The 46,296-nt window shown below is 69.6% G+C and carries 41 protein-coding genes and 4 pseudogenes (1 of these 45 cut by a window edge); 35 read left to right on the top strand and 10 right to left on the bottom strand.

Annotated features, from left to right (window positions below; genetic code table 11):
• From OQ02_RS40290 to OQ02_RS29415, 8 genes and pseudogenes are all read left to right on the top strand, one after another.
• A pseudogene (locus OQ02_RS40290) lies at window positions 1–584 on the top strand (transposase family protein); the annotation flags it as partial.
• Between the two features lie 132 nt (window positions 585–716).
• Window positions 717–1,352 (top strand): hypothetical protein, encoded by a 636-nt coding sequence (locus OQ02_RS29440; protein ID WP_156077377.1) that lies wholly within the window; start codon window positions 717–719, stop codon window positions 1,350–1,352.
• Window positions 1,353–1,493: 141 nt separating this feature from the next.
• Entirely contained in the window at window positions 1,494–1,625 is a 132-nt protein-coding gene (locus OQ02_RS46810; protein WP_269321653.1) for a hypothetical protein, read from the top strand.
• 220 nt (window positions 1,626–1,845) lie between these two features.
• Complete coding sequence (locus tag OQ02_RS41420; RefSeq protein ID WP_156077376.1) at window positions 1,846–2,277, top strand: STAS domain-containing protein; 432 nt, start codon at window positions 1,846–1,848, stop codon at window positions 2,275–2,277.
• A gap of 589 nt (window positions 2,278–2,866) precedes the next feature.
• Window positions 2,867–4,258 carry an FAD-binding oxidoreductase gene (locus tag OQ02_RS29430; RefSeq protein ID WP_033441868.1) on the top strand — a complete coding sequence of 464 codons (1,392 nt, stop codon included), beginning with the start codon at window positions 2,867–2,869 and terminating at the stop codon, window positions 4,256–4,258.
• Window positions 4,259–5,156: 898 nt separating this feature from the next.
• Window positions 5,157–6,494, top strand: coding sequence for a serine hydrolase domain-containing protein (locus OQ02_RS29425; protein WP_033441867.1), 1,338 nt, complete (start codon window positions 5,157–5,159; stop codon window positions 6,492–6,494).
• Entirely contained in the window at window positions 6,491–7,408 is a 918-nt protein-coding gene (locus tag OQ02_RS29420; RefSeq protein ID WP_033441866.1) for a sensor histidine kinase, read from the top strand. Before OQ02_RS29425 ends, OQ02_RS29420 begins: the two co-directional genes overlap by 4 nt.
• A complete protein-coding gene (locus tag OQ02_RS29415; protein ID WP_033441865.1) occupies window positions 7,405–8,043 on the top strand; it encodes a response regulator in 639 nt (212 codons plus the stop codon). The genes OQ02_RS29420 and OQ02_RS29415 overlap by 4 nt, the downstream gene beginning before the upstream one ends.
• Window positions 8,044–8,531: 488 nt before the next feature.
• Here OQ02_RS29415 and OQ02_RS29410 read toward each other — a convergent pair whose 3' ends face one another.
• The gene (locus tag OQ02_RS29410; RefSeq protein WP_063747178.1) at window positions 8,532–8,963 is read right to left on the bottom strand and encodes a WD40 repeat domain-containing protein; all 432 of its coding nucleotides are present in this window, start codon (window positions 8,961–8,963) and stop codon (window positions 8,532–8,534) included.
• 310 nt (window positions 8,964–9,273) lie between these two features.
• Here OQ02_RS29410 and OQ02_RS29400 point away from each other — a divergent pair, with 310 nt between their 5' ends.
• The 4 genes and pseudogenes from OQ02_RS29400 (at window position 9,274) to OQ02_RS29390 (ending at window position 13,091) form a co-directional block, all read left to right on the top strand.
• Complete coding sequence (locus OQ02_RS29400) at window positions 9,274–10,728, top strand: DHA2 family efflux MFS transporter permease subunit (RefSeq protein WP_033441863.1); 1,455 nt, start codon at window positions 9,274–9,276, stop codon at window positions 10,726–10,728.
• A 108-nt stretch (window positions 10,729–10,836) separates the two neighbouring features.
• Window positions 10,837–11,028 (top strand): annotated as a pseudogene (locus OQ02_RS47280) (glycosyltransferase); the annotation flags it as partial.
• 88 nt (window positions 11,029–11,116) lie between these two features.
• Window positions 11,117–11,572, top strand: a complete 456-nt coding sequence (locus OQ02_RS46190) for a hypothetical protein (protein ID WP_033441862.1) — start codon at window positions 11,117–11,119, stop codon at window positions 11,570–11,572.
• A 169-nt stretch (window positions 11,573–11,741) separates the two neighbouring features.
• Entirely contained in the window at window positions 11,742–13,091 is a 1,350-nt protein-coding gene (locus tag OQ02_RS29390; RefSeq protein ID WP_197043551.1) for an MFS transporter, read from the top strand.
• A 1-nt stretch (window position 13,092) separates the two neighbouring features.
• On the opposite strand, the gene OQ02_RS29385 is transcribed toward OQ02_RS29390, so the two are convergent.
• Complete coding sequence (locus OQ02_RS29385; RefSeq protein WP_033441860.1) at window positions 13,093–13,389, bottom strand: TetR/AcrR family transcriptional regulator C-terminal domain-containing protein; 297 nt, start codon at window positions 13,387–13,389, stop codon at window positions 13,093–13,095.
• A gap of 626 nt (window positions 13,390–14,015) precedes the next feature.
• A complete protein-coding gene (locus tag OQ02_RS29380; RefSeq protein WP_033441859.1) occupies window positions 14,016–14,654 on the bottom strand; it encodes a TetR/AcrR family transcriptional regulator C-terminal domain-containing protein in 639 nt (212 codons plus the stop codon).
• A 65-nt stretch (window positions 14,655–14,719) separates the two neighbouring features.
• On the opposite strand from OQ02_RS29380, the gene OQ02_RS29375 reads away from it, so the two are divergent.
• The 5 genes and pseudogenes from OQ02_RS29375 (at window position 14,720) to OQ02_RS29355 (ending at window position 19,410) form a co-directional block, all read left to right on the top strand.
• The gene (locus OQ02_RS29375; protein ID WP_033441858.1) at window positions 14,720–15,679 is read left to right on the top strand and encodes a quinone oxidoreductase family protein; all 960 of its coding nucleotides are present in this window, start codon (window positions 14,720–14,722) and stop codon (window positions 15,677–15,679) included.
• A 40-nt stretch (window positions 15,680–15,719) separates the two neighbouring features.
• Window positions 15,720–16,940: an FAD-dependent monooxygenase gene (locus OQ02_RS29370; RefSeq protein ID WP_081916032.1), complete on the top strand. Its 1,221-nt coding sequence runs from the start codon at window positions 15,720–15,722 to the stop codon at window positions 16,938–16,940.
• Between the two features lie 5 nt (window positions 16,941–16,945).
• Window positions 16,946–18,160, top strand: coding sequence for an FAD-dependent monooxygenase (locus tag OQ02_RS29365; RefSeq protein WP_033441890.1), 1,215 nt, complete (start codon window positions 16,946–16,948; stop codon window positions 18,158–18,160).
• Between the two features lie 456 nt (window positions 18,161–18,616).
• Window positions 18,617–19,229: pseudogene (locus tag OQ02_RS42880) on the top strand (response regulator transcription factor); the annotation flags it as partial.
• The gene (locus OQ02_RS29355) at window positions 19,222–19,410 is read left to right on the top strand and encodes a hypothetical protein (RefSeq protein WP_033441856.1); all 189 of its coding nucleotides are present in this window, start codon (window positions 19,222–19,224) and stop codon (window positions 19,408–19,410) included. The pseudogene OQ02_RS42880 and the gene OQ02_RS29355, both read left to right, overlap by 8 nt.
• A gap of 65 nt (window positions 19,411–19,475) precedes the next feature.
• On the opposite strand, the gene OQ02_RS29350 is transcribed toward OQ02_RS29355, so the two are convergent.
• The gene (locus OQ02_RS29350) at window positions 19,476–19,925 is read right to left on the bottom strand and encodes a peptidoglycan-binding domain-containing protein (RefSeq protein WP_033441855.1); all 450 of its coding nucleotides are present in this window, start codon (window positions 19,923–19,925) and stop codon (window positions 19,476–19,478) included.
• Between the two features lie 354 nt (window positions 19,926–20,279).
• Window positions 20,280–23,051, bottom strand: coding sequence for an AfsR/SARP family transcriptional regulator (locus OQ02_RS29345; protein WP_331281558.1), 2,772 nt, complete (start codon window positions 23,049–23,051; stop codon window positions 20,280–20,282).
• 359 nt (window positions 23,052–23,410) lie between these two features.
• Between OQ02_RS29345 and OQ02_RS47275 the strand changes: the two genes are divergently transcribed.
• Both OQ02_RS47275 and OQ02_RS47270 read left to right on the top strand, forming a co-directional pair.
• Entirely contained in the window at window positions 23,411–23,698 is a 288-nt protein-coding gene (locus tag OQ02_RS47275) for a helix-turn-helix domain-containing protein (RefSeq protein WP_081916025.1), read from the top strand.
• A pseudogene (locus OQ02_RS47270) lies at window positions 23,668–23,808 on the top strand (helix-turn-helix domain-containing protein); the annotation flags it as partial. The gene OQ02_RS47275 and the pseudogene OQ02_RS47270, both read left to right, overlap by 31 nt.
• A gap of 25 nt (window positions 23,809–23,833) precedes the next feature.
• Here the strand turns inward: OQ02_RS47270 and OQ02_RS29340 are convergent.
• Window positions 23,834–24,085, bottom strand: a complete 252-nt coding sequence (locus tag OQ02_RS29340) for a BTAD domain-containing putative transcriptional regulator (protein WP_033441853.1) — start codon at window positions 24,083–24,085, stop codon at window positions 23,834–23,836.
• A gap of 200 nt (window positions 24,086–24,285) precedes the next feature.
• Complete coding sequence (locus OQ02_RS44230; RefSeq protein ID WP_156077372.1) at window positions 24,286–24,513, bottom strand: hypothetical protein; 228 nt, start codon at window positions 24,511–24,513, stop codon at window positions 24,286–24,288.
• Between the two features lie 199 nt (window positions 24,514–24,712).
• Between OQ02_RS44230 and OQ02_RS29335 the strand changes: the two genes are divergently transcribed.
• From OQ02_RS29335 to OQ02_RS29300, 8 genes are all read left to right on the top strand, one after another.
• On the top strand, window positions 24,713–25,204 hold the full coding sequence (locus OQ02_RS29335) for a ricin-type beta-trefoil lectin domain protein (protein WP_033441852.1): 492 nt from the start codon (window positions 24,713–24,715) through the stop codon (window positions 25,202–25,204).
• Between the two features lie 986 nt (window positions 25,205–26,190).
• Window positions 26,191–27,666, top strand: coding sequence for an RICIN domain-containing protein (locus OQ02_RS29330; protein ID WP_231500290.1), 1,476 nt, complete (start codon window positions 26,191–26,193; stop codon window positions 27,664–27,666).
• A 35-nt stretch (window positions 27,667–27,701) separates the two neighbouring features.
• Window positions 27,702–28,982 carry an RICIN domain-containing protein gene (locus OQ02_RS29325; RefSeq protein WP_081916023.1) on the top strand — a complete coding sequence of 427 codons (1,281 nt, stop codon included), beginning with the start codon at window positions 27,702–27,704 and terminating at the stop codon, window positions 28,980–28,982.
• Between the two features lie 607 nt (window positions 28,983–29,589).
• Complete coding sequence (locus OQ02_RS29320) at window positions 29,590–30,069, top strand: YbaB/EbfC family nucleoid-associated protein (RefSeq protein WP_051772933.1); 480 nt, start codon at window positions 29,590–29,592, stop codon at window positions 30,067–30,069.
• Between the two features lie 3 nt (window positions 30,070–30,072).
• Complete coding sequence (locus tag OQ02_RS29315; RefSeq protein WP_051772932.1) at window positions 30,073–30,387, top strand: type VII secretion target; 315 nt, start codon at window positions 30,073–30,075, stop codon at window positions 30,385–30,387.
• Entirely contained in the window at window positions 30,384–31,085 is a 702-nt protein-coding gene (locus OQ02_RS29310; protein WP_033441851.1) for a WXG100 family type VII secretion target, read from the top strand. Before OQ02_RS29315 ends, OQ02_RS29310 begins: the two co-directional genes overlap by 4 nt.
• Window positions 31,086–31,092: 7 nt before the next feature.
• Window positions 31,093–31,755, top strand: a complete 663-nt coding sequence (locus OQ02_RS42865) for a hypothetical protein (RefSeq protein WP_051772931.1) — start codon at window positions 31,093–31,095, stop codon at window positions 31,753–31,755.
• 22 nt (window positions 31,756–31,777) lie between these two features.
• Complete coding sequence (locus OQ02_RS29300; protein WP_033441850.1) at window positions 31,778–32,296, top strand: hypothetical protein; 519 nt, start codon at window positions 31,778–31,780, stop codon at window positions 32,294–32,296.
• A gap of 632 nt (window positions 32,297–32,928) precedes the next feature.
• Here OQ02_RS29300 and OQ02_RS29295 read toward each other — a convergent pair.
• Window positions 32,929–34,143, bottom strand: a complete 1,215-nt coding sequence (locus OQ02_RS29295; RefSeq protein WP_051772930.1) for an ROK family protein — start codon at window positions 34,141–34,143, stop codon at window positions 32,929–32,931.
• On the bottom strand, window positions 34,128–35,162 hold the full coding sequence (locus OQ02_RS41415; protein ID WP_231500289.1) for an ABC transporter substrate-binding protein: 1,035 nt from the start codon (window positions 35,160–35,162) through the stop codon (window positions 34,128–34,130). The genes OQ02_RS29295 and OQ02_RS41415 overlap by 16 nt, the downstream gene beginning before the upstream one ends.
• Window positions 35,163–35,394: 232 nt before the next feature.
• On the opposite strand from OQ02_RS41415, the gene OQ02_RS29285 reads away from it, so the two are divergent.
• Together OQ02_RS29285 and OQ02_RS29280 are read left to right on the top strand one after the other, a co-directional pair.
• Complete coding sequence (locus OQ02_RS29285; protein WP_051772928.1) at window positions 35,395–37,875, top strand: glycoside hydrolase family 2 protein; 2,481 nt, start codon at window positions 35,395–35,397, stop codon at window positions 37,873–37,875.
• Between the two features lie 406 nt (window positions 37,876–38,281).
• Window positions 38,282–39,724 (top strand): cellulase family glycosylhydrolase, encoded by a 1,443-nt coding sequence (locus OQ02_RS29280; RefSeq protein ID WP_231500288.1) that lies wholly within the window; start codon window positions 38,282–38,284, stop codon window positions 39,722–39,724.
• Between the two features lie 245 nt (window positions 39,725–39,969).
• On the opposite strand, the gene OQ02_RS29275 is transcribed toward OQ02_RS29280, so the two are convergent.
• Window positions 39,970–40,575 (bottom strand): helix-turn-helix domain-containing protein, encoded by a 606-nt coding sequence (locus tag OQ02_RS29275; protein ID WP_033441848.1) that lies wholly within the window; start codon window positions 40,573–40,575, stop codon window positions 39,970–39,972.
• Window positions 40,576–40,661: 86 nt separating this feature from the next.
• Between OQ02_RS29275 and OQ02_RS29270 the strand changes: the two genes are divergently transcribed.
• The 6 genes from OQ02_RS29270 to OQ02_RS29245 all read left to right on the top strand — a co-directional run.
• Window positions 40,662–41,288 carry a class I SAM-dependent methyltransferase gene (locus tag OQ02_RS29270; RefSeq protein ID WP_033441847.1) on the top strand — a complete coding sequence of 209 codons (627 nt, stop codon included), beginning with the start codon at window positions 40,662–40,664 and terminating at the stop codon, window positions 41,286–41,288.
• Between the two features lie 40 nt (window positions 41,289–41,328).
• Window positions 41,329–41,820, top strand: coding sequence for a DinB family protein (locus OQ02_RS29265; RefSeq protein ID WP_033441882.1), 492 nt, complete (start codon window positions 41,329–41,331; stop codon window positions 41,818–41,820).
• Between the two features lie 31 nt (window positions 41,821–41,851).
• Window positions 41,852–42,883, top strand: a complete 1,032-nt coding sequence (locus OQ02_RS29260) for an alpha/beta fold hydrolase (protein ID WP_033441846.1) — start codon at window positions 41,852–41,854, stop codon at window positions 42,881–42,883.
• Window positions 42,884–43,431: 548 nt separating this feature from the next.
• Window positions 43,432–44,166, top strand: a complete 735-nt coding sequence (locus tag OQ02_RS29255; RefSeq protein WP_033441845.1) for an SDR family NAD(P)-dependent oxidoreductase — start codon at window positions 43,432–43,434, stop codon at window positions 44,164–44,166.
• Window positions 44,167–44,287: 121 nt separating this feature from the next.
• A complete protein-coding gene (locus OQ02_RS29250; RefSeq protein WP_033441844.1) occupies window positions 44,288–44,677 on the top strand; it encodes an HPF/RaiA family ribosome-associated protein in 390 nt (129 codons plus the stop codon).
• A gap of 326 nt (window positions 44,678–45,003) precedes the next feature.
• Window positions 45,004–46,296: the 5' portion of an alpha/beta hydrolase family protein gene (locus OQ02_RS29245; RefSeq protein WP_051772926.1), read on the top strand. The gene runs 66 nt beyond the window's last position; the window shows 1,293 of its 1,359 coding nt (coding positions 1–1,293); its start codon is at window positions 45,004–45,006; the stop codon falls past the right edge of the window.

The following is a 46,296-nucleotide window of genomic DNA, read 5'->3' as shown; positions in this document are numbered from 1 at the left end:
GCGGGGTTCGGCGTCGGCCTGGCCACCGTCTGCCGCTACATCCACGAGGCCGTCCAACTCCTGGCAGCACTGGAACCGGACCTGGCCGACGCGCTGAAAACCGCCATGCGCAAGGCCTACGCCGTCCTCGACGGCACCCTGGTACCCATCGACCGCATCGCCGCCGACCGGCCGTACTGCTCGGGTAGCACAAACGCCACGGCATGAACGTCCAAGTCCTTGCCGACCCCGCCGGGCGACTGCTCTGGACCTCATCCGCACGGCCCGGCTCGGTCCACGACCTGACCGCGGCCCGCGCGCACGGCATCGTCGACGCCCTGGCCGGAGCGGGGATCCCATGCTGGGCGGACAAGGCATACCGGGGTGCGGGCGGCCCGGTCCGCGTGCCGTATCGCGGTAAGTGGCACAACCTCTCGCCCGGTCAGCAGGCGGTCAACCGCTCGCATGCCCGCATCCGCGCCCCGGGCGAACGAGCCGTCTCGATCCTGAAGGCCTGGCGGCTGCTGCGCAGACTCCGCTGCTCCACCACCCGTGTCACCGACCTGACCAGAGCCGTCCTCACACTTCACCTCAACGCTGGATGAGGTTGGAGAAGGCTCATTCAAACGTGGGAATCTTCCCGCCACGCATCATCGCAGTTCAGGCACCTGATCGCAGCATGCGGTCGAGGTTCGAGTCGTTCCCGGGCTCGGGTCATCCCGTGTGGGGTGGTCACGATGAGTGACTGGATCATCGCGCCGCTCGTACCCGGCGGCAGCCCGCCGACGACGCAGCCGAGGCCTTCCCGAGGCGGCGCGGGCACACCGCCGGCCGATCCCGAGGGTCGGCGGGAATTGGATCTGCGGCGCACGCCCGCGCCCGATCCGGGGAAGCTCCCGCCGATTCGTCTGCGGCACCTGCGCCGCTATTGCACGACGGTGCTGGATCACAAGGGCCGGTTGACGTGCGGCATGGTGTTCGACGTTCTCGGCTGGGAAGCGGGAACGCGGATCGACATCGCCGTGCACGCCGGGACCATCGTGGTGCGCGGCGTTCGTGGCGGCGAGTACCGGTTGAACGTCCGGCGGTTCCTGCACATTCCGGTCGCGGTCCGGCGCTGGTGCTCTTTCGGTGAACGCGAGCTGGTTCTGGTGCGGGCGGTGCCGGAGTTGTCGGCACTGGTGATCTGCGGCCAGGAGAACCTGGACCGGGCTTTGCCCGATCCGCGTCGGCTTGTGGACGCCGCCCGCGCCGTGGGGGTTCACGTCGAGGATTCCGGCGGCGGTGCGCCCGACAGGGCGGCGGAGGCCGGGGGAGCGGTGTCGCGGCCCGCCGCCGGCTCCGCGGGGACGGGACGTGGGCGTCGTGGCTGACTCCGTTCCCGATCCGGCCGACGTGGCGATGGCCACGCAGCTGCTGGCGCGGATCGTTTGGACGGCTGCGTGCCGGGGTATCGACCGAGGGTGAATCACGACCTTGAGAAACCAGGGTCGCACCTGGGGGATCGACCTGCCATGCCCGATCCGACCGAAGTGCGCTCGTCGGTCCACCACGCCGTGACCAGGCTGCGCGGCCAACTGAAGGTCATCCGCAACGAACTGGCCGACACTGGTGTGAGCGGGGAATCCGCTCCGTTCGCCGGATGAGCGGGACCACCGGCGGTGCAATCGAGCGGAGTACGGCGGCCGACACCGACCACGGGTCACAGGGGCGGATCCGGCACACCGATGTGGCTCCGACAACCCAGCGCGTGGAATCCATCGAGCTGTCGTCGATCGGAGCTGGTTGAACCGTCGGCGCGGCCGGGCTGGCGCTCGTCGTGGATTCTTCGCTCGTGTGGTGGGGGTGACGGGAGTGGACTCCGGGATGAACGTGTGGACGCGGGTCGAGACGCTGCCGGCCAGGCGGGCGGTGGTGGTGTGGGTGCGGGGCGATGTCGACCACCTCACGATCGAGTCCGTCCGTTCGGCGATCGGCGGGGGGTTCGCCGTGGCAGCCGCGTCACGCGCCGCCACACCGGCCGCCGGTGCCCGGGTGGCCGCGCCGGTCGAGGTGCTGGTGCTGGACCTGGCGCAGGTCACGTTCTTCGGGTCGCTGGGCCTGGTCACGTTGCTGCAGGCCCGCGAACAGGCGATCGGGTGTGGGTTGAGACTGTCCGTCGCGATCCCGCCAGGACATCCGATCAGACGGATTGCGCGGTTGACCACGGTCGACCGGGACCTCGAGCTTGCCGCATCGGTCGACCAGGCACTCGCTATCCCGTCTGTCGGCCGCCATCACAAGCCCGACCCCGCGTAGCCCGCCGAACCTGGAAACCTCTCGCATCCGACGCCGTTGACCAACGACCGTTTCGCCCGTCGATCGGCGTTGTGCTGGCGGCACCGGCCGACCGGCAATCCGATCCTGCCGGGATCGCAGATGCGTCATGATCGTATTGTCTGGCGCCGCGCCGGTCGACCAACGCCGCACGAGCGAGCTGAGCTGCGACGACGAACCGGTGATCCGACGCGATGACAGCACCGCAACACGACCCGTACCAAGATCATCTCAGGCTGGCCATCCAACCTTGCACGAGGTCGTGAGCGAGCCAATCCTCATTGCGACACTGGGGGTCGTTGAGGTTTGTCCTGTGTGAGGACGCCGTCGTACCGAAGGGGTCAGCCACGAACGTTACGAGGTGCTCCACCTGTCCGGGTCCGGCCTGGACGTCCTGCTCGACGGCCGGGCCTGGTGAGGTGAGTCCGCGGGTTGAGACACGAGCCGAACACCCGGCGCGAGCACTCGGACGCATTGTGCGAACGGGACTTCCTACCCGAGCCGAAGGGACCGCGCAGGGTCCACTCTGGACACGCCTGGGGGTCCCGCTCCGACTTGTGGAGGTTGGACCATGACGGACTTCTCTGCCCTGCGCGGTGCGATCGGCGGCACCGTCCTCACGCGTGACGACGACGGTTTCGAGGCTGCGCGGGCTGTGTTCAACAGCGCCATCGAGATCTCGCCCGCGGCCATTGCGCGGTGCGTGACGACCGAGGACGTGAAACAGGCCTTGGGGTTCGTCCGGCGCTCCGGGTTGCCGGTGGCGGTGCGCAGCGGCGGGCACAGCGTGGCCGGCGCGAGCCTCGTGCAGGACGGCGTGGTGATCGACATGCGTGGCATGGACTCGGTCACCGTGGCGCCGGACGCTCGGACCGCGGTGGTGGGCGGCGGTGCGACGTGGGCGGCGGTGGACCGGGCGACGCAGGCGTACGGCATGGCCACGACCGGCGGCCGGGTGTCCACCACGGGCGTGGCGGGGCTGACCCTGGGCGGCGGCTCGGGCTGGCTGGAACGCAAGTTCGGTTTGGCGTGCGACAACCTGCTGTCGGTCGACCTGGTGCTGGCCGACGGCCGCACGGTCACCGCGAGCGAGACCGACCACCCGGAGCTATTCTGGGCGCTGCACGGCGGCGGAGGCAACTTCGGCGTGGCCACGTCGTTCACGTTCCGGCTCCATCCCCTTCCGGAGTTCTCCTTTGCGCTGCTGCTCTGGCCGTACGACCAGGGCGAGGCCGCCACCACCCGGTTCCGCGACCTCGTGGCCGGCGCGCCGGACGAGGTGGGCGGAGGGGTGCTCTACATGACCGGGCCGCCGGCGGAGTTCGTGCCGCCCGGCATGGTCGGTCGGTTGTGTTGCGGCGTCCTGGTCACCTACGCCGGGCCGGTGGCCGGACTGCGCGAACTGGTCGCGCCCCTGACCGACATCGGACCGGCGTCGACCGTGCTGTCCGACATCCCGTACACCGAACTGCAGTGCATGCTGGACGATCCGCCGGGGTACCGGAACTACTGGTCCGCCGAATACCTGGCGGAGCTGCCCGACGAGGCGGTGCGGCGGTTCTGCGCGGGCGCCCACCACATGCTGTGCCCGTCGCCCTCGCAGCACGTACTGGTGCCGTGGGGCGGCGCCGTGGCAAGGGAGACCGAGTGGCCGATGCGGCACCGCGACATGCCTTGGGTGGTGCACCCGTTCGGCATGTGGGAGGACCCGGCCGACGACGAGCGGGCTCGGCGGTGGGCGCGCGACCTGCGCGACGCCCTCCAGCCGTGGAGCACGGGCGCGGTGTACCTCAACTTCATCGGCGACGAGGGCAGGGAACGCGTCGTGGCCGGGTTCGGCGCGGCGAACTACGCGCGCCTGGGGCACGTTAAGGCCGAATACGACCCGGACAACGTGTTCAACCGGTGGCACAACATCGTGCCCGCGGAGCCGCCCGTGCGATCGGGGCCCGGGCGGCGATGACGTCGCCGGGGTCCGGTTCGTCCTGACCGGTGGACTCGCCGGTGGGTGTGCTGCTGGAACGTGCCGTTCGTTCCAGACCAGGGTGCGGTCGAGCAGTTGACGTCGGCAGGTCCGGATCCAGCGCTCCATGGTTGTGTTCATTCGCGGGATGCGGACGCCGGGTCTGGCACCGTCGGCCGGCCGACCTTGACCACCCGCTCGGTGACGGCGGCCGTCAAGGCGATGGTGAGCGGGAGTTCGCGGCGCATCACCGTGACGGCGGCTCGGATGTGGTCTTCGATCGCCTCGACGGGGTCGCGGCCCGCGTCGACGTCGGCTTCGGCTGCTTCGGCCAGCGGGTCGATGAAGGGCGCGTGGACCCGGCCGATGAGTTCCTGCTTGCCGCCCGGGAAGTGGTTGTAGGCCGTGGCAGTGCTGACTAGGCCGTGGCAGTGCTGACACTGGCGGCCTTCGCGATGTCCTCGATGCGAGCCTCGTGCCAGCCGCGGCGAAAGACGTCGGCAGCGGCGGCCAGGAGTGCCTCACGGCTGCGGGCACGCTTTGTCTCGCCGCTGCGCTGACGAGCGTTGCGTGGATCTGCCCTCACCGCCTGAGTCCAGGCGATCCCGCTGTACCAAGCCTGTGCTTGCCGGAACTGCTGGGGATCACCCACCTGCCCTGGTGTCCTATCGACTGCCCGAAACCGGCGGAGTCGTGCCGCTGCTGCAAACCGTGCCATCCGTCCGCCGGTCTTCGATGCCGAGTGGTACAAGCCCCGCAACGTGGTCGAGCGGTGCTTCAACCCGTCCGGACACCTCGCGTTGACCATCCGCCACGGTCACCCCCGACGATCGGTGGGGGTGACCGTGGTCGATCGGCGGATCCGACGCTCCCCTGATGATCCATAGCGTTCTGGCCCATGAGGACACTCGTGGCCGGACTGGTGTTGGCCCTTTCCCCCGCACCCACGCCGATATCGATCGACACCTATCTGGACCAGGTGCTCGACGCGACCGGGTTGCCCGGCGTCTCGGTCGTCGTCACCCACGGCGACGAGGTCGTGCACGCCACCGGCGCCGGGCACGACGCGAACGGCGGTGCCGTCACCGGGAACACGCCGATGCGGGTCGCATCGGTCAGCAAGTCGTTCACCGCCGCCGCGGTGATGACGCTCGTGGAGGACGGCCGCGTCGGGCTGGACGACGAGGTGCACGATCGCCTCCCTCAGCTCCCGCCGCGCATCACCGTGCGCCGCCTGTTGAACCAGACCTCCGGCATCTCCGACGACTCCGTCGACATCGGACAGCTGACCGAGGCACGGACGCTCGCCGAGTACGTCGACCTCCTGCCACCCGTCGACGCCGCCGAGCCGGGCACGCGGTTCGCCTACAGCAACGTCAACTACAACGTCGCCGCCCGACTGGTCGAGGTGGTTTCCGGTCAGTCCTACGAGGATTACCTGCGCCAGCACGTGTTCGAGCCGCTCGGCATGCACGACAGCCTGGCCGGCGGCGACGCGCCGAACGGCTTCAACTCGCTCTACGGCATCTGGCTCGACCGGCCTGAGCTGGGCGACGGCCCGGCGGTCGGCGGGTCGGGCACGGTGATCACGACCGCGCACGACATGGGCCGCTGGCTCGTCGCGCAGAACGGCTACGGCCCGTTTGCCGCCGAGTCGCTCGACACCATGCACCAGCCGTCCGACGTGCACGGCTACGGCATGGGCTGGCAGCCCGACGGCAACGGCATGCTCGTGCACAGCGGCAACCTGTGGACCTACAACGCGATCCAGGCCATCGACCCCGAGTCCGGCTACGGCTACGCCGTGATGACCAACGGTGCCGCGCTCGTCGACGACACCGGCACGATCCTCGACGGGCTGATCGCGCTGAGCCGCGGTGAGACACCGGCGGAGCCCGGCAGCTCACGGCAACTCGTCGACTGGGTGCTCGCCGCGATCGGGCTTCTGGCCGTCGCGCTCGGCGTGCTCGGGGTGGTGCGGGCACGGCGCTGGGCGCAACGCAGGCACGGGCGGCGCCCGTGGCTGACGGTCGCGCGGCTGGTGGTCGTGGCGCTGCCCGCAGTGCTGTTCGTGTTCTACCCGCAGGTCGTGTCGTTCATCAGCTCGGGCCGGACGGTGCTGTGGGCGCAGCTCGGGTACTTCGCGCTGCCGCTCACGGTCACGCTCGCCGCGGCCGCGCTGGCCGGGCTCGCGGTGCTCGCGGCACGTGTCGTGCGGCTAGTGTCGGTCCGGTGAGTCTCGGGGTCCTCGCCGTCCTCGGCCTGGTCGGCGGGCTGAACATGGAGGGCGGCCTGCCGGTGTGGCAGGTGTGCGCGTGGGTGGTGCTGGCGGTGCTCGCGTACCTGCACGGCAGGCACGTCGACACCCGCTTCGGCTGGCAGGTCCTCACCGGGGTCGCGATCGCGGGAACGGCGGCCGTGGCTCTCCTGGACCGCCCCGAGGTGACGTCGGTGTTGATCATCCTGGTGATCACGATCGTGCTGCCACGGCTCGCCGGGCGGTACCGGCGACAGCAGGCGCTGCTGATCGCTGCTGAGCAGGAACGGGTGCGGCAGCTGGAGCGCGAGCAGGAGCACGTCGCCGAGCGGGCGCGGCTGCAGGAGCGGGGCAGGCTCGCGGCGGAGCTGCACGACTCGCTCGGCCACGACCTCGCGCTGATCGCGCTGCGCGCGGGTGCACTCGAGCTGTCACCGAGTCTGGCCGTCGAGGACGCCCGCACGGCGGGTGCGGTGCGGGCGTCGGCGGTGGCGGCGACAGACCGGCTGCGGCAGTCGATCGCGATGCTGCGGGAACGGGACGACGTGCCGCCGGTCGCGGTCCTGGTGGCGAACGCGCGGGACGCGGGCATGTCCGTGACAGTCGACGGGCTCGCCGACCTGCCGGACCTGGTGGAGCAGGCCGTGCGCCGGGTCACGCGGGAGGCGCTGACGAACGCGGCCCGCCACGCGCCGGGCGAGCCGGTGACGGTGACGATGACGGTCGCGGAGCGGCTGGTGACGCTGGAGGTCGGGAATCCGTTGACGGGTCGGGTAGGCAGGGGCAGCGGCCTCGCAGGGTTGGCGGAGCGGCTGCGGCTGCTGGGTGGCGAACTGGCGGTGACGGCCGAGGACGGGCTGTTCACACTGGTCGCACGGGTGCCACTGCCGTGATCAGGGTGCTGCTGGCCGACGACGAGGCCATGATCAGGGCGGGGCTGGCGGCGGTGTTGGCGACGGATCCGGAGATCACCGTGGTAGCGGAGGCGGCCGACGGGCGCGCGGCGGTAGAGCTGACGCACGCGCACCAGCCGGACGTCGTGCTGATGGACATCCGAATGCCGCGCCTCGACGGCCTCGCCGCGGTCCGCGAGCTGCGCGACGTCGCCCCGGTGGTGATGCTGACGACGTTCGACGAGGACGAGTACGTGGCACGGGCCTTGGAGGACGGCGCGAGCGGCTTCCTGCTCAAGGCAGCGGACCCGCGGGAACTGCTGATCGCGGTACGGGCGGTCGCCGACGGTGCCGCGTACCTGTCACCGCGGGTCGCCCGCCGTGTCCTCGCCGGCCTGCGGTCGGGATTGACGCGACCGGCGGCGGCGAAGCGCAAGGTGGAGGCGCTGACACCGCGCGAGCGGGACGTGCTGGCGCTGGTCGGGCAGGGCCTGTCGAACCAGGAGATCGCGGTGCACCTGCACCTGGCGGAGGGCACGGTGAAGGCGCACCTGTCCGCGATCCTGCGCGGGCTGGGCGTGCAGAACCGGGTACAGGCGGCCATCACCGCGTATGAGGCCGGGATGACGGAATAACCCAGTTCTCGAACCTGGGCGCCGTCGAGGAACGCGCGCCCGTACTCGCCGACCACCAGCGCGTCGATCCGGTCCGCATTGGCCGCGATGTAGCGCAGCATCGCCGCGGCCCGGGGCGGCAGGTGCCACGGCACCTGCCGCGAACATCCGACTTCGAAGTACTCGCCCACGATCACGCCATGCTCTCGGGTGAACCGGCGGGCGATGTCCAGTTGCCATGCCCGTGAGTGGCGTGGGTCCTGGTGTTCGTGAGTGGAGGCGCGACCGTAGAACAGGAACCGGAGACTCCCGACAGGGGCGGTATCCATCGCCGGGATGCCTGGCGGGGGTGGTGGCGGCGATCCACTCGGCGAGCGTGGCGGGACACGACAAGGTGGACACGGTCATGGCGCGGCTCTCGACGTCGGAGCTGGGGCTGGACTCCGAGGGGACGAGGTGTCTTCGCCGCGATGACAGGAAGTCCGGAGATACGCCCGGTTGGAGCAGCCCTAGACCAGTCGCATACCTTCGGGTAGGGCAGGCCGGGGCGTAACCCGCCCGCTCGTCAGGGGTGTCAGCGAGCGACCCACCGCATGGCACAGGGTCCGTTGCACGTCGGCCGCGTAGCTGATGTCCCACAGCCGCACGGCGCTGTCCTCGCCCCCGCTAGCGAGGGTGCGGCCATCGGGGCTGAAGACGACAGAGCGGACGGCCTGCTGGTGGCGCAGGTGAGGGCCGCTGATTTGCTTGCGGGTGGCTACGTCCCAAAGGCGCACCAACCCGTCGCCGCTGCCGGTGGCGAGCAGGGTGCCGTCCGGACTGAACGCGGCGGTGTAGACGGGTCCGGTGTGTCCGACGAACGGTTCGCCGGAGCGGTCGCGGGTGGCGGTGCTCCGGGTGATGATCGAGGAGGCGCCGGTCTCCCAGGAGCTGCTCGACACGCTCCACCGGCACGGGAAGTTGTGCACGGCTCAGGTCCGTGACGTCATCGTCGGGCAACCAGACGTCCGCGCGGGCGACCCCCGACGTCGCCGCGGAGATCATCCCATCCTGTTCACCGTGGAGTTGAACACGCACAAGTTCATGGCCGCTCCGCGGACCGTCCCCGTCGAGACGTTCGAGGGCGAGCTGGTTGCGATGGTGACCCACTACTTGAAGGGGTGAGCGCGGGGCGACGTCAGTCATCGACCTTGACACCTTAACGATGTTCAGCCAGGCTGAGCCGTAAGTGAACTTAGTTAAGGAGCGGGCATGACGGCTGTCGTCGAAGGTGGTCCCGACGCCTCGGGACAGCTCGGTTCCCGCAACCGCATCGTGATCGCTGTGCTGCTGGTCTCCACGTTCGTCGTCTTCCTCAACGAGACGCTCATGGGTGTCGCGCTGCCGGTGCTCATGACCGACCTGCAGGTCGAGGCGAGCGTCGGGCAGTGGCTCACCGCGGGCTTCCTGCTCACGATGTCCGTGGTCATCCCGGTCACCGGGTTCCTGATCCGGAGGGTGCCCACGCGCACCCTGTTCGCCACAGCCATGCTGCTGTTCAGCGCGGGCACGCTGCTCGCCGCGGTCGCGCCGGGGTTCGGTGTGCTGCTGGCCGGCCGCGTCGTGCAGGCCGGCGGCACGGCGATCATGATGCCGCTGCTGATGACCACGGTGTTGACGCTCGTGCCCCTGGGTCGCCGGGGCGCCCTGATGGGCAACATCTCGATCGTCATCTCCGTCGCACCCGCGCTCGGGCCCACGGTGTCGGGCATCGTGCTGGACCTGTTCGGCTGGCGCCACATGTTCTGGCTGGTGCTGCCGATCGCGCTCGCCGCGCTGGTGCTGGGCTTGCGGCTGATCACGAACGTCGGGGAGACCACGTCGGCGCCGATCGACGTGGTGTCCGTCGTGCTGTCCGCGCTCGGCTTCGGTGGCCTCGTCTACGGGCTGAGCAGCGTCGGCCACTCCAGTGGCACGTCGTCTGTCGTGGTGTGGGGCGCATTCGCCGTCGGCGTCGCGGGTCTGGTGGCGTTCGTCGCCCGGCAGCTGGTGCTGCAGCGGACCGACCGCGCCCTGCTGGATCTACGCACGTTCCGCTCCCGGACGTTCACCGTCGCCAGCGTGATGATGATGCTCACGATGGGAACGCTGCTGGGCACGGCCGTGCTGCTGCCGATCTACCTGCAGACCGTGCTGGTGCTGGAGCCGCTCACCACGGGCTTGCTGCTCCTGCCGGGCGGGCTGCTGATGGGGCTGCTGGGGCCGGTGGTCGGGCGGCTGTACGACCGGTTCGGCGCGCGGGCGCTGCTGGTGCCCGGCACAGCAGCCGCCAGCGCGGCGCTGTGGGCCGCCACGATGTTCACGGCCGAGAGCTCGCTGCTGCAGGTGGTCGGGTTCCACCTGTTGCTGTCGGTGGGGCTGGCGTTCGTGTTCACGCCGCTGTTCACCGCGGGCCTGGGAGCGGTGTCGCCGGAGTTGTACTCCTACGGCAGCGCGATCTTCAGCACCGCGCAGCAGCTGGCCGGGGCTGCCGGGGTGGCGCTGCTGGTCAGTGTGCTGTCGGTGCGGTCGTCGGCGCTGGCCGCCGAGGGCGTCCCGCTGGTGGAGTCGACGGCGGGCGGCGTGCACGCTTCGTTCCTGGTGGCGGCCACGCTGTCGTTGTTCACGATCATCGGGGCGCTCCTCGTCCGAGGCACGGCGCTCGGCGGAACACCCACGGCGCACTGACCGCAGCGCCTCATACCGAATTCCGAACCGCATCGTGATCACGATTCACCCAGGATCGAGATCGTGGTGGGGAACCTCGCCCCGACCATCCCAGGAGTGTCCGTGCCCATGGGAACGACCACGACCTGTCCGCTGCGCGTCCTGATCGGCGCCGACACCTGCCCGCCCGACATCAACGGTGCCGCCCGGTTCACCACGCGACTGGCCGCCGGCCTCGCCCGGCGGGGGCACGATGTGCACGTCCTGGCGCTGTCCGACACCGGTGCGGCCCCGTCGCCGGTCCAGCGGGACGCCGTGCCGGCGGTGCGCCGGCTGCGCTCCTACCGCGTCCCTGGCCAGGGACGGTTCCGCCTGTCTGCCCGGCCCGGCGGACGCGGGGGAGCAGCGGGTGCTGCGCCCGGACGTCGTGCACGTGCAGTCGCACTTCCAGGTCGGGCGCGGTCTGCTCGCGGCCGTCCGCGGCCAGGTACCCGACCGTCGCCACGACCACTTCATGCCGGAGAACATGCTGCGGCACGCCCAGGTGCCGGACGTGCTCGCCGACCGGGTCTCGCGGTGGGCCTGGCGGGACCCGGCCCACGTCTTCGGGGCCGCCGACGCGGTCGCACTCCCGCACCTCGTCCAGAACGGCCTGCTGCACCGCCCCGGAGACGTGGTCGGCCTCGCCGCGGCGCTCACCGCCCTGCTCGACGATCCGGCGACCTGTATGCGGATGGGCGCGTCCGGCCGGAAGGTGGCCGCGGCACACGACGCGGCCCTGGACGCGTTCGAGGACGTGTACTCCGACGTGCGCCGAGGCGCCGCCGGCGTGCGCGTCCGCCGCCCCGTCGCGGGCGAGCGGTAGTGGCGCTGCAGACCGAGCGCTCCCTGGAACAGGAGAAAGAAACCCTCGAGGCGGTCGGGTGTTCCCGGCTGCCACTACCTGGAGAGAACTCATGGGCCAAGTCACGTCGTTAGTGCGCCCGTCGGGTGTCGCGGAGGACAGGTGGAGCGGTCGACTGGTCGGTTGGTTGGTGATCCTCGTCGGGGCGAACCTGTTGGCCGACGTGGTCATCGTCGCTCCGCTGCTGGCGTTGCCGGACATGATGCGGCACTTCCAGACCGACCAGGCCGCGTGGCTCAACTCGAGCGCGATGCTGGCGGGCGCGATGTGGGCGCCGTTGCTCGGGCGCAACGGCGACATCCACGGCAAGCGCCGAATCCTCGTCGTCACCATGCTCGTCACACTTGTGGGATCGCTGGTCTGCCTGGTCGCGCCGAACGTCGTCGTCTTCGTGCTCGGGCGGTTCCTGCAGGGGGCGGCCATGGGAGCGGTCCTGCTCACGGTGGCGATCACCCGGCAGGTCTGCACCCCGCGGGTCGGGATGGCCGCCGTCGGCGTCGTGACCACAGGCGCGTCGGTACTGGGGATCCCCGCGATGTTCCTGCTGAACCCGGCGATCGACGCGTTCGGCTACCGGAGCGTCTTCGTCGTCGCCGCCGCTCTTGCGATGGTCTGCGCGGTCACCGTGCGGCTGTTCATCCCGGAGCCGCCGATCCGCTCCGGAGGGTCGGTCGACCTCGCCGGGGCGCTGCTGCTCGGTTCCGGTCTGGTCGCGGTGCTCGGTAGCGTCAGCATGGCCCCGGACGTGGGCTGGGCGAACCCAGGTCTGCTGGCCGCGCTGGTCGGCGGCGTCATCGCGCTGGCCGCCGGTGTGCGGCATGTGCTGCGGGTCCCCGAGCCGATCGTCGACCTGCGTGGGCACAGCGGGTTGCTGGCGTTGACGCTGGGAGCGGTGGCGCTCATGGCCGGTGCGGTGCAGAGCATGTTGCAGCTGAAGAGCCTTGTCGCGGAAGTGCCGCCCGAGCTCGGCCTCGGCTACGGCCTCGGCGGCGGCGACGTGGTGCTCGCGTTGTTCGTGCTGTCCGCGGTCGGGATCATGATCGGTGGTCCGGTGTCAGGTGTTCTCGCGTCCCGGATCGGTCCGGCGCGCACGCTGTTCGCCGGTATCGCGGTGGGCCTGTTGGCCACGTTCGGGATGCTCGTGGGCGTCTCGGTGCTCCCGGTCGGGCTGGTCTGCGCCACCCTGCTCGGTGTGGCCGCGGGCGCGGGCATCGCCTCCAGCTTCAACCTCGCGACCGTCATGACGCCGCCCGAGAACCACGGTGCGATCGGCAGCCTGGTGGCGGTCGTGCTCTGCGTCGGGTCGGTCGTGCTCAACGTCGTCGGCGTGATGGTGCTCAACGCGACAGCCACCGACTCGCTCGTCGCGGGGGTCGCCGCGAACTCCCTGGCCGGGGTGCAGCTCTACATCCTGATGGGTGGCGCGGCGCTCGTCGCGGCCGCGGTGCTCGCGACGGTGCTGGTGCGCAGGCGCCGGTGAGTCACGCGTCCGGCCGGGCGGCGATCCCGTCGAGGACCATGCCGAGGTGCCGTTCGAACCGCTGGGCGCCCTCGTCCTGGAGATGCCCGGCCTGCTTGACACGTGACGTGCCTTCGTCAAGCCGGGCGTCGCGCTGGTTGATCGAGTAGCGCGATGGATCGGCCCTGGCGGCCTGGTGCTGCTCCTGTTCCTCGATGACGAAGCCGACGACGAACGCCGTGACCAGGTCGATGGCGTCGTCCGGGTCGGCGGGCGACCAGCCTGACTCGGCCCAGCGTTCGAACAACGGCTCCTTCATGCACCGGCAGCATCGCGGTCTTGGCCGCAGGGGAGGGGCTGCTCGCCACACTCGGCGGTTCAATCCACAATGGAGCGTGGTTTACCGTTGCGACACAACGACGTCCGTTGGTCGTGCTCGGCTCGCTGGCCGCGCAGCGACTGGAAGCGCGGACGCCCGGTGTGCGGTTGTGGCTGGGCGGACAGTGGTTCGCGCCGTCCTCTACCCGGCCGTGCGGGCGAGCAGGCTCGGGCCCACCGCGGCGTTGGCGACCGTCTGAGTGGACAGACAGTGAGCACGCGCGTCCTCGTGGCGGAGGACGACCCGAAACGGTTCGGCGGTGCCTCGGGCGTCGGTGTTGCCGGTGGTGTTCTCGGGGGTGGTGCGGGGCCGGTGGCTCGTGTGCGTGACGGTGCGCGGGAGTCGTCTTCGAGGTCCACCCCGAGGTTCCTGGCGGTTTGGGTGATCCATGAGGCGGTCGGGTGCGCGGTGGCGCCCAGGACGCGGATGCGGCTGTTGGCGTGCTCGATCACCACGAGCGCATACAGGTGGGCTTCGCGCCGCAATCGCGGGCGCCAGTGCGTTGCTGATAGCGATGCTTCCGCGAGCGGCGATTGCAACCGTGCTGACGCGCAGGCGCGGAGGACTCACGCATCCGGTCGGGCGGCGAGCCCGTTGAGGACGATGCCGAGATGCCGTTCGAACCGCTGGTCGCCGTCGTCGTGGAGGCGCCCGGCCTCCTTCACCAGTGACGCGCCTTCGCCGAGCCAGGCGTCGCGCTCGGTGGTCGAGTAGCGCGTCGGATCGGTCGCGGTGGACTGGCGCCGCTCCTGCTCCTCGATGACGAAGCCGACGACGAACGCGGTGACCACGTCGACGGCGTCGTCGGCGTCGACGGGCTTCCACCCGGCCGCGGTCCAGCGTTCGAACAACGGCTCCTTCATGCGGACCACGTCCGGGTCGGTGATCCGGGTGCCGCTGAAAATGCGGGCCCCGTCGCGGTGGAGCAGGTACTCCGAGCGCAGGACGCGGGCGTAGGCGGTGAGGTCGTCGCGCCAGCCGTCGCCGGGCGGGATCGCGGCGAACGCGCTGCTCACTCGGCGCATGACCTCGGTGGCCATCTCGTCGAGCAGTTCCTGCTTGTTGCGCACGTGCCAGTAGAGGGCGGGGGCCCGGACGTCCAACCGGGAGGCGAGCGCGCGAACGGTGAGGGCGTCCATGCCCTGGTCGTCGAGCAGCTCAAGCGCCGCCGTGATGATCCGCTCCCGAGTGAGGCCCTTGGTCATGTTTGACAACTTAACACTGTTCAGGCACGCTGGGCTACAGCGTTGAACTTAGTTAAGGAGACCTGATGCGTGCTGCGATCGTCACCACCCCTGACACGTCACCCGTCTGCGGTGTCTTCCCCGAGCCGACGGTCCCACCCGGTCACGAGCCACTGCACCTCGTCGGTGCCGGCCTGCACAACATCGTTCGCGGGCTGGCCACCGGGCGGCACTACAGCCGCGGGCAGATGACGTATCCGATGGTGCCGGGCATCGACGCGGTCGCTCGCACCGGCGACGGGCGCCTGGTCTACACCGGATACGCGCGTCCGCCCTTCGGAACGATGGCCGAGTGGCTGGTCGCTCCCTTCCAGGCGGAGGTTCCGGAGGGAGCGGATCCACTCGTGATCGCCGCAGGTATGAACCCCGGCCTGTCGGGCTGGATGGTCCTCACCGCGCGACGCAAGGAAATGGGGACGTTGGGCACCGTGCTGGTGCTGGGTGCCACGGGGATGTCGGGCAGCCTTGCCGTGCAGGGGGCGTTGGCGCTCGGAGCGGAGCGGGTCATCGCCGCCGGGCGCGATCCGGAGGTGCTGGAGCGGCTGCGCTGCGGGGGAGCGACGACCGTGTCGCTGGCCCACAACGGACCCGAAGGCATGGAGAACGCCCTGGCCGACGCGGTGTCCGAGACGTCGCCCGGTCTCGTGCTGGACTATCTGTGGGGACCCGTCGCCGAGGCCGCCTTCACCGCGCTGGGTCGCAGCGGCGAGGACACCGAGGCGAACACGGCCTACGTGCAGATCGGCTCGCTCGCGGGCTCGAAGGCGTCGCTGCCCGCGGACCTGCTGCGCAGCAGGCGAATCCGGATCACCGGGAGCGGCGTCGGATCGCGGTCCGCCGAGGAGATGTTCGCCGAGGCGCCCGAGATCATGGCCCGCTTCGCCGACGGGTCCCTGCAGCTGCCCTACACCGCGTTCCCGCTGAGCCGGGTCGGTGAGGCGTGGGCGCACACCGGCCGCACCCGCGCCGTCGTCGTGCCGGATTGAGCCGTCCATCCATCAGAACGTGATCGGCGAGGGGAAAGCCATGCAGAAGAGGGCACTAGTGGTGGGGCTCGGGATCGCGGGGATGTCCGCGGCCATCGGGCTGCGCCGGGCGGGTTGGACACCCGTGATCGTCGAACGAGCAGCCGAGCGTCGGACGGGGGGCTACTTCATCTTCATGTTCCCGGAGGGCGTGGAGGCCGCGGCCGACCTGGGGATCGCCGACCACCTGCACACCCGCAACCCGGAATGGCGACCGGGCGGGAACTCGTGGTCGGTGGATCGCCGGGGCAGGCGGAAGCCGGCTCTGGGCTTGCTGGACGCGCCCAGCGGGCTGGCAGCGGTGCTGCGCGGCGACATCGAGGCCGCGTTGTGGCAGGGCATCACCGGCGACGGGACCGAGGACGCGGTCGAGGTGCGGTTCACGACCACTCCGGTCGAGATCACCGAAGGCGCCGGCGGGGTGCGGGTCCTGCTCGAGGACGCCGGCACCGGGAAGCAGTACCGCGAGGACTTCGATCTCGTGGTCGGCGCGGACGGGATGCGCTCGAGCGTGCGCAGGATGGTGTTCGGTCCGGACGAGGACTACCTGACGAACTGGAAGGCGATGATCTGCGCGTTCCAGATGAAGGAGCAGGTTCCCTCCTACGAGGCGAGCGACAGCATCATCGTCTCGCGCCCCAAGCGCGCGATGTGGGTGTTCGGACTCGCCGACCACGCGCCCTGCGCATGGCTGACCTACCGCACCGAGGACACCCCGGACCGGTTCGCCGGGCCGTCGATCGAGCAGGTGCGCGCGGCCTTCTCCGGGATGGACGACGATCCCGTGGTGCGCCACGTCCTGGACTCCCTGGAGGAGGCACCTGACCACGTGTTCGACTCGATCCACCAGGTGAAGATGCCCCGGTGGAGCACGGCGCGGGTCGTGCTGGTGGGGGACGCGGCCTGGTGCATGAACACCTACTCGGCGATGGGCTCCTCGTCCTCGCTGCGCGGCGGCGCCGCACTGGGCGTGGCCCTGCGGGAGCACCCCGGCGACCTCGCCGCCGCTCTGGACGCCTGGGAGACCGGCCTGCGCCCCTACATCACCAGGCAGCGGCGCTCCGCACGGGTCAAGCAACAGCGGTTCGTCCCGTCCAGCCGCCCGGCAGAGGTGCTGGTTTCGGTTGTCCTCGAACTGATCCGCAAGGTCGTCCACCGTCGGATGACGGCGGAGTACACCGCATCGTCGGCTCCGGCCGCCCTGTCCGGCACGGCGCGGTGACGACCATGCGGAAGAGAGCACTGGTGGTGGGGCTCGGGATCGCAGGGATGTCCGCGGCGATCGGGCTGAGCCGGGCCGGGTGGACGCCGGTGATCGTCGAACGGGCACCGGAGCGGCGGACCGGGGGCTACTTCGTCGGGTTGTTCCCGGAGGGTCGGCAGGCCGCGGTCGATCTGGGGATCGCCGACCACCTGCACACCCGGAACCCGGAGCAGAGGGCGGGCGGGAACTCGTGGTCGGTGGATCGTCGGGGCAGGCGCAGGCCGGCTTTGGGATTCCTGGACCAGCCCGGGGAGCCGGCAGCGGTGCTGCGCGGCGACATCGAGGCCGCGCTGTGGCAGAGCATCACCGGCGACGGGACCGAGGACGCGGTCGAGGTGCGGTTCGCGACCACCCCGGTCGCGATCACCGAGGGTCCTGCCGAAGTGCAGGTCCTGCTCGAGAAGGCCGGCACCGGTGCGCGGTACCGCGAGAGCTTCGACCTGGTCGTCGGCGCGGACGGGATGCGCTCGAGCGTGCGCCGGATCGTGTTCGGTCCGCACGAGGACTACCTGACCACGTGGAACGCGATGATCTGCGCCTTCCAGCTGAAGGAACAGGTGCCCTCGTACGAGGCGAGTGACAGCATCATCATCGCGCGCGCGAAGCGGGCGGTGTGGGTGTTCGGGCTCGCCGACCACGCGCCCACCGCGCTGCTGACGTACCGGACGGCAGACATCCAGGAGCAGTTCAGCGGGTCGCGGGTCCAGCGGCTGCGCTCGGTCTTCTCCGGAATGGACGATCCCGTGGTGCGGCACGTCCTGGACTCCCTGGAAAAGGCCCCTGACCACCTGTTCGACTCGGTGCACCAGGTGCGGATGCCGCGGTGGAGCACGGGGCGGGTCGTGCTGGTGGGGGATGCGGCGTGGTGCATGAACCTCTACTCGGGCATGGGTGCCACGTCCTCGCTTCGCGGCGGCGCCGCACTGGGCGCGGCCCTGCTGGAACACCCCGACGACCTCGCCGCTGCTCTGGACGCCTGGGAGGCCGGGCTGCGTCCGTTCATCACCAAGCACCAGCGCACCGCGCGGCTCAAGCAGCAGATGTTCGTCCCGTCCAGCCGTCGGGCCGAGGCGCTGCGTTCGGTCCTCCTCGGTCTGGTCCGCAGGATCCGCGGCCATCGGCCGGCGACGGAGGCGGGCGGTCAGCGAGCCCAGGCGCTGTCCGGCACGTCGCGGTGAGAACGTCGCGCACGGCAGCCTGACCTACGGCCGACTCGGCGCCCTGGGGATCTTCGCCTGCGCGTACCTGGTGGCATTCGCGTCCTCACGCAACTCCTGGAGCAGGGCTCACACCGGTTCGCTTCGCAGCAGTTCCGGCAGCGTGTGCCGGATCGGAACAGGCAGGAGGACGTAGCGCTCCGCCAGGAACGCCCAGTACTGCAATGCAACGGCAGTCAGTCGCGTGGGTAGCCGCGGCGTTTGTAGGGGCTGAGACGAGCTTGGTGTCGTCGTCGGCCGCGGAAGCAAGACCAGGCCCGGACGTGGCTGGCGGCGTCGACGACATGCGGGACCCGCGCCTGGCCCGCCAGCCGGTCCGGCCCGGATCGGCACCGGGCCCAGTCGTACACCCTCGGCCCATGCGCGCCGACCCTCCGATGACAACCGTCACCACCGCCGCTGACCGGAACTCGGAGAGTGACAATCCTCGCCGACGATCAGGCGTTGCTGCGCGGCGCTTTTCGCACCCTCCTCGACAGCGCCGACGACATCGCCGTGGTCGGAGAGGTGGGCGACGGCAGGGAGGCGGTGGCCCTCACCCGCAAGTTGCGCCCGGACGTGGTGATCACGGACATCCGGATGCCCGGCACCGACGGCCTCGCCGCCACCGCGGAGATCTGCGCTGATCCGGATCTGCGTGCTACCCGCGTCCTGATCCTCACCACCTACGAGACCGACGAGTACATCGCACAAGCCCTGCGTGCCGGAGCCAGCGGCTTCATCGGCAAGGGGATCGAGGCGCAAGGCCTGCTCGACGCCGTGCGCACGATTCGCCAACGGCGACACCCTCCTGTCCCCGGCGGCGACCCGCTCCCTGGTGGCCCGTTTCCTCGCCACACCGGTCGACACCCCACCACGCCATCCCGAACAGCTCGCCGCACTCACGCCGCTCGAACGCTAGATGGTCGCTCTCGTCGCGACCGGCCTGTCCAATGTGGAGATCGCCGATCGGATGTACCTCAGCCCCTTCACCGTTCGCGCCCACGTGCAGCGCGCCATGTCCAAACTGGACGCGCGCGACCGTGCGCAACGCGCGCCCTATCAGCTACCTGGCGTGGACGTGGAACCCGTGGGCTGCAGCACGGGCGCGGTGCTCGTCACGGGTCACCAACCTCGCCGTCACCCCGCACTCGTGGGCACGGTTCCACAGCGGCGGCGACGGCACCCTCGACCTCGTGGTCGGCGTGACCGGCTACTTCTACGAGAACTGACGAAAGCCACCGGTCAGGCAGCGTCCACCCCGTCGATGGCTGGGTGGACGCTGCCTGACCCGGTATTACGCGTACCTGAAGTAGCGGCAACCCAACAGGACGTCGTTGGTGAAGGCCATCCACCTCATGGTCCCACGAGTGTTCGGCCCGAAGATCCCGTCCGCGCTGACACCGATGGCCTTCTGCACGGTGATCAGCGCGCTCCGCGTCTTCGGTCCGAATTGCCCATCGGCGGTGAGACCAGCGCCGTAGCAGGAGTTCAACCCGCGCTGCATGGCCTTGACACCTGCGCCGGAGCTGCCCTCGGACAGGTGGCAGTCACCTGGGCCCCAGGGAACACCGTAGCTGACACCGGGAACGGTCGCATATGAGCCGGAGGGGTCGCTGCTGATCGTAATCGCGTGGGTGCAGCTGACCGCCGCGTTGGCGGGCGCGGCGGTCAGCGTGGCCAACCCCGCGCCCAACATCGCCATGGAAACCGCCGAAACGAACCAGCGGGATTTGAACTTGCCCATTCGCACTCCTTGAACCGGGCCGAGACCGACCTTGCTTGCCGTCCACTCCGCCAGGTTTCCGTTGCCGGAGCAGGTATCTGTGCGGCAGCTGATCACAAGGTACGAGGACGACGGCCCCGGCGGTGTCGGGTGAACACCCGACAGCTTGTGGGGGCCAAAAGTCGGTCGTACTTTCGACCTGTGGTTAGGCTGCTGTGGGTTCGTACTCGTTGAGCAGGCCGCCGAGAACCGGTCGGCGGCGTGTCGAGGTGCAGCCCGGCTCTGGCCGACGAGTGCGACGCGAAGCCGCCCGTGATCAGCACGGCCTCAATCGGGCGACAGAGTCCCACAAGCTCAACGACGGCAGGCGTTCCGTCACCCGCCCCCCTTTGGCAAGCCGTCGAGTTGTCGCTGGACGCGTTCGCCGTCGCCGATGCGCCCCTGCCGCACGTACAACTCCCACGCCTCCCGCCAGGCTGCCACGGCATGCTCGTACCGGCCGAGCGCGGTGTTGGACCGCCCGAGCCGGTCGAGGATCTCGGCCGCGTGGTAGGTGTTCTCGAGGTCGCGGAACCGGACGAGGGCCTGCTGGTAATAGTGGACAGCCTGCCCGTGGTCCCCGCTGTGGTGGGCGATGTACCCCAGGCTGTCCAAGGTGCTCGCCTCGCCGTAGCGATCCCGGTGACACCGCTGCAGTGCGAGCGCGTCCTCACAATGGGTGCGGGCGGTGTCGTAGTCGCCCAGCCGGGCCGTGTACCACCCCACCGCGTTGAGCGCGGCGGCCTCCCATGCCGGTTGGCCCAGGAGGCGGTAGAAGCCGAGCGTGCGGTTCGCGTGGTTCAAGGCCCGCTCGTGTTCGCCCAGCCGTTCCCAGGCTCCGGCGAGTGCACGGTGCGTGTGGGCTTGTTGGGTGGCATCGTGGTTCTGCTCCGCCAGGGCAAGGGCTCGGCGCAGCTGCTCGAGACCTTCCTCACGACGGCCCAGAACGGTGTGCGCGTGGCCGAGCCGCCGGTGGGCGTGGATGCGGAAGGTGGGATCGGGCAGGTGTGAGGCGGCGTCCAATGCGGCCGACCACGCCGCGAGGTTGTCGCGGAGGCGTCCCTGTCGGGTCTGGAAGGTGTTCAGGGTCCACGCCAGGTGCCACACGGTGGAGTGCCACGCGTTGCTTGCCGCGACGCGCTGGGCGGCCAGCACGGCGGTGTGTTCGGCCTCAAACCACGCTGTCGCCGCCGGAACGCCGGCCAACGGGTGCGGACACACGCCCGCGGTGGGCGGATCGAGCCGGACCAGTTCGCGGTGGGGGTTCAGGAGGCGGTCGGCGGTGTGGGAGGTGTGTAGGTAGAAGTCCACCACCCGTTCCAGCGCCGCTCGCCGTTCAGTCTCGGTGAGGTGGTCGTGGGCGGTAGTGGCTGCGTAGGCCCGGACCAAGTCATGCATCGCGTAACGGCCTTGTGGACGTCGGTCGACCAGTGAGTTGTCCTCCAGCACGCGCAACTCCTTGCGTGCCTCCGCCCGGCCGAGGCCGACGAGCGAGGCGGCGGCAGGCAGGTCGACGTCCTGGGCGGGTGCCGTTCCGAGCAGCGCGAACAGCCGCCGTTGGCGATCGGTGAGGTGGCGCAGCGACCACGAGAGCACGGTTGGCAGACTGGAGGCCGGGTCGGTGTCGTGGTCGAGCATGTCCAGCCCCGAGTCTCGGAGTTCGGCGGCGAACTCGGCGAGCGGAATCGTCGAGTGGGTGGCCGCGTGCCGGGCGGTGATCGCCAGTGCCAGCGGGTGCCGTCCGCACAGCTCGACCAGCTCGTCGGTCACCTCAGGGTCGACGTCGACCCGTTCCGCGCCGAGGCGACTGGCCAGCAGGGCACGCGCCTCACAACGGCTGAGGACGTCCAATGGCAGGTGCCGGGCACCGTAGCGATCGATCAGGGACGGCAGCGCGGTGCGGCCGGTGACGAGGACCGTGCAGGTCGCGCTGCCGGGCAGCAGCGGTAGGACCTGGTCGATCGTGGCAGCGTTGTCCAGCAAGACCAGCATCCGGCGCCCGGCGACCAGACTGCGGTACAGCGCGGCCCGCGCGTCGAGGTCCGGCGGGAGACTGGTGGGGGCGACGCCGAGGGCGTCGAGGAAGCCGCGCAGCGCGTCCCCCGGCTCGGTCGGCCGTCCGGTGGGGCTGAACCCTTGCAGGTCGACGAACAGTTGCCCCTCGGGGAACCGGTGCAGGTTCCAGTGCGCCCACCGCAGGGCCAACCAGGTCTTGCCCACCCCGCCGGCACCGCCGATGACCGAGACGGCCACCGTGGCGGAGACATCCAGCGCGGCGCCCAAGGTGTCCAGTGCGTCCTGGCGGCCGACGAACGGCGTGGGTGGCATCGGCAGCTGGCGAGGCGGCGCGGGCACGGCCGTCGTGGGCGTGGGTGTAAGGGCGGAATCCGCGGTCAGGATTCGCTGGTGCAGTTCTCGGAGCGTGGAGCCCGGCTCCGTGCCCAGCTCCTCGACCAGCCTCTCGCGGACCTGGCGGTAGTGCTCCAACGCGTCCGCGGTGCGTCCGAGCTGGTGCAGCGCCACCACGTACTGTCCCTGTACCCGCTCGTCCAACGGGTGCTGCGCGCTCCGCGCGGACAGCTCTGCCACCAAGTCACCGCCGGTCCCGACGCGCAGCCGGGCGTCGACGAGGTCCTGCTCGGCGGCCAGCCGCTCCTGTCCTAGTCGGTCGCGTTCGGCCCACGCCCACTGCCCTTGCAAGCCGGTCAGCGCCTCGCCCCGCCACAGCGCCAGCGCCTCGGTCAACAACCGAGCGGCCTGTCCGGACTCGTCGCAGGCGCGGAGGCGCAGGTCGCGGAACCGGTGCAGGTCCACCACCGGCTCCACCACCGCGGCCACTAACGCATAACCGCCCGAACGGCGCACGATGGCCGCCCCGTCCGCGCCAGCCAGCACCCTGCGCAGCCGCGAGATGTAGCCGTGTAGCGTCGCCCGCGCTCGCGGCGCCGCGTCCACGCCCCAGACCCGCTCGACCAGCCGGTCCACCGGCACCACCCGCCCGGCGTCGACGGCCAGGGCCGCCAGCACGCACCGCTGTCGGGGTGTGCCCAGGTCCACCGGCTGCCCGTCAACCTCTGCGGTCACCTCGCCCAGCAGGCGCAACTCCACCGGCACACCACCCCTCCGACGCTTCCCTCTGGTCACCAGAAATAGCGGCCTGACCATCACCGCACAGGAACCTTGCCGGCGGTTCACACGAACGGCCCTGCACCATGCCCCCATGACAACTTCCCGAGAAAGGACACGGCGATGACCGGACTGCCGACCCTGCTGGCGGTCCTGGCCGCCTGATTGGTTCTGCTCGGCCGGTTCTTGGCCCGAGAACGCCGAAGACCGCTGCCGCGGCACGAAAGTCGCAGTGCTGCGCCGGGCCGATTCCCGCCCGCGGCCGGACTGGGCCGATCGCGCGGTACTCGTCTCGGAGCTATTGAGTCGAAAGTGATCGCCTTGCTGGAGGTTGATCGCTCGTGGTCGAGGTCGAGGGTGCGCATCGGTTGTCGCCTGCGGAGCGTGAGGTGCTGCGGTTGCGGGTGGTGGCGGCGTTGGAGTCCGGTCGGGTCGAGGGTTATCGGCAGGCCGCGGAGGTGTTCGGGGTCTCGGAACGGTCGGTGGGCACCTGGTGGCGTGCCTACCTGCGGGACGGTCGCGACGGCCTGGCGACTGGCAAGGGGCGTCCCGGCTTGGCCGAATCGGTCCGGAGGATCGGGGCACGCTGTTCGCGGCGATGGCCGACTACACCCCGGAGGAGCTGCTGATCGGCGGCCCGCTGTGGACCCGCCAGGCGGTGGTCGAGCTGATCCGGCTGGCCGCTGGGGTCGACATGACCGAGCAGGGCGTCGGGTTGTGGCTGCGCCGGCACGGGTTCACCCCGCAGCGCCGGCCCGCCGCGTCTACGAGCAGCAGCCCGCCACGGTGCGCACGTGGCTGGACGAGTAGCACCCGGCGATCGAGACACGGGCAACGGCGGAGGGTGCGACGATCCCGGGTTCGGTGGCCAACTCCTCGATCAACCGGGTGCGGACCTGTTGGTAGTGCTCGAAGGCGCCGGCGGACCGTCCAGCCTGGTGCAGTGCGAGCAGGTACTGTCCCGCCACCCGCTCGTCCAACGGCTGCTGGGCGCTCCACATCGACAGCCCAGCCACAACCGACCACCCGTCCCGGGGCGCAGCCGGGCATTCGCCAGGTTGTGTTCGACAGTCATCGGCTCCTGTGACAATCGGTCACGCTCGGCTTCGGCCCACGCACCGTCCACGCCGGTCAGTGGCTCGCTGAGTCACAGGTCCGGTGCGTCGGGCAGCATCCGAGTCGGGTGCTCGTCATCGACTTCCGCGTTTCCAGGGGCTCACAACTCGCGGATCCGGCGCAGGTCGGTCAGCGGCTCGGTCATGTCGGTGGTCAGGGCGTAGCCGCGCGACCGGTGCACGATGGCCGGACCGTCCCCCGCGACCAGCGCTCGTCGTAGCAGCCGATCCCACCGGCACCACCTGCCCGGCGTCGACCGCCAACGCGGCCAGCACGCGCCGTTGCCTGGGGGTGCCCAGGTCCACCGGACACCCGCAGACCTCTGCACCAACCACGCACCACCACGCACCACCGCACCCTGGCCCGGTTGCCCCTGAGCTACAGGCATAACGCCCTGAGCAGCGCAGTGCAGAAAACCTGCAAGAAGTTCACACGACCGGACCCGCATCCTCCATCCAGATCCGACGGCCCACTCGGCGGGACACCAAGAGCGACCCGCCAACAGTCAGGACTCGAAGGGGTTGATCATGAAACTCAAGGCGAACCTCAGGCGACTCACCAGTGCCGGAGCGGCGATCGCATTCGGCTCGACGTTGCTGGTCGGTGTCGCGACCTCGGCGCAGGCGGGGCAGACGGCGCAGGCGGTGTACTACCAAGTGCGCAACGCCAACAGCACCAACTCCTGCCTTCAGGTGAACATCACGGCGGGCAAGGGAAACCTCGTCCTCGGCAACTGTGACCGCAGTGCGAAGCAGGTGTGGACGATCGTCGACCGCGTCTGGAGGAATCCGGTATCAAACCACTGCCTCGACGGAAACGGTGCGGATGTCTACACGTTTGCGTGCAACGGTGGTTCATATCAGCTCTACAACACCTCATCCGGCAGTCCGAAGTACATCCTGCACGAACTGAGCGGCAAGTACCTGCACGCGCGGGGATTCATCGGGGAAGAGGTCGTCTACGCGCCATCCATCAGCACGACCTCCCGCTGGGTGATCGAACAGGTGGGAACTGGCTGATCTGTGAGCGCGGTCAGCCGCCGCACCGGCGACCCGCTGTCCCAGAACACGGCACCCGGCTGCCGAACGATCAAGCGCAAGACACAATGTACCGCCAACTGAACGGCATTCACAAAGACCGAGCTTGACAGACAGTGCGATAGCCCCGTTCGGACAGGGTCGGTTTCTCTTCAGAAGCCATACACCACCGGACGGGGCTGTTGCGCTGCCACTCCACGACAGTGCTCGACCACAACCAGGCCCGGGACCCTGCCCGCCACATCGGCAAGCGCCGCTCGGTGCTGCTCCACCCAGATCTCAGCCGCCCTCACCGCCGCCGACGAGGCCCAGCGAGAGTGCCGACGCGGAGTACGCGTCGTCCCCCGGGGTGTTTGAGATCCGGGCAGCGCGCGTGGTCGAGGAACGCGGTGAGGAGGACCTGCGCCGGTCGAACTTCGCTGTCATCGAGGCGGCCGATCGCCATCGCGAGGCGGAGAGGCGGTCCCCGAAGCGTTGAGGTCAACGAGATCTAGCTGAAGCGCCCCGATGAAACCTGCTTTGTCCCGGTACCGATTGAGCGCCGGGCCACGGTCACATGCAGGTGTTACCTCAGCCTCCGGGATCAAGGCGGTCCGCGATGCGTCGCCGCAGGCGGACGCCATCCAGCGGGTTTCCCGGCCGCGAACGACGTGGTTGACAACCGCTCCGAGGCTGTCCTCTCCCATCCACCTGCTCACCACCGCCACCGACAAGATCACCGGTAGGACCGACGCGGGACCGGTCACGGCGGTCATCGACGTCGTATCCGGACGCGGCGACCACTGACCGGGGCAGTGTTTTCGACTACCGGTCCATCTCGTATGGGAGCGGTAGTCGAACGTATTCGACTACCGCTCCCATACGAGATGCCACCGTTGACGACAGGCCGAATTCACCGCAACTCTTTCGCCGGGAAAGCCCTCTCCGCGAAAGGCACGCATATGACATTGCCGTCATGCGGTGCGGTCATGCGATCGGCACTGGTTCTCGTCATGGGCGCGGTCGCCGCGCTCGCGCCGATCGCACCCTCGGCTCAAGCAGCCACCGTCGACACGACCGCCACGTACGTCGTGGTCGCCGGGCACAGCGGCAAGGCCATGCAGGTGCAGTCCACGGCCGATGGTGGCGCGGTGGTGCAGTCGACCAGAACGGACTCGGCCGCGCAACAGTTCCAGTTCGTCGACTCCGGCGGCGGGTACTACCGGCTGAAGTCCCGCCACAGCGGCAAGGTCGTGGACATCGCCTCCGCCTCCACGGCCAACGGCGCGAACGTCGTGCAGTGGACCGACAAGAACGCCACCAACCAGCAGTTCAGCCTGGTCGACACCGACAGCGGCCACGTCGGGATCGTCAACCGCAACAGCGGCAAGGCGTTGGACGTGTGGGAGAGGTCCACCGCCGACGGCGCGCGCGTCTCCCAGTACGACGTCAACGGCGGCGCCAACCAGCGGTGGCTGCTCGTCCGGCTCGGCGCCGTCCCCGGCGACCCCGTGCCGGCCGGTTGCACCGGAACCGGGCCGATCACCTGCCGCTACGACGTGGCGCCGGGCCACTACGACGTGACCGTGCGGCTGGGCAGCTCGTCCCGCGCGGCCTCCACCGGCATCACCACCGAGGCCCGACGCCGGGTGCTCGCCGCAGTCGACACCGTCGCGGGCCAGTTCGCCGAGCGGGTCGTCACCGTCAACGTCCGCAACCCGGAAGGTCAGCCGACGGGTCAGGACGGCACCGGCACGCCGGGGCTGGACCTCGTGTTCGACGGGCGCTCGCCGTCGGTCGTGGCGGTCACGGTCAGGCCGGTCAGGCCACCGGCGTTGTTCCTGGTCGGCGACTCCACCGTGTGCGACCAGAGCTTCGCCCCCTACACCGGCTGGGGCCAGACCCTGCCCGCCCGCCTGCGCGAGGGCCTGTCGGTGGCGAACTACGCCGACTCCGGCGAGAGCTCCGGCTCGGTGCTGTCCAACTCGACGCTGTTCCCCGCTGTGCGGTCGCAGACCCGCGCGGGCGACACGGTCATGATCCAGGTCGGCCACAACGACAAGCAGACCTCGGCCACCGCGTTCCGCGACAACCTCACCCGCATGGTCCGCGACGTGCACGCGGCGGGCGGCACGCCCGTGCTGGTGACGCCGCCGGTCCGCCGGCTGTTCGACTCGTCCGGGCGCCTCACCGCAACCGCCTGGCACGTCAACGGAGTGGGCACCGACCTGCCGAACGAGATGAAGGCCGTCGCGCGGGCGCAGAGCACTCCGCTGATCGACCTGACCACGTTGTCCGCCAACCTGGTCCAGCAACTCGGCGTCACGCCGTCCGAGCAGTTGTTCCTTACCCGCGAGAAGGGCGACAACACGCACTTCTCCGAGTACGGCGCCACCGCGATGTCGAACCTGGTGCTGAACGAGGCCGTCCGGCTGGGCGTCATCCGGTCGACGCAGGTCCGCTGACGTCGCACTTCTGCCGATAACGACATGGAGGACCGATGAGAACATCTCTACGGAACCGGTGCCTGGCCGTCGCGGCGGCCGTCTTCGCCGCCATGGCGGCCGTGGTGGTTCCGGCGCACGCCGCGCCGGCACCCGCGCTCTGCGCCGCACCGCAGGCCGACTCGGGGGCGGGAGCGGCCCTCGCGCCGTTCAAGGTGTGGCTGGCCGGTGACTCGACCATGGCCAACGGCAGCAGCACGTGCCCGGTCGGCTGGGGCCGGGAATTCGACCGGCTGTTCAACGACGACGTCACGGTCGTCAACAACGCCATGGGCGGTCGGAGCATCCAGACCTGGCTCTACGAGACGAACGTCATGAGCACCAAGGACTCCGCCGGCGAGTGCGTCGTCAGCCCGCGCACCTACGCCTCGCGCTGGGCGAACATGCTCTCCACCAACGGCATGCAGTCCGGCGACTGGCTGATCATCCAGTTCGGCATCAACGACGGCGACTCGAACTGCCCGCGCCACGTGGGCACCGCGCGCTACCGCGAGCTGTTGTCCACCATGTCCCGCGAGGCCAAGGCACGCGGTGTGAAGCCCGTCTACGTCACGCCCGTGTCGGCGATCCGCTGCTCCGGTTCGACCGCGGTGGCCACCCGCGGGTTCGTGAACGAGACCATCGCCCAGGCGCAGGTCGACCAGGTCCCGGTCATCGACCTGCACCAGCGCAGCATCGCGCTGTACAACTCGCTGCGCCTGTGCCCGAACAACGGCGACTACAGCCAGGGCGCGGTCGGCGCGTTCTTCTGCAACGACCACACCCACTTCGAGGCGGCCGGCGCGGCCCGCATCGCGGAAGTCGTCGCCGGGGCACTGCGTGACCAAGGCATCGGTCTCGCCTCTTCGCTGCGTTCGACTTCGTCCGCCTACAGCCTGGTCGCGCAGCACAGCGGCAAAGCGGCCGACATCAGCGGAGCGTCCACCGCGGCCGGGGCCCGGCTCGTCCAGTGGGCGCCCAACGCTCGGACCAACCAGCAGTTCGAGTTCATCGACACCGGCGACGGCCACGTCCGCGTCAAGGCCCGGCACAGCGGCCTGGTCCTCCAGGTCTCCGGCAACAGCAACGGGGCCGACATCACCCAGCAGCCCGACACCAACGCCACGAGCCAGCAATGGCGCGTGGTCGACCACGGCGGCGACGTGATCAGCCTCGTCAACCGGCAGTCCGGTCTGGCCATGGACGTGTGGGAGAAGTCGACCGCCGACGGCGCGCGGATCTCCCAGTACACCTACAGCGGTAGCGCCAACCAGCGCTTCAGCCGTCTACGGAGCTGAAGCGCCGGTTGAGGAGTAATTGATGCGGGCGATGACTTCCCGGTCCACCTGGAAGTCATCGCCCGCGCGGAGCGATGACCTTGACGCTGCGGTGACGTCCAAGACCGCGTGGCATGCGCGTATCGGCGAAGGCTCCGTGCGAAGTCCTCGACGTCGCAGTCGTTCGACGGCGTCGACAACGTGGGGACCGGCTTCGAGGTGTCATGTCGGAGGCGGACCTTGCAACGGACTCCGGCGGCAACTTACAGATGGCCAACCACTATCGTAGCTTCAGTGTCGACTAAAAGAAGACACCTCGGCCTGGACGGCCTCGCCCGCTCCCGCACGACCAGCACCACCGACACTGATCCCACCGGACAGGAGGACACCACACCCGCCGCATCCACCACCTGACCGATAACCGGATCACCGGTGACCGCCCGCGTCACACCACGCCCCAGGACTTGACCGTGGTCACGATCCCGAGCGGGATGCCGTCAATGGGTGGAGTGCCACCCCGGCGACGCTCATCCGGCATCCGGCATCCGGGGGACGTTCGTCGGAGTCGGGCTACCAGTCTCATCCAATCGTGCCGGAGAACACGGTCTGTCACCTAGAGTGCAGGCCCATGGACGGGACAATTCTCGACCCGGACGGGGCCCGTGAGCACCTGGCTGCGTGGCAGGGTCGGATCGACAAGATGGCCCAGGACACCCAGGCCATGAGTCAGCGGCTCCAGGATCTGCGGGTGACCGCCAGGGATCCGAATGGGCTGGCCGAGGTGTCGGTCGACTCGACCGGCACGCTCGTCGGGCTGCAGCTGACCGACCGGATCAGCCGGGTGTCACCGGACGTCGTCGCGCGGGCGATCATGGCGACGCTCGGCGAGGCGAGGAACACGCTGGCCGACCGGTCCAAGGAGGTCATCGAGGACACCGTCGGCGTGGAGTCGGTGGCGGCGCGGGCGATCGCGCAGAGCGTCGACCGCCACTTCCGGCGCGCCCCCGTCGAGGACACCGCCCGACCACAGGCGCGCCGCAGCCGGGACGATGACGGTGACGACATCGAGGACAGCGTGTACGACCCGTCCTCCGACTTTCGGCGGTGACGCATGGGATTCAACGTCGACATCCAGCAGTTGCGGACTCACGCGCAGAACGTGCAGGCGGTTCGACAGCGCTTCGACGCCGTGCAGGCGGCGAGCTCCCACATCGCGCAGGACAGCCAGGCGTACGGGCTGTTGTGCGGGTGGATCTCCGGGGTGCTGGAGGGCAGGCACCGCAAGCAGGACGAACTGATCGCCTACGTCGCTGAGAGCCTCGACATCGCCACCAGGGAACTGGAGCTGAGCGCGGACGCCTACGACACCGTGGACAACGGCGAAGCCGACCGGTTCAACCAAATCGGGGTGGTGGGGCTGCCATGAGCGATGGTTCCCTCGTCGCCCCGGTGGAGTCGACCCGCGACCCGTGGACCGGGGCCGGCGTCGCAGACGGGATCGAAGACCTGGTCGACGCCATCAAGAGCGAGGACTGGGTCAGCGGAGCGCTCGCGGGCGCCGGGTTGGCGCTGGAGGCGGGCGCCGCGGTGGTGGACCCGTTCAGCGCATTGCTGTCGAACGGGCTCGGCTGGGCCTTGGAGTACTTCGAACCGTTGCGCGAAGCGCTCGACGAGCTGACCGGTATGCCCGACGTGGTCCGCGCGCACGCCGCGACCTGGACCAACATGGCCACCGAGCTGTACGCCATGTCCGAGGACCTCGGCAGGCACCTGAGCAACGACCTCTCCGAGTGGAGCGGTGGCTCCGCCGACGCCTACCGCTCCCTGATGGTCAACAACGTGAACGCGATCGGCGGGTTGGCCGCGGTCTCGGCCGGCATGGCCGCGGCCACCGAGGGTGCGGGCGGCCTGGTCGAGATGACCCGCGAGATCGTCCGCGACCTGATCGCCGACCTGGTGGCCAGGGTGATCGTGTGGGCCGTCGAGGCGCTGTTCGTGGTGACCATCCCCGTGATCGCGGCACAGATCGTCGCTGCGGTCGTCAAGTGGGCCGGGCGGATCCTCAACTACACGAGTTCGCTGGTGCAGAGCATCAGCAACCTTTCCCTGCTGTTGGACGGATAGGGCCTACATGACTCCACGACCACGGCGACCGGGGGACGGCAACGGTGGCGACGGCCCGACCAGGCAGCCATCCCAACGGTCCGGCGACGTCGACGCGTCGTCCAGCATCTCCACCGCCCAACAGGCCACGGAGGGCATCGCGCAGGCAGGTCGACCAGGCGGCACGTCGGGCAACGGGCAGCCGAACCAGCCTGGGCAGCCCGGCCAACCGGGCGCCGATGAGCGGCCGGGTAGGCCCGAGTGGCTGCAGCGGCAACTCGAGGAAGGCAACGAGTTCAACCGTCGGCGCGAGCCTTACTACGAGGAGCAGGGCGGCGCGAACGAGGTTCACGTCGAGCCGCGGTCGGACAAGGGCCAGTACCCGCGCGTCGACTCCTACGTGCCCGACGAGGAAATCGTCAGCCGGAAGTACACGCAACTGGCGGACGTGCAGGAGAGCACGGCCAAAGGCTATTTGCGGGAACTGGCCAACACGTACGGCCCCGGCACCGTTGTCGCCGACACGCCGACCAATCGCCGTGATCTCGGTGACGAGGCGATCGGGAAGCCGATGAGCGGTGACATGATTTTAGAGGTCCCGGTGCAGCAGAATGGCGTTCCGCCTGCCGTTCTTGCGGAAGCGAAGCGCCTGGGTATCATCATCAGGGACGAGAACGGTCGTACTTACTAATCCGGAACCCGGGCACGGAGACATGGTCAACTACTGCTTCAAGTGGAACTACGCGGACGGCACCCCAGGGGAACCGCTGACCGAGGCCGAGGCGCGGGTCAAGGACGGTGCGGGCGAGGAGTACACGGCGATCATGCCGCCCAGGCCGGGAGCGAAGTCCCCGACCCTGGTCACCCCGGTGTGGAAGACCGGCGTCGTCGTGGTCACCTTTCAGGACGACGCTGGCCGGAAGTCGACCGAGTACACATTCATGAAGAAGACCGATGAAAGTCTTTTCCTGGTTCGCGCCAACATGTGGAACTATCCGAGCGACGAGCCGGGCCTACGGCTTTCGGATTCGTCGTCCAGTGAGACCGTGGACTACCGTGAAGACGGATACGTGAAGCGGGTCGTCAAGAACAAGGCGGAGAATTTCCGGGAAACCGTGGAGTACAACGACGTGCCGGTCCACGCCAACTGGGAGCCGATTCCCTCGTTCGGCGACTACCGCTCGATCGCCCGGTTCGAGCGCGATGAGCGGGTGACCAACAGGATTCCCTAGGGTCGTGCGTCGGTGATGTGCAATTGGTTGTGCCGCGCGAGTTCAGGCGGTAGAAGCATCTGCTTCCAGCGCCGCATGTCGGGCGCGGAGCTGCGCGATGACTCGGCTGGGGGCCGGCGGCGGCGGGCACGTCCAGGGTGTGGCCGATCCTGGTGACCTGGTTCGGGCGACCCGCACGCGTCCGTTGGACGGCGACGAAGTCCGCTTCGCTGACGAGCTGGGTGTGGGTGCGTTGTCGAGACAGCACCCAGCGGTCGGTCGGGTTCCAGCGCGTGACGCGGCGGCGGCGCTCTCCCCGGTGTGGTGGTCGTGGTCGACGCTTTGGCGGTTCCGCACCTGCCAGCCGGTATAGCGCGAGGCGGACAGGACCGACGCCACCGACTGCGCGGTCCACCGCCGGCCGGTGGCCCAACGACCCGTTGCCGTGCGGCAGCGTCACCTCGACGACGCGTGGGTCGACCGGTGTGGTGGCGTTGTGATCCAGGTGGATCGCCCGCCGGTCAGCCCGGTGTGGCGGGACACCGCCGGTCGCGCGGGAGTCCCAGCGTCCTGCGCGCCTGCTCCACCTGCACGTCGTGCCTCGACACCGGGACAGCTCTCCGCCGCATCGTACGAAAGCTGAGCGCGATCGGTCACGGTGTCTCGACCGCGCCGGCGGGCACCGGCCGCGTTCCGTCCTCGGAGCGGCCGTGGCCGAGTATCAGCTCGCTCTGCAGGACGAGGATCGCCCCACCGATCGCCGCCGCGTCCGACCCGTTGACCGAGGGCACCACGCGAACCGGGTGCGCCTTGCGGGCGAACAACCGGCGGTCCAGTTCCTGCTGGATCACCGCCTGGTAGATCGAGCCCGCCACCGCGAAGCTCTGTCCGGCCAGGACGATCGTGTCCAGGTCGAACAGGACCGCCACGGTGACCGCGGCGTGACCGAGGTAGCGCGCCGACCGCTCGACGAGTGCAAGGGCCTCGGGGTCGCCTGCGTTCGCGGCCGCCGCGATCCGCGCGAACTCGGTCAGGAAGTCGTCGGCCGCTGGGTCGAGCGCCAGCCGTCGGGCGAGGTCCGGCATCTCCAACGCCTGCCGGACCAGGGCCGACGGACCGGCGTAGTTCTCCAGGCACCCGACGTTGCCGCACGGGCATTCGTCACCGTTGACGTCGATCGAGATGTGCCCGATCTCCGCGCTGTTCGACGAACTGCCCCGGTACACCTCACCGGCGACGACCACCCCGCCGCCGATTCCGGTGGCCATGTAGAAGCAGCCGTAGGTGCTGTGCGGGCCCACCGCACCCATCCAGTACTCGCCGATCGCGGCCGCCGCGGCGTCGTTGTCGAGCAGCACTGGCAGGCCCAGGCTCTCCGCGAGGCGTGGCGCGACCGGGTAGTCGTACCACTCCTCGGTGGGCTGTGGTGTCAACAGCACACCCGTGCTCCGATCCTGCGGACCGTAGGTGACCAGGCCGACCCCGAGCACTTTCTCGCGGTCGACGCCGGCCGTCGTCAGCAGGGCGTCCACCCGCGACGCCACCAGCGGCAGCGCCTGCTCCGGCGGCATCGACGACACGCCGTGGAACGAGGTCCGCGCCACCGGTCGTCCGGCCAGGTCGACGACCACGATGACGCAGGCGTTCCGCTCGAGCTGCACCCCCACGCCGTAGCGGGCCGGCGGGTTGAGCTGCACCATCGTGCGCGGCTTGCCGCCCGTCGGCGCACCACGACCGGCCTCGACGACCAGCCCGTCGCCCAGCAGCTCGCGCACCACCTCGGAGATCGTCGCGCCGGTGAGACCGGTCGCTGTCGCGAGCTCCACCCGGCTGATCGAGCGCGCCGCTCTGATCACGTCCAGGACCACGCCTCGCGTCCTCGGCCGGCTTGCTGCCCAGACCGGGCTCCTCGCCACGATTCCCTCCTTTGCCGCCCCTTTCGCAAGGCTACTTCACTTAGTCTTTCCCTGGCCCGCCAGGCCACCCACCGTTGCCTGGTTCGGGTGCCACCATCCAGCGCGTTCGCTTTCAACGGAAACCTAAAGAAGCGTCGACCGTGCCGTCGTCCGGCGGTGGCCTGGATCTCGTTCGTGACGAACCAGTCGAAGTGGACGGTGCCGCTCGACGCGTACGTGGCGATATCCGTCCGGTGAAGCCTCCGGCGACCTCGGTGGCGGTGATGTAGTCGGTCCAGCCGGCGACGGTGCTCAGCGTCAGCGACACCGGTTCGCCGTTCTTGAGTCGGGTTCGCCTTGAACGTGAACGCCTGCGGCTTGAACTCGTCCAGCAGGTACGGGCCGGTGCCGACCGGGTCCTTCACCACGGCGACAGCCGGGTCGGCGATGTCCTTCCACTTGTGCTCCGGCACGACGTAGGTCCTGCCGAGGATCGCCGGACCGTCCAGGAAGGACGGTTGGTAGAATCTGACGATCACGTGCGTGTCGTCGACCGCCTCGGCCCGCCCGGCGTAGCCGGTGGTGTTCATGGCCTGGTGCTTGGCGATCATGTCGAGGGTGAACACGACGTCGGCGGCGGTGAATTGCTCGCCGTCGGAGCAGGTCACGCAGTCCTGAAGGGTGATGGACAGCTGCGTGCCGTCGGCGTTCCAGGCGAACTCGGCGCCCAGTTCCGGCGTCGGTTCGGCGTCGCGCAGGACGTTGTGGAAGAACAGTGGCTCGAAGATCGTGCCCGCTCCGCCGATGCTGGTCGGCGCGAACGGGTTGAAGTTGATCTGGTAGTCACCGGACTGGCCGGTGTTAGTCCACCAAGGTGGAACCCTCGGCCCCGGCCGGTGCGCCCGACGGCCCGCACCCCGCGGCCACGACCGCCGCAGCGAGCAGGGCGGTCGCGGCCGCACCCGCGCGCTTCGTCTTCCCGACCTCGTCACGACGTCTTCCTTGACGTGCGGTCCGCGGGACGCGTCACGAGCCCCCCGCCCTGCGCCCGGTCATTATTAGGGTCTCTAAGTAAGTCGTCAATGGGCACAGTTCGCCGCCCAGCGAGCGGCGACTCAGCAGGTCCGCCGAGCGCAACTCGCAGGTGTTGACTTACTTCACATACCTGAGTAACCATCTCGTTGCGCTTCGCTCCTGCGTCGACCAACGAGGAAGAGAGCTGCCGTGACGCGCTTGGACCTGCACGACTGCTGGCGGCTGCGCGCCGTGGGAGGGCCGGTGCCTGCCGACCTCGTTGGCCGGGACGTGCCCGCGCGGGTCCCCGGCAGCACCCACCTCGACCTGATGGCCGCCGACCTCATCCCCGACCCGTACGCGGACCGCAACGAGGCGGAGCTGACCTGGATGCACCGGGTCGACTGGCAGTACTCGACCACGTTCCGGGCGGAGGCGGCGCGGGCCGGTGAACGGGTGGAGTTGGTCTTCGACGGCATCGACACCGTCGCCACCGTCGAGCTGAACGGCACTGTGCTCGGCCACACCGCCAACATGCACCGCGGCTACCGCTTCGACGTCGGGGGATCGCTGCACGACGGCGACAACGACCTGACGGTGACGTTGTGGTCCGCGCTCGTCCAGGCCGAGCGGGCGGAGGCCGGGCTCGGCCGGCGCCGGCGGGCCTACCCGCACCCGTACAACGCGATCCGCAAGATGGCCTGCTCGTTCGGCTGGGACTGGGGACCGGACCTGCAGACCGCCGGCCTGTGGAAACCGGTGCGGCTGGAACGCTGGGACACCGCGCGTCTGGCCTCGGTGCGCCCGCTCGTCACCGTCGATGCCGACGGCACCGGTCGCGTCGACGTGCACCTGGCGCTGAACCGCGCTGCGGATCGCGAGCACACCGTGTTGGTCACGGTCGGCGAGCACACGGAATCGTTGGCGGTCACCGGCGACACCGCGCACATCACCGGGCTCGTGCCGGACGTCCGGTTGTGGTGGCCGGTGGGCTACGGCGACCAGCCGCTCTACGACCTGACCGTCGCGCTGCTGACCGACGGCCGGCAGGTGGACGCCGTGCGCCGCCGGATAGGGTTCCGCACCGTCACCGTGGACACCGAACCGGACGAGCACGGCACCCCGTTCACCTTCGTCGTCAACGGCAAGCGCGTCTTCGCCAAAGGCGCCAACTGGATCCCCGACGATCACTTCCTCACCCGGGTCACCCCCGAGCGGCTCGCCCGCCGGGTCGGCCAGGCCGTCGAGGCGAACATGAACATGCTGCGGGTCTGGGGCGGCGGCATCTACGAGACCGACGACTTCTACGACGCCTGCGACGAACGCGGCGTGATGGTGTGGCAGGACTTCCCGTTCGCGTGCGCCTTCTACGCCGAGGACGAGCCGCTGCGCGGGGAGGTCGAGGCGGAGGCGCGGGAGAACATCACCCGCCTGGTCGCCCACCCGTCGCTCGTGCTGTGGAACGGGAACAACGAGAACCTCCCCGCCTACACGGACTGGGAGGGGTGGAGGGAAAGCCTGGACGGTCGGACCTGGGGCGGCGGCTACTACCACGACCTGCTCCCCAAGATCGTCGAAGAGCTCGACCCCACCCGCCCGTACGCGCCCGGCAGCCCGTACAGCCCCGGGGACCTGCCGCCCAACGACGCCCACCACGGCACCCGTCACGACTGGGACGTCTGGAACTTCCTGGACTACACCCACTACCGAGACCACGTCCCCCGGTTCTGCGCCGAGTTCGGCTTCCAGGGGCCACCCACCTGGACCACCCTCACCCGGTGGATCCACGACCAGTCGCTGACGTCCACCTCACCCGCCTTCCTGCCCCACCAGAAGGCCGTCAACGGCAACGAAAACCTCGAACGCGGCCTTGCGCCCCACCTGCCGGTCCCCACCGACTTCGAGCAGTGGCACTGGGCGACTCAGCTCAACCAGGCCCGCGCGGTGGCCCTCGGCGTCGAGCACTACCGCTCCTGGTGGCCGCGCACCGCCGGGGCCCTGGTCTGGCAGCTCAACGACTGTTGGCCGGCCATTTCCTGGGCCGCCATCGACAGCGAAGAACGCGCCAAACCGCTCTACTACGCACTCAAGCACGCCTTCGCCTCACGCCTGCTGACCGTTCAGCCCCGCGACGGGAGGCCGACGCTCGTCTCGGTCAACGACCACGACGAGCCCTGGGCAGGTGCGGTGCACGTGACCCGGCAGGACTTCGCCGGCGAGGTGCTGGCCACCGCGGTGCTGCCGCTCAGCGTGCCGCCTCGCTCCACCGTGCTGTCGGGCCTGCCCGACGATCTCATCGAACCCGCCGACCCGAGGCGTGAGGTGCTGGTCGCCACCGTCGACGACATCCGCACCGACCACCTGTTCGGCGAAGACCTCGACCTCGACTACCACCCCGAACCGTTCACGGCCGACGTCACGCCCGTGACCGGCGGATACCGCGTCGACGTCCGGGCCACCTCCTACGTCCGCGACCTCGCCCTGCTCGCCGACAAGGTCGCCGCCGACGCGGTCGTCGACAACATGCTCGTCTCGCTCACTGCCGGAGAAACGCACCACTTCCTCGTCCGCACCTCGGAGAGATTGCGCGAACCGACGGCCCTGCTGCACCCACGGGTACTCGGCTGCGTCAACACGTTGACCTCGGGAGGCTCGTCGACCACGCGCCCGATCAGCTCGCCCGACCATTAGGATCGCCCGCTCGATTGGGACCGGACTCCGGAGTCGAAAAAACCGATGATGTGATTCGGTCACAACTCCGGAATTTGGTGACCGATTTTCAAGAATGCTCGGCAAGAACTCTCGTGGTGCTACCGCGTTCAAGGTCTTCACGTTTTGCGCCATCATCGCTATGGTTGCTCTGGGAGCGTTCCCGGGATTGTGGGACTACCCATCCCCGGAGCGGCCCGTCTCCACTTCACCGGGTCCTCTCGACTGCCGGACCGAATCGTGGGCGCGGCAGCGGGCCGGACGTCATTCGCACAAGGGAGTGCCGATGTTGGGAAGAGTCAGGAAACGTCGTACCGCGTTCGCCGCGTTGGGTGCCGCGGTGTCCGTCGCGAGCACGGCCTTATTGGCCGCAGCGGGTGGGTCGTGGGTGGGTGATGCGAATGCGGCGGCTGCGTTCGCGTGCCGGGTCGACTACTCGACCAACGACTGGGGCAGTGGGTTCGGCGCCAACGTGACCGTCGCCAACCTCGGTTCGTCGGCGGTCAGCGGCTGGACGCTGACTTACACCTACGCCGGGGACCAGACCCTGCGGCACGGCTGGAGCGGCAACTGGTCGCAGTCGGTCAAGCAGGTCACCGTGGCCAACGCGAGTTGGAACGGCACCATCCCGGCGGGGGGCAGCGTCTCGGCGGGGGCGACCTTCTCCTACAGCGGCACCAACGCCAAGCCGACGGACTTCGCCGTCAACGGTGCCGCGTGCACCGGCGTCGACCCGACGACGACCACCACCACCACCACGACCACCACCACGACGACGACGAGCACTCCGCCGGTCGACGGGCCGGCGCCGGAGCTGCGCGTGTCCGGGAACAAGCTGGTCACCGCGGCCGGCATGCCGTACCGGCTGCTGGGCGTGAATCGCTCCACTGCCGAGTTCGCCTGCGTGCAGGGCAAGGGCATGTGGGACAACGGTCCGGTGGACCAGGCGTCGGTGGACGCGATGAAGACCTGGAACATCCACGCGGTGCGGGTGCCGTTGAACGAGGAGTGCTGGCTGGGCGTCCACGGCTCGCCCAGCGGCCCCGCCTACCAGCAGGCCGTCAAGGACTACGTGGACCTGCTGGTGGCCAACGGCATCAACGTGATCCTGGACCTGCACTGGACCTGGGGTGCCTACACGAACAGCCCGGACTGGCACTGCAAGGACGAGCACGCGGTGTGCCAGAAGCCGATGACCGACGCGAAGTACTCCCCGCAGTTCTGGACCGGTGTGGCGAACACGTTCAAGGGCAACGACGCGGTCGTGTTCGACCTGTTCAACGAGCCGTACCCGGAGATGGCCGCGAACTGGGACACGACCCTGGGCTGGCAGTGCTGGCGCGACGGCGGCACCTGCACGGGTATCCCCTACGAGGTCGCCGGCATGCAGGACCTGGTCGACGCGGTGCGATCCACCGGTGCGACCAACGTGCTGATGCTGGGCGGCTTGGAGTGGGCCAACAACATGCGCGAGTGGCTGAAGTACAAGCCGACCGACCCGCTGAACAACATCGCCGCCTCCTGGCACGCCTACAGCTTCAACGCCTGCGCCACCGAGACCTGTTGGGACACCCACATCGCCCCGCTCGCCCAGCAGGTGCCGATCGTGCTCGGCGAGTTCGGTCAGGACGACTGCGGCTTCGACTACATGCAGCGGCTGGCGGACTGGGCCGACGCCCACAACGTCGGCTACCTCCCGTGGACCTGGACCCCGTGGGGCTGCAGCACGGGCGCGGTGCTCATCAAGGACTGGAACGGCACGCCCGAGCCCGGCATCGGCGAGGGCTACAAGGCCCACCTGCTCACCCAGGACCCCTATTCGACCCGCTGACCGATCACCCGGACAGCCCTGCCCGCACGTCAAGCCGCCCCGGCCGCCGGTCCGAACACGATCCGGCCGGGGCGGCTCCACCGGCGGGCCACTCCGCCGACCTACTGATCGGTACGGGCCTCGTAGTGGTTTGCGCCGCCCGCTGCATCAAACGGACATGCCGTCCCAAAAGTAGATCGGATGCCGCTCCAAGCGGAGATTTCGTCGTCGGTCAGTCGTCGGTCAATGGTTCCTCCTTGCTGAGCTCACCGCTGACTTCCGCCGTGAGACGCTCGGTGGGGGTCGGTGTGAATGTGTGTGCGCATCCCTTGCGGGTCAAACAGAATGAGTAGCTCGACCGCGCAGCCGTCGGCGCTGCCCAGCCAGTGCGGCGAGGACGTGTCGAACTCGGCTGCCTCACCGGGTGGCAGTGTCAGGTCGCGCTCGCCGAGGACCAGCCGCAGGTGTCCGTTGAGCACGTACAGCCACTCGAAGCCATCGTGGGTCTGCGGGGTCGGTTCGGGCGGTTCGGGCTGTGCGGGGATGATCATTTTGAACGCCTGTACCCCTCCCGGCCGCCGGGACAGGGGTACGAAGGTCATCCCGAACCGGCGGATCGGCGTGAGGTGGATGCGGGGGTCGCCGGTGCGCGGGGCGCCGACGAGGTCGTCCAGCGGAACGTTGTAGGTGCGGGCCAAGGGCAGCAGAAGGTCCAGGGTCGCGCGGCGCTGACCGCTTTCCAGGCGGGACAGGGTGCTCTCCGACACGCCGGTCGTCGTCGCGAGGTCGGCGAGGGTGATGCCGCGGTGACGACGAAGCGCGCGAAGTCGCGGCCCCACCCCGTCGAGCACCTCGTCTGTTTCCCGGTTCATCAGACCATCTTGCCGGAACCGCAAGATTCCGTGCCGGCTCGGTGCGCGCCTGTGAGACTCGGCGCATACAGGCGAAAGGAGTCCTGATGAGCGCTGCTGACGCGGTCACGTTCTGGGACGAAGTGCATGTGTCTCGACCGGCAGCCACCGGCCCGCGACCGAATGCCCGGCTCACCGAGACGGTCGCCGGTCTGCCACTCGGCGATGCCCTGGATCTCGGATGCGGCGACGGTGGCGACGCGCTGTGGCTCGCGGGCCAAGGGTGGCAGGTCACGGCCGTCGACATCTCGGCAGTGGCGGTCGAGCGGCTCGCGGCCCTCGCCCGCGTCCGCGGCCTCGGCGACCGGGTCGCCGCGGTGCGTCACGACCTGCACACGTCGTTCCCATTCGGCGAATTCGACCTGATCTGCGCCCACTACCTCCACACTCCGTTTGACCTGGACAGAGTGACCCTCCTGCGGTCAGCCGCGCACGCTTTGCGCCCAGGCGGGCGGCTGCTGGTCGTCGACCACGGCTCGACCGCGCCGTGGTCGTGGAACCAAGATCCCGACATCCGGTACCCGAGCCCCCGGGAGATCGCCGCGGGCATCGCCTTGGACGCGGCGACGTGGGCGGTCGAGCGGGCCGACACGCCCCGCAGGATCGCGACCGGACCAGGCGGGCAGACCGCCGAGGTCACCGACCACGTCCTGGTCGTCCACCGCACCGCCTGAGCGGCGGTCAGGGCCGCCCGAGCACATGAGGGAGACCGCCATGCCCACGAGAACACACCGCCGTGACACTCCGCCGCCCAAGACCGGCAGCAGCGAGACCGAGGTCCTGCGCGCATTCCTCGACTACCTCCGCGCGTCGATCGCCGTGAAGGTCGACGGCGCACCTGAACCGCGGGTCCGGACGGCCGCGGTGCCGTCCGGCACCAACTTGCTCGGCCTGCTGAACCATCTGACCTTCGTCGAGCGCGCGATCTTCCTCGGTGACGAGGTCACCGACTGGCAGGCGACGTTCCAAGCCGCACCGGCGGACAGCGTCGCCGACGTGGTGGCCCGCTACCGGGAGACCGTCGAACGTGCCAACGAGGTGCTCGACGGCTGCACCGATCTCGCCGCGCCGGTCCCTCGACCGCAGCCGGGGCGTCCCGCTCCCAGCGTCCGCTGGGCGCTGGCCCACACGATCGAGGAGACCGGCCGGCACGCGGGCCACGCTGACATCCTCCGTGAGCTGGTAGACGGTGCTACCGGCCGCTGACCCCACCAGCTCCTCCGCAGGACAGGAACACATGATCACCGCAACCCGGTCTTCGGCACGTCGCTTCCACCGATCCGCGCGCACGGCGGCGACCCTCGCGCTCACCCTCATGCTCACGATCGGCGCTGCGGCGGCGTGCTCCGCACCGACCGCCGGCGACGTCGCGCCCTACGCCGTCGCCACCCAGGACGACCCGGCGTTCCAGGGCACCTTCCGGCACGAGTTCGCCGATGTCGACGGCGTCCGCATGCACTACGTGACCGGCGGCAGCGGCACACCGGTGGTACTGATCCACGGCTGGCCCCAGACCTGGTACGGCTGGTGGCCGATCATGCCGGCACTCGCCGAACACCACACTGTCTACGCGGTCGACCTTCCCGGATTGGGCGACAGCACCGGTTCACCGACCGGCTACGACAAAGCCACCCTGGCGCGGTACCTGCACACCCTCATCGTCGACCGACTCAAGGTGCGGGACGCCGCCGTCGTTGGACACGACTTCGGTGCTGCGGTGGCGTTTCAGTACGCCAGCCAGTTCCCTGGGGATACAGCTCGCCTCGGCTACCTCGACCTGCCGCTACCCGGGCCCGCGGTCGACGCGGCCACGTACCGAACACTGAGCTGGCACATCGCCTTCCACTCCCAGCGACAGGTTCCCGAGGCGGTCGTGGGCGACGATGTCCGCGAGTACCTGGCACTGTTCTACCCCCAGGTCTCGTTCGGCGGAACGGCGTTCGGCGGCACCTCGGATCGGTCCCCGTTCACCGACACCGAGATCGACGAGTACACACGGACCTACAGTCGGCCTGCGGTCCTGTCGGGAGGCTTCGAGCTCTACCGCGCCCTCGACAAGGACGTCCACGACACCGTGGCAGCGGCACCGGCACGTGTCCCGACCCTGCTCATGGCCGCCCAGGGGCAACTCGACGCGATCCGGTCCACAGTGGTTTCTCGCATGACCAACATCGTGCGTGCGGTGGACGTGCCACACGCCGGGCACTGGCTCATGGAAGAGAACCCCCGGTTCGTCACGGCGGAGCTGGTTCGCTTCCTTGACGGATGACCACGCCACGGCTGCGCGGGACGCCGAACAGCGATTCCCGGGTCAGCCCCGCCAGTCGCGAAGCGGCCCGGAGGCCGGCTGAGGGGTGTCGCACCATGCCTGGCAGCACGCGGCTGTTCCCGTCGACCACCGGACCCGCCCCGGGATTCGGACCTCCTGCTCGTCGATCTTGAGCCCCGCAACGACCCGGAACGGCGCCCGGCGCGGGCCGCAGCCGGTGGAGGGACCGTCTCGGGCAGCCGGTTCTGCTTCATGGACCGGAACGTGCCCTGGGGCGGTGACAGACCGGCCCGCGGCCCGGTCCGCAACCACAACGCCTGACTGCGGTCGGAGGCATAGGCAAGAAACTCCCAGACCTGGCAGTTCAGCGGTCGGAGCGCCACGCCTGGCGAGCATGCCTCGACGGCTCATCGTGCGCGATCACCACAGTTCAACGCCCCGGTACGGAGTCCTGGAACTCAACACGCTGATCCGTCGCGGGGCTTGAGAACAGGGCTCGGTGCGGCATACGTTGTTCGCCTTTCATCGAACTGCGAGGGAGCACACCCGTGGAACTGCGCAACCAGGTCGCGCTCGTCACCGGCGCTACCGCCGGGATCGGCCACGAGACCGCGAAGGTGTTCGCCCGCGAGGGCGCGAGTGTGATCGTCCACGGCCGGGACGCCGTGCGCGGCGCGGACGTCGTCGCCGAGATCGAGGCGGACGGCGGGACCGCGCGGTTCGTCCGAGCTGACCTGTCCACCGCGGAGGGCGTGCGGGAGCTCGTCTCGGCGGCGGGCGAGGTGGACGTGCTGGTGAACAACGCGGGCATCTACCCGTTCGCGTCGACCGCCGAGCAGACCCGCGAGGGCTTCGAGGAGTTACTCGCGGTCAACGTCCTCGCGCCGTTCCACCTCACCGCGGCGTTGGCGCCCGCCATGGTGGCCAAGGGCGCAGGCGCGATCGTGAACGTCTCGACCGTCGCCGCCGTTACACCGGTCTACAACGCCGCCGCCTACGGCGCGACGAAAGCCGCCCTGGAGTCCCTGACCCGCAACTGGGCCGTGGAGTTCGGCATGAGCGGCGTGCGGGTCAACTCCGTCGCGCCGGGTGGGGTGACCACCGAGACCGTGATGAACCTGTTCGGGGACGCGGTCCACGACAACGCCGCCACCACCACGGCACTGCGGCGCATGAGCGAGCCGAGGGAGATCGCCGAGGTGATCCTCTTCCTCGCCTCGCCGCGGTCCAGCTACGTCACGGGTGCACTCCTGCTGGCCGACGGCGGGTACACGATCGTCTAGCAGGACTTCGTCAGGTCGAGTGATGGGGTGTGGCGGTGGCGGGATCTCCTATGGCTGCGTTTGAACCGACCGCTCCCGTGGTACCGGTCAAGATCATTGCTGTTGTGCTGCGGAGGTGCAAATGCAGATCCAGGTCAACACCGACCACAACATCAGAGGTGGCGAAGGACTGGCCACCTTCGTCACCACCGACCTGGAGAGTGGTCTGTCCCGGTTCAGCGGCTGGTTGACGCGGGTTGAGGTGCACCTCAGCGAGGACGGGGGCAGCAAGCCCGAGGACAAGAAGTGCGTCATCGAGGCGCGGCCGGGGGGCAAGCAGCCGGTGGCGGTCACCCACCACGCGACCACTGTGGACGAGGCGTACGCGGGAGCGGCGCTCAAGTTGGGAAGGGTGTTGGATTCCCGTTACTCCCGCGCCCACGACCACAAGGGCAGCGACAGCATCCGTCACATGCCCGCTCCGGAAGACCCGGAGCAGGTCGGCGCGATCGAGGACGAGCCCAGGGGCTGATCAAGGCGACATGACGTTGTAGGCAGCATCGGTCGAACCTCCGGTCGGGTTTGCCCGGCCGGAGCCGACGCTGTGCTTGCCGGAAGTGTCGTCCGTGCAAGTCAGGTCGCATGCCGATAGTCGTCGAGGAGCTGCGGCAATCGGCCTGCGCGCCATCCACTAACGCAACATTGCGCAACTCATCACGGAGCCGGTTGTCATTGACCGTCGTTGCCGCAGCAGAACATCATGAGTCTGCTCGTGGTGGTGCGTGCCGGGTGAGGCGCGAATCGGCCGCACGGCGGTTCGCGGGTGATGCCGGCCTTCAGGCGGGACTGGAGATTCAGATGTCCGCAGTGCGCAAACTCGGTGTCGTGCTGGCAGCCGCGTCGGTGCTGGCGGCCGGTGCGCCTGCCGCGGTCGCCGCGCCACCGGACGCAACGCCGTGCCTGGGAACGGCGGCTTGCGCGTCCGGGCAGCTCCCCGACGGCACCCCGTACCAGTTCGTCAAGCCGAACCGGTGGAACGGCGTGGTGCTGGTGGACATGGACTTCGCCGACGGTGGGCTCACCGCGCCGCTGACCGCGGGTCTCGTCCAGCGCGGCTACGCCGTGGGCGGCACGACCAGGGCTGTCACCGGGTGGCGCATCGCCCAGGCGATCGACAACCAGGCCGCCGCGCTCGGGCGGTTCGAGGCGGCGTTCGGGCGCGCGCGGTGGGCGGTCGCCGAAGGCCGCTCGATGGGCGGGTTCGTGGCCGCGGGCGCCGCGCAGGTCCACCCCGACCTGTTCGACGCCGCCGTACCGTTCTGCGGCGGTCTCGGTGGTTCGGTGGGGCAGTGGAACCAGAAGCTCGATACCGTGTTCGCGCTGAAGGCGTTGCTGTTCGACGACAGCGCCTTGCCCGTGACCGGGATTCCCGCTGACGTCGCCGGTGCGCGTCAGCAGTGGATCTCGGCCCTCGCCGGAGCGCAGTCCACGGAGGAGGGGCGGGCGCGCATCGCGCTCGCCTCCGCGATCGGTCAACTCCCGGGCTGGGGGCTCACGGCGGACGGCACCGCGCCGCCGGTGCCGGCGTGGTGGGACGCGACGGGCATCGAGAACGGCATGTACCAGGCGTTGGCCGGAGGTCCGCTGCCCTACATCGGACAGGCGATGAGCAGCAGGCGCGCCATCGAGCAGATGTCCGGCGGGAACCCCTCGTGGAACACGGGGGTCGACTACGGCCGGCAACTCGCGTCGGCCGAACCCGGTCAGCAGCTCGCCGTCGTGCGGCTGTACGCCCGTGCCGGGTTGGACCTGCGGGCGGATCTCGGGCGGTTGGCGGCGGCTCCCCGCGTCGCCGCCGACCCCGCTGCGGTGTCGCAACTGTCCAGGGGAATCGTGTTCACGGGCGACGTGCGCGTGCCGGTCCTCACGGTCAGCGGGCTCGGCGACCAGATCTCCACCCTGGCGCAGCAGCAGTCCTACGAGGCGCTGGCCCACCGCGAGGGCAACGGCCGGTTCGTGCGTCAGACGTACGTGCGGACAGCGGGGCACTGCACGTTCACCGTCGACGAGCAGGTCGCCGCGATCGACCGGATGTGGCAGCGGTTGCGGACGGGTGTCTGGCCCGACCTCTCGCCTCGCACCATGAACGGG

The sequence above is a fragment of the Saccharothrix sp. NRRL B-16314 genome (assembly GCF_000716595.1).
Lineage (GTDB): Bacteria > Actinomycetota > Actinomycetes > Mycobacteriales > Pseudonocardiaceae > Actinosynnema.
This window is presented reverse-complemented; position numbering and strand designations above follow the sequence as displayed.

What these genes read in the sequence shown, in the direction of transcription:
- OQ02_RS29440 (WP_156077377.1), top strand. Translation starts at nt 717, where the DNA reads ATGAGTGACTGGATCATCGCGCCGCTCGTACCCGGCGGCAGCCCGCCG.
- OQ02_RS46810 (WP_269321653.1), top strand. Translation starts at nt 1,494, where the DNA reads ATGCCCGATCCGACCGAAGTGCGCTCGTCGGTCCACCACGCCGTGACC.
- OQ02_RS41420 (WP_156077376.1), top strand. Translation starts at nt 1,846, where the DNA reads ATGAACGTGTGGACGCGGGTCGAGACGCTGCCGGCCAGGCGGGCGGTG.
- OQ02_RS29430 (WP_033441868.1), top strand. Translation starts at nt 2,867, where the DNA reads ATGACGGACTTCTCTGCCCTGCGCGGTGCGATCGGCGGCACCGTCCTC.
- OQ02_RS29425 (WP_033441867.1), top strand. Translation starts at nt 5,157, where the DNA reads ATGAGGACACTCGTGGCCGGACTGGTGTTGGCCCTTTCCCCCGCACCC.
- OQ02_RS29400 (WP_033441863.1), top strand. Translation starts at nt 9,274, where the DNA reads ATGACGGCTGTCGTCGAAGGTGGTCCCGACGCCTCGGGACAGCTCGGT.
- OQ02_RS29385 (WP_033441860.1), bottom strand. Translation starts at nt 13,389, where the DNA reads ATGAAGGAGCCGTTGTTCGAACGCTGGGCCGAGTCAGGCTGGTCGCCC.
- OQ02_RS29380 (WP_033441859.1), bottom strand. Translation starts at nt 14,654, where the DNA reads ATGACCAAGGGCCTCACTCGGGAGCGGATCATCACGGCGGCGCTTGAG.
- OQ02_RS29375 (WP_033441858.1), top strand. Translation starts at nt 14,720, where the DNA reads ATGCGTGCTGCGATCGTCACCACCCCTGACACGTCACCCGTCTGCGGT.
- OQ02_RS29370 (WP_081916032.1), top strand. Translation starts at nt 15,720, where the DNA reads ATGCAGAAGAGGGCACTAGTGGTGGGGCTCGGGATCGCGGGGATGTCC.
- OQ02_RS29365 (WP_033441890.1), top strand. Translation starts at nt 16,946, where the DNA reads ATGCGGAAGAGAGCACTGGTGGTGGGGCTCGGGATCGCAGGGATGTCC.
- OQ02_RS29350 (WP_033441855.1), bottom strand. Translation starts at nt 19,925, where the DNA reads ATGGGCAAGTTCAAATCCCGCTGGTTCGTTTCGGCGGTTTCCATGGCG.
- OQ02_RS29335 (WP_033441852.1), top strand. Translation starts at nt 24,713, where the DNA reads ATGAAACTCAAGGCGAACCTCAGGCGACTCACCAGTGCCGGAGCGGCG.
- OQ02_RS29330 (WP_231500290.1), top strand. Translation starts at nt 26,191, where the DNA reads ATGCGATCGGCACTGGTTCTCGTCATGGGCGCGGTCGCCGCGCTCGCG.
- OQ02_RS29325 (WP_081916023.1), top strand. Translation starts at nt 27,702, where the DNA reads ATGAGAACATCTCTACGGAACCGGTGCCTGGCCGTCGCGGCGGCCGTC.
- OQ02_RS29320 (WP_051772933.1), top strand. Translation starts at nt 29,590, where the DNA reads ATGGACGGGACAATTCTCGACCCGGACGGGGCCCGTGAGCACCTGGCT.
- OQ02_RS29315 (WP_051772932.1), top strand. Translation starts at nt 30,073, where the DNA reads ATGGGATTCAACGTCGACATCCAGCAGTTGCGGACTCACGCGCAGAAC.
- OQ02_RS29310 (WP_033441851.1), top strand. Translation starts at nt 30,384, where the DNA reads ATGAGCGATGGTTCCCTCGTCGCCCCGGTGGAGTCGACCCGCGACCCG.
- OQ02_RS42865 (WP_051772931.1), top strand. Translation starts at nt 31,093, where the DNA reads ATGACTCCACGACCACGGCGACCGGGGGACGGCAACGGTGGCGACGGC.
- OQ02_RS29300 (WP_033441850.1), top strand. Translation starts at nt 31,778, where the DNA reads ATGGTCAACTACTGCTTCAAGTGGAACTACGCGGACGGCACCCCAGGG.
- OQ02_RS29275 (WP_033441848.1), bottom strand. Translation starts at nt 40,575, where the DNA reads ATGAACCGGGAAACAGACGAGGTGCTCGACGGGGTGGGGCCGCGACTT.
- OQ02_RS29270 (WP_033441847.1), top strand. Translation starts at nt 40,662, where the DNA reads ATGAGCGCTGCTGACGCGGTCACGTTCTGGGACGAAGTGCATGTGTCT.
- OQ02_RS29265 (WP_033441882.1), top strand. Translation starts at nt 41,329, where the DNA reads ATGCCCACGAGAACACACCGCCGTGACACTCCGCCGCCCAAGACCGGC.
- OQ02_RS29260 (WP_033441846.1), top strand. Translation starts at nt 41,852, where the DNA reads ATGATCACCGCAACCCGGTCTTCGGCACGTCGCTTCCACCGATCCGCG.
- OQ02_RS29250 (WP_033441844.1), top strand. Translation starts at nt 44,288, where the DNA reads ATGCAGATCCAGGTCAACACCGACCACAACATCAGAGGTGGCGAAGGA.